This is a genomic window from Roseomonas gilardii, from assembly GCF_001941945.1.
Classification (GTDB): Bacteria; Pseudomonadota; Alphaproteobacteria; order Acetobacterales; family Acetobacteraceae; genus Roseomonas.
The window spans coordinates 2,681,690-2,735,450 of record NZ_CP015583.1; the positions used below are offsets into that span (position 1 = coordinate 2,681,690).

The 53,761-nt window shown below is 69.1% G+C and carries 57 protein-coding genes and 3 tRNA genes (2 of these 60 cut by a window edge); 15 read left to right on the forward strand and 45 right to left on the reverse strand.

Annotated elements, in window-relative coordinates; genetic code table 11:
- On the forward strand, window positions 1-1,712 hold the 3' portion of the coding sequence (locus RGI145_RS12250; protein WP_075798570.1) for a calcium-binding protein. The gene continues 592 nt to the left of window position 1, outside the view; only the last 1,712 of its 2,304 coding nucleotides appear in the window; its start codon lies beyond the left edge, outside the window; it ends in the stop codon at window positions 1,710-1,712.
- A gap of 76 nt (window positions 1,713-1,788) precedes the next feature.
- On the opposite strand, the gene RGI145_RS12255 is transcribed toward RGI145_RS12250, so the two are convergent.
- The gene (locus tag RGI145_RS12255) at window positions 1,789-2,697 is read right to left on the reverse strand and encodes a LysR substrate-binding domain-containing protein (protein WP_075798571.1); all 909 of its coding nucleotides are present in this window, start codon (window positions 2,695-2,697) and stop codon (window positions 1,789-1,791) included.
- A 191-nt stretch (window positions 2,698-2,888) separates the two neighbouring features.
- Between RGI145_RS12255 and RGI145_RS12260 the strand changes: the two genes are divergently transcribed.
- From RGI145_RS12260 to RGI145_RS12270, 3 genes are all read left to right on the forward strand, one after another.
- A complete protein-coding gene (locus RGI145_RS12260) occupies window positions 2,889-4,469 on the forward strand; it encodes an aldehyde dehydrogenase (NADP(+)) (protein WP_075798572.1) in 1,581 nt (526 codons plus the stop codon).
- Window positions 4,470-4,552: 83 nt separating this feature from the next.
- Complete coding sequence (araD, locus tag RGI145_RS12265; RefSeq protein WP_237183059.1) at window positions 4,553-6,364, forward strand: L-arabinonate dehydratase; 1,812 nt, start codon at window positions 4,553-4,555, stop codon at window positions 6,362-6,364.
- 9 nt (window positions 6,365-6,373) lie between these two features.
- Window positions 6,374-7,093, forward strand: coding sequence for a ribonuclease activity regulator RraA (locus RGI145_RS12270; protein WP_075798573.1), 720 nt, complete (start codon window positions 6,374-6,376; stop codon window positions 7,091-7,093).
- Window positions 7,094-7,144: 51 nt separating this feature from the next.
- Here the strand turns inward: RGI145_RS12270 and RGI145_RS12275 are convergent, their stop codons facing one another.
- Together RGI145_RS12275 and RGI145_RS12280 are read right to left on the reverse strand one after the other, a co-directional pair.
- Window positions 7,145-7,969, reverse strand: coding sequence for a M55 family metallopeptidase (locus tag RGI145_RS12275; protein ID WP_075798574.1), 825 nt, complete (start codon window positions 7,967-7,969; stop codon window positions 7,145-7,147).
- The gene (locus RGI145_RS12280) at window positions 7,966-8,982 is read right to left on the reverse strand and encodes a DmpA family aminopeptidase (RefSeq protein ID WP_075798575.1); all 1,017 of its coding nucleotides are present in this window, start codon (window positions 8,980-8,982) and stop codon (window positions 7,966-7,968) included. The genes RGI145_RS12275 and RGI145_RS12280 overlap by 4 nt, the downstream gene beginning before the upstream one ends.
- A gap of 408 nt (window positions 8,983-9,390) precedes the next feature.
- Between RGI145_RS12280 and RGI145_RS12285 the strand changes: the two genes are divergently transcribed.
- Entirely contained in the window at window positions 9,391-9,720 is a 330-nt protein-coding gene (locus RGI145_RS12285; RefSeq protein WP_075798576.1) for a hypothetical protein, read from the forward strand.
- Window positions 9,721-9,815: 95 nt separating this feature from the next.
- Here RGI145_RS12285 and RGI145_RS12290 read toward each other — a convergent pair whose 3' ends face one another.
- From RGI145_RS12290 to RGI145_RS12330, 9 genes are all read right to left on the reverse strand, one after another.
- Window positions 9,816-10,094 carry a glycine zipper domain-containing protein gene (locus RGI145_RS12290; protein ID WP_075798577.1) on the reverse strand — a complete coding sequence of 93 codons (279 nt, stop codon included), beginning with the start codon at window positions 10,092-10,094 and terminating at the stop codon, window positions 9,816-9,818.
- A gap of 14 nt (window positions 10,095-10,108) precedes the next feature.
- Window positions 10,109-10,534 carry a Rap1a/Tai family immunity protein gene (locus RGI145_RS12295; RefSeq protein WP_075798578.1) on the reverse strand — a complete coding sequence of 142 codons (426 nt, stop codon included), beginning with the start codon at window positions 10,532-10,534 and terminating at the stop codon, window positions 10,109-10,111.
- 155 nt (window positions 10,535-10,689) lie between these two features.
- Complete coding sequence (locus RGI145_RS12300; protein ID WP_156878507.1) at window positions 10,690-11,148, reverse strand: hypothetical protein; 459 nt, start codon at window positions 11,146-11,148, stop codon at window positions 10,690-10,692.
- A 246-nt stretch (window positions 11,149-11,394) separates the two neighbouring features.
- A tRNA-Phe gene (locus RGI145_RS12305) sits at window positions 11,395-11,470 on the reverse strand.
- 102 nt (window positions 11,471-11,572) lie between these two features.
- Window positions 11,573-11,794: a DNA gyrase inhibitor YacG gene (locus RGI145_RS12310; protein WP_075798580.1), complete on the reverse strand. Its 222-nt coding sequence runs from the start codon at window positions 11,792-11,794 to the stop codon at window positions 11,573-11,575.
- Window positions 11,787-12,920, reverse strand: a complete 1,134-nt coding sequence (locus tag RGI145_RS12315) for a ribonuclease E/G (protein ID WP_075798581.1) — start codon at window positions 12,918-12,920, stop codon at window positions 11,787-11,789. Before RGI145_RS12315 ends, RGI145_RS12310 begins: the two co-directional genes overlap by 8 nt.
- A gap of 22 nt (window positions 12,921-12,942) precedes the next feature.
- Entirely contained in the window at window positions 12,943-13,542 is a 600-nt protein-coding gene (locus RGI145_RS12320) for a Maf family protein (protein WP_075798582.1), read from the reverse strand.
- Between the two features lie 90 nt (window positions 13,543-13,632).
- Window positions 13,633-13,851, reverse strand: a complete 219-nt coding sequence (infA, locus tag RGI145_RS12325) for a translation initiation factor IF-1 (protein WP_026033499.1) — start codon at window positions 13,849-13,851, stop codon at window positions 13,633-13,635.
- Window positions 13,852-14,008: 157 nt separating this feature from the next.
- Window positions 14,009-14,713 (reverse strand): HAD family hydrolase, encoded by a 705-nt coding sequence (locus RGI145_RS12330; RefSeq protein ID WP_237183060.1) that lies wholly within the window; start codon window positions 14,711-14,713, stop codon window positions 14,009-14,011.
- 136 nt (window positions 14,714-14,849) lie between these two features.
- On the opposite strand from RGI145_RS12330, the gene RGI145_RS12335 reads away from it, so the two are divergent.
- From RGI145_RS12335 to hisD, 5 genes are all read left to right on the forward strand, one after another.
- A complete protein-coding gene (locus tag RGI145_RS12335) occupies window positions 14,850-15,155 on the forward strand; it encodes a hypothetical protein (RefSeq protein WP_075798583.1) in 306 nt (101 codons plus the stop codon).
- An 85-nt stretch (window positions 15,156-15,240) separates the two neighbouring features.
- Window positions 15,241-15,795 (forward strand): dCTP deaminase, encoded by a 555-nt coding sequence (gene dcd / locus RGI145_RS12340; protein WP_019462748.1) that lies wholly within the window; start codon window positions 15,241-15,243, stop codon window positions 15,793-15,795.
- A 48-nt stretch (window positions 15,796-15,843) separates the two neighbouring features.
- A complete protein-coding gene (murA, locus tag RGI145_RS12345) occupies window positions 15,844-17,103 on the forward strand; it encodes a UDP-N-acetylglucosamine 1-carboxyvinyltransferase (RefSeq protein ID WP_075798584.1) in 1,260 nt (419 codons plus the stop codon).
- A gap of 99 nt (window positions 17,104-17,202) precedes the next feature.
- Entirely contained in the window at window positions 17,203-17,895 is a 693-nt protein-coding gene (hisG, locus tag RGI145_RS12350) for an ATP phosphoribosyltransferase (RefSeq protein ID WP_075798585.1), read from the forward strand.
- A gap of 269 nt (window positions 17,896-18,164) precedes the next feature.
- Complete coding sequence (gene hisD, locus RGI145_RS12355; RefSeq protein ID WP_075798586.1) at window positions 18,165-19,454, forward strand: histidinol dehydrogenase; 1,290 nt, start codon at window positions 18,165-18,167, stop codon at window positions 19,452-19,454.
- 21 nt (window positions 19,455-19,475) lie between these two features.
- Here the strand turns inward: hisD and RGI145_RS12360 are convergent, their stop codons facing one another.
- Both RGI145_RS12360 and RGI145_RS12365 read right to left on the reverse strand, forming a co-directional pair.
- The gene (locus tag RGI145_RS12360; RefSeq protein ID WP_075798587.1) at window positions 19,476-20,273 is read right to left on the reverse strand and encodes an HpcH/HpaI aldolase family protein; all 798 of its coding nucleotides are present in this window, start codon (window positions 20,271-20,273) and stop codon (window positions 19,476-19,478) included.
- A 72-nt stretch (window positions 20,274-20,345) separates the two neighbouring features.
- Window positions 20,346-20,699 (reverse strand): hypothetical protein, encoded by a 354-nt coding sequence (locus tag RGI145_RS12365; RefSeq protein WP_027280583.1) that lies wholly within the window; start codon window positions 20,697-20,699, stop codon window positions 20,346-20,348.
- A gap of 197 nt (window positions 20,700-20,896) precedes the next feature.
- On the opposite strand from RGI145_RS12365, the gene RGI145_RS12370 reads away from it, so the two are divergent.
- Window positions 20,897-20,971 (forward strand) — tRNA-Thr (locus RGI145_RS12370).
- A 148-nt stretch (window positions 20,972-21,119) separates the two neighbouring features.
- Here the strand turns inward: RGI145_RS12370 and RGI145_RS12375 are convergent.
- Window positions 21,120-21,374 (reverse strand): hypothetical protein, encoded by a 255-nt coding sequence (locus tag RGI145_RS12375; protein ID WP_075798588.1) that lies wholly within the window; start codon window positions 21,372-21,374, stop codon window positions 21,120-21,122.
- Window positions 21,375-21,629: 255 nt separating this feature from the next.
- Between RGI145_RS12375 and RGI145_RS12380 the strand changes: the two genes are divergently transcribed.
- Window positions 21,630-21,818, forward strand: a complete 189-nt coding sequence (locus tag RGI145_RS12380) for a hypothetical protein (protein ID WP_156878508.1) — start codon at window positions 21,630-21,632, stop codon at window positions 21,816-21,818.
- Between the two features lie 326 nt (window positions 21,819-22,144).
- Here the strand turns inward: RGI145_RS12380 and RGI145_RS25065 are convergent.
- The 9 genes from RGI145_RS25065 to RGI145_RS12420 all read right to left on the reverse strand — a co-directional run bounded on the left by RGI145_RS25065 (window position 22,145) and on the right by RGI145_RS12420 (window position 33,328).
- Window positions 22,145-22,240 (reverse strand) — tRNA-OTHER (locus RGI145_RS25065).
- 50 nt (window positions 22,241-22,290) lie between these two features.
- Window positions 22,291-22,812, reverse strand: coding sequence for a lysozyme (locus RGI145_RS12385; protein ID WP_167668268.1), 522 nt, complete (start codon window positions 22,810-22,812; stop codon window positions 22,291-22,293).
- 174 nt (window positions 22,813-22,986) lie between these two features.
- Window positions 22,987-23,364, reverse strand: coding sequence for a hypothetical protein (locus tag RGI145_RS12390; protein ID WP_075798590.1), 378 nt, complete (start codon window positions 23,362-23,364; stop codon window positions 22,987-22,989).
- Between the two features lie 41 nt (window positions 23,365-23,405).
- Window positions 23,406-23,759, reverse strand: coding sequence for a hypothetical protein (locus tag RGI145_RS12395; RefSeq protein WP_075798591.1), 354 nt, complete (start codon window positions 23,757-23,759; stop codon window positions 23,406-23,408).
- Entirely contained in the window at window positions 23,756-24,337 is a 582-nt protein-coding gene (locus tag RGI145_RS12400) for a hypothetical protein (RefSeq protein ID WP_075798592.1), read from the reverse strand. The genes RGI145_RS12395 and RGI145_RS12400 overlap by 4 nt, the downstream gene beginning before the upstream one ends.
- A 34-nt stretch (window positions 24,338-24,371) precedes the next feature.
- Window positions 24,372-25,625, reverse strand: a complete 1,254-nt coding sequence (locus tag RGI145_RS12405; RefSeq protein ID WP_075798593.1) for an SGNH/GDSL hydrolase family protein — start codon at window positions 25,623-25,625, stop codon at window positions 24,372-24,374.
- 235 nt (window positions 25,626-25,860) lie between these two features.
- A complete protein-coding gene (locus tag RGI145_RS12410; protein WP_075798594.1) occupies window positions 25,861-28,176 on the reverse strand; it encodes a hypothetical protein in 2,316 nt (771 codons plus the stop codon).
- Between the two features lie 40 nt (window positions 28,177-28,216).
- A complete protein-coding gene (locus RGI145_RS12415; protein WP_075798595.1) occupies window positions 28,217-31,480 on the reverse strand; it encodes a hypothetical protein in 3,264 nt (1,087 codons plus the stop codon).
- On the reverse strand, window positions 31,481-33,328 hold the full coding sequence (locus RGI145_RS12420; protein WP_075798596.1) for a cell wall hydrolase: 1,848 nt from the start codon (window positions 33,326-33,328) through the stop codon (window positions 31,481-31,483).
- A 66-nt stretch (window positions 33,329-33,394) separates the two neighbouring features.
- Here RGI145_RS12420 and RGI145_RS25070 point away from each other — a divergent pair, with 66 nt between their 5' ends.
- Entirely contained in the window at window positions 33,395-33,865 is a 471-nt protein-coding gene (locus tag RGI145_RS25070) for a hypothetical protein (protein ID WP_156878509.1), read from the forward strand.
- Here the strand turns inward: RGI145_RS25070 and RGI145_RS12425 are convergent.
- The 20 genes from RGI145_RS12425 to RGI145_RS12515 form a co-directional block, all read right to left on the reverse strand.
- Complete coding sequence (locus RGI145_RS12425) at window positions 33,862-34,506, reverse strand: hypothetical protein (RefSeq protein ID WP_075798597.1); 645 nt, start codon at window positions 34,504-34,506, stop codon at window positions 33,862-33,864. The two genes, RGI145_RS25070 and RGI145_RS12425, sit on opposite strands and share 4 nt — an antisense overlap.
- A gap of 3 nt (window positions 34,507-34,509) precedes the next feature.
- Window positions 34,510-34,887 (reverse strand): cupin domain-containing protein, encoded by a 378-nt coding sequence (locus tag RGI145_RS12430; RefSeq protein ID WP_075798598.1) that lies wholly within the window; start codon window positions 34,885-34,887, stop codon window positions 34,510-34,512.
- Window positions 34,884-35,447, reverse strand: a complete 564-nt coding sequence (locus RGI145_RS12435) for an aspartyl/asparaginyl beta-hydroxylase domain-containing protein (RefSeq protein WP_075798599.1) — start codon at window positions 35,445-35,447, stop codon at window positions 34,884-34,886. Before RGI145_RS12435 ends, RGI145_RS12430 begins: the two co-directional genes overlap by 4 nt.
- A complete protein-coding gene (locus tag RGI145_RS25075; protein WP_156878510.1) occupies window positions 35,444-35,614 on the reverse strand; it encodes a hypothetical protein in 171 nt (56 codons plus the stop codon). Before RGI145_RS25075 ends, RGI145_RS12435 begins: the two co-directional genes overlap by 4 nt.
- Window positions 35,614-36,999 (reverse strand): hypothetical protein, encoded by a 1,386-nt coding sequence (locus RGI145_RS12440; protein ID WP_156878511.1) that lies wholly within the window; start codon window positions 36,997-36,999, stop codon window positions 35,614-35,616. Before RGI145_RS12440 ends, RGI145_RS25075 begins: the two co-directional genes overlap by 1 nt.
- Window positions 36,996-37,412 carry a hypothetical protein gene (locus tag RGI145_RS12445; protein WP_075798601.1) on the reverse strand — a complete coding sequence of 139 codons (417 nt, stop codon included), beginning with the start codon at window positions 37,410-37,412 and terminating at the stop codon, window positions 36,996-36,998. Before RGI145_RS12445 ends, RGI145_RS12440 begins: the two co-directional genes overlap by 4 nt.
- Window positions 37,412-38,683, reverse strand: a complete 1,272-nt coding sequence (locus tag RGI145_RS12450; protein WP_075798602.1) for a hypothetical protein — start codon at window positions 38,681-38,683, stop codon at window positions 37,412-37,414. Before RGI145_RS12450 ends, RGI145_RS12445 begins: the two co-directional genes overlap by 1 nt.
- Before the next feature lie 3 nt (window positions 38,684-38,686).
- Window positions 38,687-39,025, reverse strand: a complete 339-nt coding sequence (locus RGI145_RS12455; RefSeq protein ID WP_075798603.1) for a hypothetical protein — start codon at window positions 39,023-39,025, stop codon at window positions 38,687-38,689.
- Between the two features lie 11 nt (window positions 39,026-39,036).
- The gene (locus RGI145_RS12460; protein ID WP_237183291.1) at window positions 39,037-40,137 is read right to left on the reverse strand and encodes a phage capsid family protein; all 1,101 of its coding nucleotides are present in this window, start codon (window positions 40,135-40,137) and stop codon (window positions 39,037-39,039) included.
- A gap of 152 nt (window positions 40,138-40,289) precedes the next feature.
- On the reverse strand, window positions 40,290-41,117 hold the full coding sequence (locus RGI145_RS12465) for a hypothetical protein (protein WP_075798605.1): 828 nt from the start codon (window positions 41,115-41,117) through the stop codon (window positions 40,290-40,292).
- 11 nt (window positions 41,118-41,128) lie between these two features.
- Window positions 41,129-41,464, reverse strand: a complete 336-nt coding sequence (locus RGI145_RS12470; RefSeq protein ID WP_075798606.1) for a hypothetical protein — start codon at window positions 41,462-41,464, stop codon at window positions 41,129-41,131.
- 77 nt (window positions 41,465-41,541) lie between these two features.
- The gene (locus tag RGI145_RS12475; protein ID WP_075798607.1) at window positions 41,542-43,755 is read right to left on the reverse strand and encodes a portal protein; all 2,214 of its coding nucleotides are present in this window, start codon (window positions 43,753-43,755) and stop codon (window positions 41,542-41,544) included.
- A gap of 15 nt (window positions 43,756-43,770) precedes the next feature.
- Entirely contained in the window at window positions 43,771-45,201 is a 1,431-nt protein-coding gene (locus RGI145_RS12480; protein ID WP_083670653.1) for a hypothetical protein, read from the reverse strand.
- Complete coding sequence (locus RGI145_RS12485) at window positions 45,158-45,664, reverse strand: terminase small subunit-like protein (RefSeq protein WP_208863870.1); 507 nt, start codon at window positions 45,662-45,664, stop codon at window positions 45,158-45,160. Before RGI145_RS12485 ends, RGI145_RS12480 begins: the two co-directional genes overlap by 44 nt.
- A gap of 102 nt (window positions 45,665-45,766) precedes the next feature.
- Window positions 45,767-46,156: a hypothetical protein gene (locus RGI145_RS12490; RefSeq protein ID WP_075798609.1), complete on the reverse strand. Its 390-nt coding sequence runs from the start codon at window positions 46,154-46,156 to the stop codon at window positions 45,767-45,769.
- 455 nt (window positions 46,157-46,611) lie between these two features.
- Complete coding sequence (locus tag RGI145_RS25080) at window positions 46,612-47,064, reverse strand: hypothetical protein (protein WP_156878512.1); 453 nt, start codon at window positions 47,062-47,064, stop codon at window positions 46,612-46,614.
- Entirely contained in the window at window positions 47,061-49,652 is a 2,592-nt protein-coding gene (locus tag RGI145_RS24705) for a hypothetical protein (protein WP_083670656.1), read from the reverse strand. The genes RGI145_RS25080 and RGI145_RS24705 overlap by 4 nt, the downstream gene beginning before the upstream one ends.
- Window positions 49,649-50,059: a VRR-NUC domain-containing protein gene (locus RGI145_RS12505; protein ID WP_156878513.1), complete on the reverse strand. Its 411-nt coding sequence runs from the start codon at window positions 50,057-50,059 to the stop codon at window positions 49,649-49,651. The genes RGI145_RS24705 and RGI145_RS12505 overlap by 4 nt, the downstream gene beginning before the upstream one ends.
- Window positions 50,056-51,537, reverse strand: coding sequence for a DEAD/DEAH box helicase (locus RGI145_RS12510; RefSeq protein WP_075798612.1), 1,482 nt, complete (start codon window positions 51,535-51,537; stop codon window positions 50,056-50,058). Before RGI145_RS12510 ends, RGI145_RS12505 begins: the two co-directional genes overlap by 4 nt.
- A gap of 361 nt (window positions 51,538-51,898) precedes the next feature.
- Complete coding sequence (locus tag RGI145_RS12515; RefSeq protein WP_156878514.1) at window positions 51,899-52,336, reverse strand: hypothetical protein; 438 nt, start codon at window positions 52,334-52,336, stop codon at window positions 51,899-51,901.
- A gap of 87 nt (window positions 52,337-52,423) precedes the next feature.
- On the opposite strand from RGI145_RS12515, the gene RGI145_RS12520 reads away from it, so the two are divergent.
- On the forward strand, window positions 52,424-52,675 hold the full coding sequence (locus tag RGI145_RS12520) for a hypothetical protein (RefSeq protein ID WP_075798614.1): 252 nt from the start codon (window positions 52,424-52,426) through the stop codon (window positions 52,673-52,675).
- Between the two features lie 88 nt (window positions 52,676-52,763).
- Here RGI145_RS12520 and RGI145_RS12525 read toward each other — a convergent pair whose 3' ends face one another.
- Window positions 52,764-53,024 carry a helix-turn-helix domain-containing protein gene (locus tag RGI145_RS12525; protein ID WP_075798615.1) on the reverse strand — a complete coding sequence of 87 codons (261 nt, stop codon included), beginning with the start codon at window positions 53,022-53,024 and terminating at the stop codon, window positions 52,764-52,766.
- 86 nt (window positions 53,025-53,110) lie between these two features.
- Here RGI145_RS12525 and RGI145_RS26195 point away from each other — a divergent pair, with 86 nt between their 5' ends.
- Window positions 53,111-53,761, forward strand: the 5' portion of a protein-coding gene (locus tag RGI145_RS26195; protein ID WP_075798616.1) for a helix-turn-helix domain-containing protein. Its footprint extends 57 nt past the window's final position; only the first 651 of its 708 coding nucleotides appear in the window; its start codon is at window positions 53,111-53,113; its stop codon lies off the right edge, out of view.

Here is a 53,761-nt window from a genome sequence, read left to right on the forward strand (position 1 = left end):
GCGACCCGATGTATGTCACGGAGACGGGCTATCCGACGCTCACCACCGGCGCCGGGAACCAGGGCGTGGACGAGACGGTGCAGGCCAAGTACACGCTGGACCTGCTGCTGGATGCCTACAGCCTCGGCATCGCCGTCACCTACATCTACGAGCTCTTCGATTCCTACGAGGACAGCGACGGTACGAACCAGGAGGCGCATTACGGCCTCTTCGACTATGACGGCACGGCCAAGGAAGCGGCGGTGGCGCTGCACAACCTGACCGCGATCCTTTCCGACACCGCCGACACGGCGGAGAGCTTCACCACCGGCACGCTGGATTACACGGTGGAGAACCTGCCCTCCTCTGGGCACAGCCTGCTGTTCGAGAAGTCCGACGGCACCTACGAACTCGCCGTCTGGAACGAGCAGCAGATCTGGGACAGCACCACGAACACCGAGATCGCCACCGAGGCCACGACCGTCACCGTCTCGCTCGGCCAGGTCTTCGCCACGGTGACGGTCTATGACCCGCTCGACGGCACGGACGCCATCGCGACCTACTCCAATGTCAGCAGCATCTCGATCAGCATCAACGACCATCCTCTGATCATCGAGCTAAGCGGTGCCGGCGGCACCACGACCGCCGTGACCAGCGCTGTCAGCACGACGCTTTCCTCGGCCGAAACCGATCTCGTCCTGACCGGCTCGGATGCCGTGTCCGGCGTCGGCAATGCGCTCGACAACACCATTACCGCCAACGATGCGGGCGACACGCTGTCCGGCATGGCGGGCAGCGATACGCTGACCGGCGGCAGCGGGAACGACCGCCTCAACGGCGGCACGGGCGCCGACACCATGTCGGGCGGAGCCGGCGATGACGTCTATTTTGTGGACAATACGGGTGACGTGGTGACGGAATCGGCTGATGCGGGCGATGACCGGGTCTATTCCTCCATCAGCTACACCCTCCCCGACAATGTCGAGCGGCTGAAGCTCACCGCCGAAGGGCTGACGGGCACGGGCAACGCGCTCGACAACGTCCTCTACGGCAGCGGCGGCACGGACACCCTCTACGGCCTGGCCGGCAAGGACGTGCTCTATGGCGGGGCGGGCGATGACACGCTCTACGGCGGCGATGGCAACGACATCCTCCAGGGTGGCACGGGCGCCGACAGCATGGCCGGCGGCGCGGGCGACGACAGCTATACGGTGGATGACAGCGGCGACGTGGTGACCGAAGCCGCGGACGAGGGCGACGACCGGGTCTATTCCTCCATCAGCTACACCCTGCCCGACAATGTCGAGCGCCTGAAGCTCACCGCCGAGGGGCTGACGGGCACAGGCAATGCCCTGGCCAACATCCTCTATGGCAGCAGCGGCACCGACACGCTCCAAGGCATGGCCGGAAACGACACGCTCTATGGCAATGAGGGCAGCGACAGGCTCGTCGGCGGCGCGGGCAACGACACCCTCAAGGGCGGGACCGGCGCCGACACCTTCGTCTTCCAGGCCAGCGACGGCGCCGGCAAGGACGTCATCGCCGATTTCAGCAGCAGCGATGGTGACGTGGTCGATCTGAGCGGCTTCGGCCTGACCGGCTTCGACGAGGTCGTCGCCGACATGACCCAGTCCGGATCGAACGTGAAGCTGACCCTGGACAACGGGGAGATCATCGTCTTCCAGAACATGACCATCGCCGCCTTCTCCGCGAGCGACTTCGCCTTCGGCTAGGCGGCGGGGCCATGGACTGGCGAAGGGGGCGCCGTCATCCGGGGGGATGGCGGCGCTTTCCCCGTGCATGGCCCCGTCACGCCGCCTCCGACCGCATGGCCGGGCCGCGCAGCAGCTCCAGGATCATCCGCAGCGCCGGCAGGCCGTCGCCGTTGCGGACCACCGCGAAGAGGTCGGCCGAGGGCGCGCCCGGCAGGTCCCGGTATCGGATGCCCGGAAGGCCGAGGCGGCGGGCCGAGGCCGGCACGATGGCCAGGCCCAGGCCGGTGCCGACCAGCGGCAGGATGGTGTGGATCTGGCTGATATACTGCACGTAGTTCGGCAGCGCCCCGGCCGAGCGGACCATGTCCGAGACGAGGCCGTGGAAGTACTGCCCCTCGGTCGGCGAGTACATGACCATGTCCTGTCCGTTGAGGTCGGCGATGCGGAAGGGCCCCTGCCCCGCATGCTCCTCGGCGAAGGGGTGCATTTCCGGCACGGCGAGGACCAGGGGCTCGCGCCAGACGGGAAAGGTTTCCACCCCCCGCCGGTCGAAGGGCGGCCGGACGAAGCCGAGGTCGATCCGCTGCGCCGCCAGCGCCTCCATCTGGTCCCGCGTCACCATCTCCTTCAGCGCCATGTCGATGCGCGGCAGGCTGCGGCGAACCATCGAGACGAAGCGCGGCAGGAAGCCGAAGCTGGTGCCGGCGGTGAAGCCGATGGTGACGGAGCCCGCCTCCCCCCGTGCCACGCGCCGCACCGCCAGCGCCGCCCCTTCCGAGAACTGCAGCAGCCGCCGCGCCTCGGGAAAGAAGGCCCGCCCGGCCTGGGTGAGGCGCACCGAGCGGCTGCTCCGTTCCAGCAGCCGGACATCCAGGGCGTGTTCCAGGAGCTGGATCTGCCGGCTGAGGGGTGGCTGGGTCATGTGGAGACGGGCAGCCGCGCGGCCGAAATGCAGTTCCTCGGCCACCGCGACGAAGCAGCGAAGCTGGCTCAGCTCGAACATCGATCCAATTCCTGCATGATCGCATCCATTTTATGAGTTGGACCGGCATAGATGTAACTCTTACAAGCCTTGGCCGACAGCTTGGCGCTCCCCGCTCGTCCCGGACTGTGGGAGGGTGGCGCCCGGCGAGGATCATTGGGCGAAAGCGGGACAACCCCGCCGCGCCCGATCCAGAAACAGGAGGAGCGACCATGCAGCTCACCGGCGAAATGCTGATCGGCGCCAGCGCCGTGCGCGGCACCGACAAGCCCGTCCAGGCCATCGAGGCCCAGACCGGCAAGCCGATGGAGCCCCGCTATGGCGGCGGCAGCGCGGCGGATGTGGACCGCGCCTGCGACCTCGCCTGGGCCGCCTTCGACACCTATCGCGAGACCTCGCTGGAGGACCGGGCGCGGTTCCTGGAGGCCATCGCCAGCAACATCATGGATCTGGGCGACGCCCTGATCGAGCGCACCATGGCCGAGAGCGGCCTGCCGCGCGGGCGCATCGAGGGCGAGCGGGGCCGCACCACCGGCCAGCTCCGACTCTTCGCCGAGGTGGTGCGCGAGGGGTCCTGGCTGGAGGCGCGGATCGACCCGCCGCTGCCGGACCGCAAGCCGCTGCCGCGCGTGGACCTGCGCCAGCGCCATGTCGCGCTCGGCCCGGTCGCCGTCTTCGGTGCCTCCAACTTCCCCCTCGCCTTCTCCGTGGCAGGCGGCGACACCGCCTCGGCGCTGGCCGCCGGCTGCCCGGTGGTGGTGAAGGCCCATTCGGCGCATCCCGGCACCTCCGAGATGGTGGGCCGCGCGATCCAGGCCGCGGTGAAGCAGTGCGGGCTGCCGGAAGGCACCTTCTCCCTGCTCTACGGCTCCGGCGCCGTGGTCGGCCAGGGGCTGGTGGCGAACCCGCATATCAAGGCGGTGGGCTTCACCGGCTCCCGCTCCGGCGGCACGGCGCTGATGAAGACCGCCGCCGCCCGGCCCGAGCCGATCCCCGTCTATGCCGAGATGAGCTCGATCAACCCGGTCTTCCTGCTGCCGCACGCGCTGGCCAAGCGGGCCGAGGCGCTGGGCAAGGGCTTCGTCGGCTCGCTCACCCTGGGCGCCGGCCAGTTCTGCACCAATCCCGGCCTGGTGATGGCGGCGGAGGGCCCCGACCTGACCCGCTTCCTCGGCGCCGCGACCGAAGCGCTGGGCGGCGTGCCGGCCCAGACCATGCTCACCCCGGGCATCCTCAAGGCCTATCAGGAAGGCGTCGGCAAGCTCGCCACCAACAAGCGGGTCGAGAAGGTGGCGGAGGGCCAGATCGCTTCCGGCGACACGCAGGGCCAGGCGGCGATCTTCGCCACGAAGGCGGAGGACTTCATCGCCGACCCGTCGATGGAGGAGGAGGTCTTCGGCGCCGCCTCGCTCGTCATCCGCTGCCAGGAGGTCGAGAAGATGAAGGAGATGGCGGAGAAGCTGGAGGGCCAGCTCACCGCCACCGTCCTGATGGAGCCGGAGGACATGGACTTCGCCCGGGCGCTGCTGCCGATCCTGGAGCGCCGCGTCGGCCGCATCCTGATCAACGGCTTCCCCACGGGCGTCGAGGTCAGCCACGCCATGGTGCATGGCGGCCCCTACCCCTCCACCTCCGACGGCCGCACCACCTCGGTCGGCACGCTGGCGATCCGCCGCTTCCTGCGCCCGGTCTGCTACCAGGACTTCCCGACCGAGCTGCTGCCGGAGGCGCTGCGCGACGGCAACCCGCTCGGCCTCTGGCGCCGCATCGACGGCGCTCTGGGCAAGAACTGAAGCAAGGCTGCCGCGGGCCGGCGGCGTGCCGGCCCGCGACCCATCCGAACAAGAACCGAAGCAAGAAACGGATTCGTCTTCCGATGCCTGAGACCCCCGAGGCGACCCCCGACCTGCCTCCGCGCGAACTGGAGGCCGAGAGCGGCGAGAACTCACCGCTCCCTCACCGCAAGCCGCTCGAGGAGCTGCGTTCCCGCCGCTGGTTCGGCCCGGCCGATCTCCGCTCCTTCGGCCACCGCTCCCGCGCCATGCAGATGGGCTACGCGCCGGAGGAATGGACCGGCAAGCCGGTGATCGGGATCATCAACACCTGGTCCGACCTGAACCCCTGCCACGTCCACTTCAAGCAGCGCGTCGATGACGTGAAGCGCGGCATCCTGATGGCGGGCGGCTTCCCGGTGGAGCTGCCGGCGATCTCGGTGAGCGAGAGCTACGTCAAGCCGACCACCATGATGTACCGCAACTTCCTGGCGATGGAGACGGAGGAGCTGCTGCGCTCCCACCCCATCGACGGCGCGGTGCTGATGGGCGGCTGCGACAAGACCACGCCGGGCCTGCTGCTCGGCGCCACCAGCATGAACATCCCGGCGATCTTCCTGCCCGCCGGCCCCATGCTGCGCGGCAACTGGCAGGGCAAGACGCTCGGCTCCGGCTCCGACAGCTGGAAGTACTGGGACGAGCTGCGCGCCGGCAAGATCACCGACCAGGACTGGCTGGGCGTCGAGGGCGGCATCGCCCGTTCCTACGGCACCTGCATGACCATGGGCACCGCCTCCACCATGACGGCAATCGCGGAATCGGTCGGCATGGTGCTGCCGGGCGGCTCCTCGATCCTCGCCGCCGATGCGGGCCATATCCGCCTCGCCTCCGAGAGCGGCCGCCGGATCGTGGAGATGGTCTGGGAGGACCTGACGCCGCAGAAGATCCAGACGCGCGAGGCCTTCGAGAACGCCATCGCCGTCGCCATGGCCATGGGCTGCTCGACCAACGCGATCATCCACCTGATCGCCATGGCCCGCCGCGCCGGCCAGGATATCGGCCTCGACGATTTCGAGCGCTACAGCCGCAAGGTGCCGGTGATCGGCAATGTCCGCCCTTCGGGCAATGCCTACCTGATGGAGGACTTCTTCTACGCCGGCGGCATCCGCGCGTTGATGAACGAGATCCGCGAGTTCCTGCATCTCGGCTGCCTGACCGTCTCGGGCCGCACGCTGGGCGAGAACATCGAGGGCGCGAAAGTCTATAACGACGACGTCATCCGGCCGCTGAGCAACCCGATCTACGGCGAGGGCTCGCTGGCGGTGCTGAAGGGCAACCTCGCCCCCTCCGGCTGCGTCATCAAGCCCGCCGCGATGGACCAGAAGTTCCTCAAGCATTCCGGCCCGGCCTTCGTCTTCGACGACTATCCCTCGATGAAGAAGGCGGTGGAGGACGAGAACTATCCCTTCACGCCGGACTCCGTCCTCGTGCTGCGCAATGCCGGACCGCAGGGTGGGCCGGGCATGCCGGAATGGGGCATGCTGCCGATGCCGAAGAAGCTGCTGAAGATGGGCCTGCGCGACATGCTGCGCCTGTCCGACGCACGCATGTCCGGCACCTCCTACGGCGCCTGCATCCTGCATGTGGCGCCGGAAAGCTTCGTCGGCGGACCGCTGGCGCTGCTCAAGACCGGTGACATCATCAGCATCGACGTCGATGCCCGCACCATCCACATGGAAGTGACGGATGAGGAGCTGGAGCGTCGCCGCGCCGAGTGGAAGCAGCCGGAGAAGCGCTTCGAGCGCGGCTATGGCTGGATGTTCAGCCAGCACATCCAGCAGGCCGACCAGGGCTGCGACTTCGACTTCCTGCGCACCGATTTCGGCGCGCCCGTCTCCGAACCCGTGATCTTCTGAGGAAACGCCATGTCCACGCTCAAGCCCGAGACCCGGGACAAGCTCAAGGGTGTCAGCACCGCGACGCTCGCCAGCATCCTATACAAGCGCGGGTTGCGGAACCAGTTCATCCAGGACGTGCGGCCGCTGCACCCGCTGAAGGAGAGCATGGTCGGCGAGGCCTTCACGCTGCGCTACATGCCGGCGCGCGAGGACCTGAACGACATGTCGGTTTTCCGCAACCCGGAGCATCCGCAGCGCCGGGCTGTCGAGATCTGCCCGCCGGGCGCCGTGCTGGTGATGGACAGCCGCAAGGATGCCCGCGCCGCCTCGGCCGGCGGCATCCTGGTGACGCGCCTGCAGGCGCGCGGCGTGGCCGGCGTGGTGACGGATGGCGGCTTCCGCGACTCCGCGGAGATCGCCACGCTCGACATGCCCGCCTTCCACAGCCGCCCCTCGGCGCCGACCAACCTGACGCTGAACCAGGCAATCGACATCAACGTGCCGATCGGCTGCGGCGATGCGCCGGTCTTCCCGGGCGACGTCGTGGTCGGCGACAATGACGGGGTGATCATCCTCCCCGCCGCGCTGGCCGACGAGATCGCCGAGGAAGCGGTCGGCATGACCGCCTATGAGGACTTCGTCACCGAGCGCGTCCGCGCCGGCCACACCATCGTGGGCCTCTATCCCGCGACGGACGAGAAGAACCTGGAAATCTTCGCCGAATGGCGGAAGGCCAACGGGCGCTGAGATCCGATCCCCGGAGGAGGCCCGCCTCCTCCGGGAACCACATGGCGGCCTTCAGCGCAGAAAGGCCGAAAGCGCCGAGACGGTGTTCACCCAGCCCAGCACATCCTCCATCCGGGTGGCATCGAAGCCGACCGTCACCGGGTCGAGCCGCTCCGCCGCCGGGATGATGGCGGCGAGATCGGCCAGGGCCGGCGTGTTCAGCACGATCTCCAGCCGATAGGGCGGCGCGACGGTGAAGAGCGCCAGCCGGCGCGTCCGGGCCTCCCGCACTGCCGCCTCCGCCTCGATGCGCAGCCGCTCCCGCGCCAGGGCGGGCGAGATGGCCCGCGCGGCCCGGGCGCCGAGCGCCTGCTTCGTCACGACCCGCCGCGCGTCGAGGAAATGCTCGCCACATTCCTCCGCCGTCAGGTCGTCGCCGGAAATCAGCACCACCGGCACGCCCAGGCTGCCGGCATAGGCGCCGTTGAGCGTCGCCTCGGAACAGGGCTGTCCGTTCAGGCGGATGGCACGGAAGGCGAAGCCGTTCACCGTATGCGCCAGCACGCCATGCCGGCCCGCCCCGGTGTGGTAGCCGGTGAACATCACCCCACCGAAGCTGCCGTCCAGGCCGGCACACATGTTCATCGGCTTGGGCTTGCCCAGGATCAGCTCGGCGCGGGGGTCCAGCAACTCCGGGATAAGGTTGGTCATCGGGCCGTGGGAATCGTTGACCAGCACCTCCGTGGCCCCGCCGGCGAAGGCACCCGCCACCACGGCGCTGACTTCCTCGGTCATCAGGCGCCGGGCGCGCTCGTATTCCGGGTTGCCGGGCTGGCCCTGCTGTGGCGAGACCACGCCGGCCACGCCCTCGATATCGGCGGAGACATAGATCTTCACGCAAGGAACTCCCTGAGCGCGCGACGGTGATGGCCGCGGAAGCCGGTCATCGGCTCCGCGGCGGCCAGCGCATCCAGCACGGCCTCCTGGGTCGCCTCGGCCGCCGCCTGGAAGAGCAGGTCGATCCTCCCCTCGGCCAGGACGCGGCGCGGCAGGAGGTCCGTCTTCGGACTATGCGGGATTCGCTCCGCCGTGGAGAAGGCGAGGAAGATGTCACCGCTGCCATGGCCCCAGAAGGAGCCTGTCCAGGCGATGCCCGCCCCGGCGCGCGTCGCGACGCGGCGGAGCTGCCGGGAATCCAGCGGCACATCCGTCGCGAGCACCACGATCACGGAGCCGCGCTCCGGCACATCCTCGCCACGCGGGTCGATGCGCCGCCCGTCCGGCAGGCGCAGGTCGCCCGCCCGGCCGAAATTGGCCAGGACCAGCGTGCCGAGGTGGAATTCCGTGTCATCCAGGCGGAGCCGCCGCGAGGCGGTGCCGATCCCGCCCTTGAGGCCGAAGCAGCTCATCCCCGTGCCCGCGCCCACCACGCCCGAGGCGAAATCCGGCCCGGCCGCGGCGATGGCGGCCGCCGCATCCTCCGCCGTGACCGCCAGCGCCTGGATGTCGTTCAGGTGCCCGTCATTGCATTCCAGCACCACCGGATTGACCGTGGAGGTGCGCCGCCCGATGCGCGGCTCCTCCGCCACCGCATGCCGGATCAGCGCCTCGGCGCAGGCCGCCACGCCGAAGGTGTTGGTCAGCAGGATCGGCGTCTCGATCTCGCCCAGCTCCTCGACCTGCACGAGCCCGGTGCTCTTGCCGAAGCCGTTCAGCACATGCACGGCGGCGGGGAGCTTCTCCCGGAACAGGCGGCCCCCATGCGGCAGGATGGCGGTGACGCCGGTGCGGATCTCCTCGCCCCGGATCAGCGTGCGGTGGCCGACCGTCACGCCCGGCACATCGGCCAGGCTGTTCCCGCTGCCCGGCGGCAGGCTGCCGCAGGCCAGCCCGAGGTCACGGGCGCGCATGGATGTTCCCTCCGGCCGGGTTGCGGCAGGGAAAGGCCCGCGCAGGCCAGCCATGCGGCACCGCACGCGGCCGTCGGCGTGTCAGGGCATGGCCGGTCTGGCCAAGTTGGAAAGCGGATTGATCCATGGGCCCACCCCTTCTCCGATGCCTATAAGGCTACTCTGCCCAACCCGCCAAATCATTGTCGTTGCACGTTTTTCCAGGATCTCCGCCGTCGGGGTGGGGCGTGTGCCGCCCGGCCCGCCGAGCCGGTTGCCCATGACGACAAAATGACTATTCGATGTTTTGTCCGGAATTTCCGGACAGACTATCCTCAAATCGCCGGATTTTCGCTTCAGTTAGGAAGCTATCTAGACGCCGTCGCGGGTCGGTCACGATCCGCCTGAAGAATAACAAGGACGCCTTTCATGCGTGTTTCCCTTCGCTGCGGCATTGCCCCCCTCCTGGCTGCAGCGATCCTGGCCGTCGCCCCGGTCGTCGCCTCCGCGGCCGAGGGCGGCGGCTACTCCCGCTTCACTGCCGGCTCCACTCCGCGCGATGTCAGTGGCACCGGTTCCTCCGCCGTGCGCGGCATGCCCTCGGCGGACCTGCCGGTGACGAGCGGCCGCTTCGGCGCCACGGTGCTGAACGAAAGCAATGCCGGCTCCTCCGCGGTGGGCGGCGCCCCGCAGGGCAACCCGCCGGTGACGAGCAACAGCTTCGGTGCCACGCCGCTGGATGTCAGCAACAACACCTGAACCGGTTCGGCCCCAGGGGCCGGAAAAGCGGAAAGGGGGCGCCACCGGCGCCCCCTTTTTTCATGCCTTCCTCGTCACCCCTTCCGGGCCCTGTCTCAGCGGCCCCGGCGACCTTGCTGGTAGCCCTGCCGGAAGGCCCGGTCCTGGGCCCGCTCGGACTGGTCCCAGAGATAGCCGCCGGCCGCGCCGGCACCCGCGCCGATCAGCGCGCCCCAGCCGGCATTGCCGCTGAAGGAACCGGCGACGGCACCCAGCGCAGCGCCGCCGGCCGCTCCCGTGCCGACACGGCGCTGCGAGTCGCTCATGCCCTCGCAGGCGCCGAGGCTCCCCAGCGCCAGGAGGGGCAGGACGAAACGGGCGGAACGGAGCGTCATGGTCGTCCTCATGATCAGCGGGCCGGGCGGGTGGAACGGGCAGCGGGCTGCGGGCAGGGATAGGTGGCCTGCGCCCAGCGGAGCAGGCCATCGAGGGCCGGCTCGCTGCCATATTGCGGGTTCTGCTTCGCCCAGTTGGCGAAGGCGATCGCCGACTGCGCCACGGTCGGCGCAGGACTGGGCGGGCAGAACAGCGGAGGCCGCCGCGACGAGGCGGGATGCAGCGCCGCGTGATACTGGCCCGCCGCCGTGAAATAGCCCTGGCAATAGGCGATGGCTTCCAGCCGTTGCACGCCCTGGGTGGTCGGCAGGCAGATCTCGGCGAGATCGGCGGTGGTGCTGACGGCAGTGGGCGTGCCGCTCGCCGATGACTGCGCCATCACGGGCGCCGCGGCACCCAGCATGGCCGCGACGGCAGCCGAAGCGAGGAGGTATCGCATGTGTCCAGCTTCTCCCTGTCCAGGACCGGGGGCAGGCTGCTCCCGGCCAAGCCCGGCACAGCCTGTCGCCCGCCGCCAGGGCTGACAACCCCTGATGGCACCTTGGGGACGTGCGGCCAAGGAGCGGGACGCGGCCTCGCCGGTTCCGGCGGGCCTCAGTCCAGATCGGTCTTCCAGGTGATGTAGAAGCCGACATCGCCCGGCATGCCATTCGGGTAATCCAGGATCACCGGCCGGATGCCGAAGCCACGCGGCGCCAGTTCCCGCTCGTAGAAATCGTAGGCACGCCGCGCAAAGCCGGTGAGTTGCTCCGACCAGGTGTCGAGCCCGCTGGTGATGGAGCGGCCGCTGTCCTTCATCCATTGCGAGGGGAAGTGCAGGACCAGCGCCTCCCGTTCCCCATCCAGCGCGGCCCGCCGGATCATGCCCTGCAGCTTCGTCAACGCATCCGGCGGCAGTTCCCGTTCCTCGAAGGAGCGGCGCAGATCCGACATGCCGGCCTGCTTCTCCTCCTCGGCACGTCTTGCCTCCTCCTCGCGCTCCGCCCGCTGCCGCTCCATCCAGGCGCGGACGCCATCAGCGTCGAAGCCTCCAGAATCGGGAAAATCGCTCACACCCCGTCCTCCAGTCCTGATCGTCATGGCGCCCGGGCATGATCTCGCCGCCAGCAATCGCATCGGCGGCTTCCGGCACATCCGTGCCCGGGGGGAACGGGAAACAGATTGTCCCTGTCGGGCCGGGAAACCAACCGCAGTTCCACGGGCCGGTGCGGACAGATCAGTGAAAACAGGAGGGGAAGTGACCTGATCCATGCCATGAGGCGCACGGGTAGGCGAGGGCTTGAAGAATCAGGGAAGGAATGGTGCCCAGGGGCGGAATCGAACCACCGACACTGCGATTTTCAGTCGCATGCTCTACCAACTGAGCTACCTGGGCACAGCGCTCTTGGCGTGGCGCGGAATTAGCCCAGCCCCCGGCCAGTGTCCAGCCGCCCGCCGCAATCTTTTTGTCGCATCCGGCATGGGGCGGAGGCCGGCATCAATCCTCCAGATCGGGATCGCGTTCCCCGACCGGCTCGCCCGGAATAGCGTAGCTGCCGGTCAGCCAGTGGCCGAGATCGACCTGCCGGCAGCGCGGCGAGCAGAAGGGCCGGTGCGCGGGCACCACCGGGCGGCCGCAGATGGGGCAGCGGGCGCCGCGCTGGGCACGTTCCGGCCTGGTGGCGGAACCCGGCGGGGCAGCGGGCGGGCGGTCAGGCATCCTCGGCGAGTTCCTCTCCGAAAGCGATGGCGGCATCGGGCCGCAGGACCAGGGGCAGCGCGGCCATGGCCTCGAACTCCTCCAGCGCACCGGGCCATTCCCGCAGCGCCGCGAGGACGCGTGGGTGCGCCCGCAGGGCCGGGCGCAGGCCGGGCTGGTGACGGAGCGCGCGCAGCACGCGGCGCAGCGCCGCCAGGCCCAGCGTCAGCGGCATGGGTGGCTGGCCGGTGATCTCGTGTAGCGGTGGATGCACCCGCGTCCGCACGCATTCGATCAGCCCGAGCGCCGTCAGTCCCATGATCCGAAGCTGTGTGTCAGGGCGCGCCGCCTCGCGCAGCGCCGGCAGGAAGGTGCCCCGCGCCTTGGGGGCCATGCCGGCGAGATCGATCAGGATCGGCCCCGCCAGCCGGCGCAAGCGAATCTGCCGCGCCGCCTCGGCCAGCGCGGCCTCGTTCACCCGGGCCTGGGCCGCGCGGTCCCGCCCCGTCGCCGCGCCGGTATCCACGTCGATCGCCACCAGGGCCGGCGTGGGGTGGATCAGCAGCCTGCCGCCGCCCGACAAGGGCACCTCCGGCCGTGCCAGGGCGTCGAAAGCCTCCTCCAGATCCTCGCCGAAGACCGGCTCAGTCGCCAGCGACAGCCGCTCCACCCCCAGGGGGCGCAGCGCCCGAACGGTTTCGGCGGAATCGGTCCGCAGCACGGCTTTCGGAAAGGCCTGCGCCAGGCGCTCCACCGCCGCCGGCCCCGGTTGCAGCAGGCGCGGCGGGCCACGCAGGGGGGAAGGCAGGTCCAACCCCTTCGGCAGCTTGCGGTCCAGCCGGGGCCCCTTGCCGCCCTGCGCGCCACGGACCACGCGCACGGCGATGTGGGTTCCTTCCGAAACCCCTTCCCCACCCTGAACCCCGCCTTGGGCATCGGGCAGGAAGCCGCTCTCCTCCCCCGGCAAGGCCAGGAAGACGCCGGACAGGGCCGGGACGCGGGCGGTGACGCGGCCGACAAGGATGTCGCCCACCCCATCCGGCCGGGCGGGGCGCTCGATCCAGGCCTCCTCCAGCACGCCGTCGCGCAACAGCGCCGTCCGGCGCTCGCCGGGCGAGGCGTTGTGCAGGATCAGCATCTCCGGCATGAGGTGCCTCGCATGGGGCGCGTCAGGGCCGCAGCCATCCCACGCCACGCAGGAGCTGCGCGGTCTCGAACATCGGCAGGCCGACCACGTTTGAATGGCTGCCGGACAGGAAGCGGACGAAGGCCTCGGCCTGTCCCTGGATGGAATAGCCGCCGGCGCAGCCGCGCCATTCGCCACCCTCCAGGTACTGGTCGATCTGGGCACGGGTCAGCCGCTGGAAGGCGAGGATCGTCGTCACCAGCCGCTCCCGCCGCGTCCCACCGGGGGTGACGAGGCAGACGCCGGTGGTCACCCGGTGCCGCCGACCGGAAAGCAGCTCCAGGAAGCGCCGCGCCTCCGCTTCGTCCGCTGGCTTGCCGAGGCAGCGGCGCCCGGCCCCCACCACCGTGTCGGCGGCGAGCACCAGCGCATCCGGCGCGCGGGCGGCGGCGGCATCCGCCTTGCCACGGGCCAGTCGGGCCGCCAGCAGGCGCGGCAACTCGTCCTTGCCGGGGGTCTCGTCGATATCGGCGGGTTCGACCCGGTCGGGCACCACGCCGAACCGGGCCAGGAGATCCAGCCGCCGGGGGCTGGCACTGGCCAGCACGAGCGGCGGCCGCTCCGCCGGGAGGGGCCGTTCCATCGGGGGAACCTCTTCGCTGGCCACCGGCGGGACACGCCGTGTCCGGCGGGTGGTCAGGTCAACGGGATCGGCCAACAGACCGGAACCGGCTCACTTGAACCGGAAGGTGATCCGGCCCTTGGTCAGGTCGTAGGGCGTCATCTCGACATTCACGCGGTCGCCGGCCAGCACGCGGATGCGGTTCTTGCGCATCTTCCCGCTGGTATGGGCCAGGACCATGTGATCGTTGTCGAGCTTCACTCGGAACATCGCGTTGGGCAGCAGCTCGACGACCTGGCCGCTGAACTCGATCATGTCTTCTTTCGACATGCATCCTCTTGGGTTGCGGACGCGCGCGGGCGCGCCCGGGGGGAGCGTGAACGGGGCGGAACATGGTCTTGACGCCCCTTCCGGTCAAGCAAGGACGTCGCGGCAGGGACCAGCCATGCGGCGGGGCCGCAGGAAGTGCCGCAGGGAGTGGCCCGGCTCAGTCCGCCGCCACGCCGTGCGAGCGCAGCAGGAAGAGGCGCACCTCGTGCAGGTCGCGCGCCACGGCGCGGCAGAGGCCGCGCATCTCGTCGGTCGCCTCCAGAAGGTCAGGGACCATCACGGTCATCATCCCGGCCGAGGCGGCGGAACGGACGCCGTTGTGCGAATCTTCCAGCGCCAGGCAGAGTTCCGGCGCCACGCCCAGCCGTTCCGCCGCGCGCAGGAAGGGGTCGGGCGCCGGCTTGCCGGCGGCATAGTCACCCTGCGCCACCACGGCATGGAAGCGCCCGGCCAGCCCGTGCATCCCGAGATGGTGCTCCACCTTGTGGTGCTGGGAGGAGGTGGCGATGGCCCGCGGCAGGCCGAGCCGGTCCAGCGCGTCCAGGATTTCCACCACACCTGTCTTCAGTGCCAGCCGCGTCGCCGCCAGGGATTCGAAGCCCTGCGACCAGGCGGCCCGCAGCCGCGCGACGTCGTCCTCGGAGCCGTAGAGGTCCAGCAGCAGCCTCCAGATGGTGGGCCAGGGATTGCCGACCATCTGCCGGTACAGTGCCTCGCTCACCGGCAGGTTCGTCTCCGCCCCGGCGGAGAACAGCGCCTCCCGGTACAGGGTCTCGCTGTCGAAGAGCAGGCCATCCATATCGAAGATGACGGCGGCGGGGGCTTGAGGCAGCGGCATGAGGCCGGTTTGGCGCCGGGACATGCCCGGCACAACCACGTCTTTCATGGGGCGGACCAACGCCGGGTGCGATGCCCTCCCCTTCGCTGCCAACCCGGGGGCTGCCCTATGGGGCCGCTCGCGCTTGACCCGCCCGGGCGCTTCGCGGCACCCAGGCGCCATGCAGGACCGCGACCCTTCCGCCGATCCCCCGGCCGCCCCGCCGGAACGCCCCCGCGCCGCCACGGAGATCGAGCGGCAGGAGCGCCTTGCCCGGGCGCTGCGCGAGAACCTGCGCCGCCGCAAGGCCCAGGGCCGCGCCCGCGCCACCCAGGAAACGGCACCGGGGACCATGCCGGACGCGGCGGCCGCGAAACCGGAAACCGGTGCCGGAGCCTCTCCAGCCCCCGCCGGGACCGGAGACGGGGACGAGGTGGAGAAACCGGGGACGCGTCCCTGCGCCCGCGCCACCGACTCGGGAGGCTGAACCGCGCGGCGCGCGGTTGCCCCGCCCCGCCCCGGCGGGCTAAGTCCCCGTCCTTCGCCGCCTTTTCCGCCGGACCCGCCTGCCCATGTCGATCATGCCCGATACCTGGATCCGCCGCATGGCGACGGAACACGGGATGATCGAACCCTTCGTGGAGGCGCAGCGGCGGGAGGGCGTGATCTCCTACGGCCTCTCCTCCTTCGGCTACGACGCCCGCGTGGCCGACGAGTTCAAGGTCTTCACCAACGTGGACAACGCGCTGGTGGACCCGAAGCACTTCGCCGAGGACAGCTTCGTCACCCGCCGGGGCGCGACCTGCATCATCCCGCCGAACTCCTTCGCCCTGGCGCATACGGTCGAGTATTTCCGCATCCCGCGCGATGTGCTGGTGATCTGCCTCGGCAAGAGCACCTATGCCCGCTGCGGGCTGATCGTGAACGTCACCCCCCTGGAGCCCGAATGGGAAGGCCAGGTCACGATCGAGATTTCCAACACGACTCCCCTCCCGGCGCGTATCTACGCCAATGAGGGGATCTGCCAGTTCCTCTTCCTGCAGGGCGCGGGGGCGCCCGAGGTCAGCTATGCCGACCGGGCGGGCAAGTACATGCGCCAGCGTGGCGTTGCCTTGCCCCGCCTGTGACCCCGGATGGCTGACGACAGGACGTAGGGAAACAGAGGGGGCTTACACATGGACCGTATTCGTGTGCGCGGGGGCAGGCCCCTGCGCGGCCGCATTCCCATCGGGGGCGCCAAGAACGCCGCGCTGCCGCTGATGGCGGCGGCGCTGCTGACGCCGGAGGAGCTGGTCCTGACCAATGCCCCGGCGCTGGAGGACGTGCGCACCATGGGCAAGCTGCTGGCGCAGCATGGCCTCGCGGTGGAGCACGACACCGGCAGCCGCCGCATCAGCATGTCGGGCCAGGCCACCAACCTGGAGGCGCCCTATGACCTCGTGCGGAAGATGCGCGCGTCCGTGCTGGTGCTGGGGCCGCTGCTGGCCCGCTATGGCCGCGCCAAGGTCAGCCTGCCCGGCGGCTGCGCCATCGGCACCCGCCCGGTGGACATCCACCTCAGCGCGCTGGAGGCGCTGGGCGCCCGCATCGACCTGACCGGCGGCTATATCGACGCCCAGGTGGAGGGACGGCTCAAGGGTGCGCGGGTGGTCTTCCCCAAGGTCTCCGTGGGCGCCACCGAGAACCTGCTGATGGCCGCTGCCCTGGCCGAAGGCACGACCGAGTTGGTGAATGCCGCGCGCGAGCCGGAGATCGGCGACCTCGCGCAGTGCCTGATCGCCATGGGCGCGCGGATCGAGGGCGTCGGCACCGACCGGCTGACCGTCGAGGGCGTGGACAGCCTGCATGCCGCCACCCACCCAATCATCCCCGACCGGATCGAGGCCGGCACCTATGCCTGCGCCGCCGCCATCACCGGTGGCGAGGTGCTGCTGGAGGGTGCCAGCGTCCTTCAGCTCGGCGCCTGCGCCCGGGTGCTGCAGGAGGCCGGCGTGGTGCTGGAGGACCAGCCGGGCGGGCTGCATGTCCGCCGCCTGAACGGGCTGCACGGCGTGGACGTGATGACCGAGCCCTTCCCCGGCTTCGCCACCGACATGCAGGCCCAGACCATGGCGCTGATGTGCGTGGCCGACGGCGCCTCGATGCTCACCGAGACGATCTTCGAGAACCGCTTCATGCACGTGCCGGAGCTGACCCGCATGGGCGCCCGGATCAACGTCCATGGCTCCTCGGCCATCGTGCGCGGCGTACCGAAGCTCTCCGGCGCCCCGGTCATGGCCACCGACCTGCGCGCCTCGGTCTCGCTGATCCTGGCCGGGTTGGCCGCCGAGGGGGAGACGGTGGTGAACCGGGTCTATCACCTCGACCGCGGCTACGAGTCCGTGGAAGCGAAGCTGGCGGCGGTGGGCGCCGAGATCGAGCGCCTGCGGGACTGACCGGGGGGCTCCGTGACGGGGCCGGCCGCCCTCCGCGCGGCCGAGTCCTGCGTTTTGGGCGCTTGCGCCCCGGGCAGGGCCTGGGACATAGGCGCCGCCATGGACCTTCCGCTTCCCGATGCCGCGGGTTTCCGCGATGCCGAGACCGGGCTCGTCATGGCTCTGCCCAAGGGGCGGATCCTGAAGGAGCTGACGCCGCTGCTGGCGAAGGCCGGGCTGCATCCGGAGCCGGACTTCTCCTCCGAATCCAGCCGCAAGCTGCGCTTCGCCACCAATCATCCGGGGCTGGACGTGATCCGCGTCCGCTCCTTCGACGTGGCGACCTTCGTGGCCTTCGGCGCGGCGCAGATCGGCGTCTGCGGCGCCGACGTGCTGATGGAGCACGATTACCCGGAGATCTACGCGCCCCTCGATCTGCGCATCGGCGCCTGCCGCGTCAGCGTGGCCGAGCCGGTGGAGCGCGCCGCGACCGACGATCCCAGCCGCTGGAGCACCGTCACCGTCGCGACGAAGTACCCCCGCATCGCCGCCCGGCACTTCGCCGCCCGGGGCGTGCAGGCGGAGATCGTGCACCTGAACGGGGCCATGGAGCTCGCCCCCTCGATGGGCCTGTCCCGGCTGATCGTGGACCTGGTGCAGACCGGTGGCACGCTGAAGGCCAATGGCCTCGCGGAGACCGAGGTCATCGCTCCCGTCACCTCCCGCCTCATCGTCAACCGCACCGCGCTCAAGACCGAGCCCGAGGCCATCGGCGCCTGGATCGCCCGGTTGCGGGCGGCCCTGGAGGGTTGACGCGAAGGGTTGAAGCCGGGCGGGCTTTGCCTGTAGGCCTCGCGCGCGTGGTTCACGAGAGGGCGTCGCCCTCTCGCGCTCTCCCACGAGGAACCTGAGGTTCCTCGACCTCCCATTCGTTTGGTTTGGCCTGGCTGGCAGGGGGCGTGGCCCCCTGCCAGCCAGGCCAACGCAAGGCGGGGTCCGAGGTCCGCGGGGTCTCCCCGTGGAGGGTGCGGGAGGCTCCCCTCGCGGGCCACGCGAACCGCCATGGCTAAGGACCCACCCGCATGAAGCGCCTCGACACGCGCGACCCGCAATTCGCCCCCGAGTTCGAAGCCCTGCTCGACACGGCACGGGACACGACCGCGCGGGTGGACGGGCCGGTGGCCGGGATCATCGCCCGGGTGCGGGCGGAAGGCGACGCGGCGCTGCTGGACCTCACCGCGCGCTTCGACCGCTGGACTCCCTCGGGCATCGGGGCGCTGCGGGTCAGCGCGGCGGAGGTGGCCGAGGCCAAGTCCCGCTGCCGGCCGGAGCTGCTGGCGGCGCTGGACGTGGCGGCGGAGCGGATCGAGCGCTTCCACGCCGCGCAGATGCCGCATGACATGGTCCTGCCCGAGGATGGCATCATGCTCGGCATGCGCTGGAACGCGGTGGACGCGGCCGGCCTCTACGTTCCCGGCGGCAAGGCGGCCTATCCCTCCTCGGTGCTGATGAACGCCCTGCCCGCCCGCGTCGCGGGGGTGGGGCGTGTGGTGATGACCGTGCCGACCCCGGATGGCGAGATCTCGCCGCTGGTTCTGGCCGCCGCCGACCGCGCCGGCGTCACCGAGATCTGGCGCATCGGCGGGGCGCAGGCCGTGGCCGCCCTGGCCTGGGGCACCGCCTCGATCCGGCCGGTGGACAAGATCGTCGGCCCCGGCAACGCCTATGTGGCGGAGGCCAAGCGCCAGGTCTTCGGGCGGGTGGGCATCGATTCGATCGCCGGCCCCTCGGAGGTCGTGGTGCTGGCCGACGGGGCGCAGGACCCGGCGCGGGTGGCCATCGACCTGCTGGCCCAGGCCGAGCATGACGAGGCCGCCCAGGCCATCCTGATCACCGACAGCGCAGCCATGGCCGAAGCCGTTGCCATCGCCGTGGAGGATGCCCTCCGCAGCCTGCCGCGCGAAGCGATCGCCCGCGCCTCCTGGGAGGCGCATGGTGCCATCCTGTTGGTGCGGGACTGGGAGGAAGGCGTGGCGCTCTGCGACCGGCTGGCGCCGGAGCACCTGGAACTGCTGGTGGAGAAGCCGGAGGCGCTCTTCGCCCGCATCCGCCATGCCGGGGCGGCCTTCCTCGGCGGCTGGTGCCCGGAGGCGCTGGGGGACTACGTGGCCGGGCCGAACCATGTCCTGCCCACCGGCCGCACCGCCCGCTTCGCCTCCGGCCTCAGCGTCTATGACTTCCTGAAGCGCACCACCTGGGTCTCCGCCACCGAGGCCGGGCTGCACCGCATCGGCCCCGCCGCCGTCACCCTGGCGGAAGCCGAAGGGCTGGGCGCCCATGCCCGCAGCATCGCCATGCGGCTGGGGCAATAGGCATCGTCCGGGTGGGGCGGTTCAGTAGGTTCCGGATGTACCGGGGCCTTTCGGCCTCGGCCCGCCCCGCATCGCCGCCACCGTCGCCTGCGCCCCTGCCGCCATCAACCTGGCGTCGGAGGCCACGGTGACGAAGCGGAAGCCCTTCTCCACCATGCGCAGCGCGTATTCCGCCGTGCCGTTGTGGATGCAGGGCACCACGCCGTGCTCCTTCGCCTTGGCCAGGATCATCTCGATGGCCTCGACCACCGGTTTCTCCTCCTGGTCGAAGCGCGGCGTGCAGCCCAGGGCGAGGGAAAGGTCGGCGGGGCCGATATAGACGGCGTCCAGCCCCTCGACCGACAGGATCTCTTCGAGATTGTCGAGCGCCTGGCGCGTCTCGATCATCGCCAGGCCGAAGACCGTGTCATTGGCGTGCTTCGCATAGTCCGGCCCGGCATGCAGCAGCGCACGGATCGGACCGAAGGAGCGCATGCCGCGCGGCGGGTAGCGCAGCGCGGAGACGAAGAGTTCCGCATCGGCGCGGGTGTTGATCATCGGACAGATCACGCCATAGGCGCCGGCGTCGAGCATCTTCATGATGATGCCAGGGTCCAGCCAGGGCACACGCACCATGGGCGTGGTTTCCGTGGTGGAGATTGCCGTCAGCATCGACACGGCGGCGGCGTAGTCCACCACGCCGTGCTGCATGTCGATGGTGAGCGAATCCCAGCCCGCATGCGCCATGGTCTCGGCGGAAAAGACGTTCGGGATGGCGAGCCAGCCATTCACCACCGCCTCGCCCCGGCTCCACAACGTCCTGACCCTGTTCTCCCGCACGGCCGCTCTCCCTCTGTCGCTCTCCGGTGCCGGACTCGCCGGCCCTGACGGCAGAATAGAGCAGATCGCCGTTCAGGCCGGCAGCAGCGCGCTATGGGCCCGGGCCAGCGCATCGCGTGCGGCCACCAGGGCGGCCAGGGAGCGCCGTCCGGCCACGAGCGCGGCGCGCTCGTCCTGGCCGATCTCGGCCATCTGCTCCTCCACCGATTCCACGCCTTCGGCGAGCTGCCCGTGCATCTCCTCCAACCGCTCGCGCAGTGCCGTGCGCTCGTCATAGCCGAGCACGCCACGGCGCCAGTCCTCCACGATGGTCTCGACCTCCCGCCGCACGCGATCGGGCGCCGCGCCCTTGCCCGCCAGTTCCGCGAGCCGCGCCAGGGCCTGGCGCTCCGGCGCCTGAGGCGCGCCCTGCCGATTCCCAGCCATGGGTCTCTTTCCCTTCCGGCCCGATATCCCGGCGGCATATTAGTTCATGATGTGTTCCTGTTGAAGCACCTTTGGCTGTGCTTCGGAGGCAGGCCGGTCACGGGCATGGGAGCCATCCCCGCTTTTCCTGCGGTGAGCCGCCGGGCGGGGCTTGCCCTGCCTGCCGTCTGCGGTTAAGGAGCGCCCACCCCGCGATTGCTGCTGTAGCTCAGGGGTAGAGCACTCCCTTGGTAAGGGAGAGGTCGAGAGTTCGAATCTCTCCAGCAGCACCATCGCATCTCATTGATTTCCTTGGATGCACCGGAGATAGCCTCTCGTCTTCGGAGACATGTTTTCTAGGTCAGATGCCTAGAAAATGTCGGATCGTTCCGCGCCGGTAATGCCGACGACTGCCCATTCCATCATCGCGCACTTGTGATCTTAACCAAGCGAACGCGGGTTGGCGTCCAGTCGGTGGCGCCACCGTTCCTCAGCCTCGCTGGGGCCATTCGCCATCTCGCGGATCAGATCCCAGTCCTCTGCCGGGATCAGCCCAATCGCTACCGCTTCCGCGCCACCCTCAAGAAATCCGAGCCGGTGCTTCTGGCAGAACAAGCTGACCCGGAGGTACGAGCCGAACAGGCGGTCGGCCTCTGCTTCGAGGGCCTGGCGCGCAGGGGTGGGGTGGTTCGTCATGGCAACGGAATGCTGCCAAGTCCGCATGTTGCGACGCAACAGAAAACCGCCCGAGGACAGTGCCCCGGGCGGTGAAGTCGGGTAGTTTAGGGATGGACGAAGCCTAGACGTATTGGGTGCATCGCAGCAAGATCGGATGACGCAACCGGGGTCGCCAGGATCTGACCTATGCCGAGCTTCCGATTGGTGCCTCTCCCGTCCCTCCTTGATGACCCGGACTGGCGTGCCAGCACCAGGCAAGGGATAGTCAGGATCGTGGCGAGTGATGAAGAGCAAGCCCGGGCAAAAGTCTCCGAGGTGCTGGCCACTGCGGCCAAGCCTGGCAAGCCCGGTGAGCGGGTTCCGACTTCACCATGGGAGCAGCCACGGCTGGTGGGGGTGATCCGTCTGGAAGATGGAGAACCCTTCCTGGAAGACGAGATCTTCCTGGCGCCGGAGGCCTGAACGCAAAAACCGCCCGGAGCCGAAGCCCCGAGCGGTTTGCTGTAACCCAGAACGGCTACCCTTTATGTCGCCGCCTGGAATGGACGCGGCCCTTTCGGGTTTGCCCGCTATCCAATGACGACCTGAGCGTACTTCCAAGCGTCTCGAAAGACCCAAGGAGCAGAGGCCCAGGCCCACACTCTGCACCCTCATCCAAGCCGCATGCCCGGTGAGACAGAGCTCGGGGTGTTCTCCCCGATGGAGAAATCCCCGACAGCATGCTGAGCGGGGGTGCCAAGGACATAGACGGGAGACCCGCTTAGGTCCCTGGCGTTGCAACTGTCGCTGCGGGCCGGTGGGATTTGAACCCACGGCAGGGCGGTTTTCCGCGGTCCTACCCTGCTCCCGTGCACGGGTGGCATAAGCCCCTCGCCCACGGCCCGCAGACCCGCAAACCTAGCAAAATCCGTGCGCTAGGGCAAGGAAATCGTCCCTACGGAAACGCCTTCTCAGCAGCCGCGATCGCGCTCTCAGCCGTGGCGCCCAGCAGCACCAGACGCTCAGCCTCACGGCGGCGCTGGAGCCCTTTCAACACCTTTCCGCCCGCCTTGTTCCACCATGTCAGGGCCTCGCCGGCACCCTTGAGGTCGCCGTTCCGCAGGCGCGTCGCCGCCGTGCTGTTCTCGGCTGCTGTCACGCCCGCATTGTAGGCGAAGCTCAGGAAGGCGGCGTGCGGCCCTTCCCCACATCCCACCGGCAGGAACGCCCGCACTTTTCGGTCGAAGTCCGCCAGCCAGTAGGCAAAGAGCGCGTCGGCCCGCTTCTGGGAGATCGGGCCGTCCGTCATCTTCACGGCGGCGCCGTTCTCGAACCGGGTGTTGCCCCAGCCGATGGTCACGATCCCCACTGCGTCGCGGTAGGGCGCGATCCGGCCATCCGCCAGTTTCCGAGCGCAACTCTCATAGTGGTGCAGCAGCTCCACGGCGGAGGCCGGGACACTCAGGGTCTCGCTCATGGGGGCTCCAGGCAAAGGAAAGGGCGCCATCTCCGACCGGATGGCGCCCTGGGGTCTGATGAGTGTTTGATGAGCCCTACAGCCTGTAGGGCGGCGTCAATTCCGTCGTCCGATCGGACCTACCTCAGCCCTCCGACGGCCAACCCCGCTGGACGGGGCGGATGCGCGGTGGCGTCATTGGCCCGCCACCGGCACAGCCGCCTTCGCCTTGGCCAGCGCGTCCGTCACCGCAGCCGCCGCCATGGTCTCCAGCGTCTGGGTGCTGGGGCCGAGCTTCTCCAGGGTTTCCGGGATGCTCTTGGCCGCGTAGCCGACCGCAGCCGTTACGGCCGACCGGTCCGTCATGCCGGCCAGGAGCGCGGCCTTGGCCCCGCGGGCGATCACGCCCAGCAGGAGCTCCATGTCGCGCTGGTGCGTCCCGCTCTGGAGGAAGTCTCGCAGCGGGCCGGGCACCTTGGTCACCAGCCAGGCGCCAATCACGCCGATGACCGCCAGCAGGACGGGCATGACGATCTGCGCCACCACGGCATCGCCGATGGCAGTCCAGTCCATAGGGTGTCTCCTTGGGATGCCGGTTTCCGACCGGCGGCGGGTTACTCCCCTGGCTGCCGAGAGAGCGGCTCTTCCAGGGCGGGCAGCGGCGGCAGGAGGTCGTCTTTGGTGCCGCCGAGCGCTACGATCCGGCCGTTGGCCGTGATCCGCAGGTCATGACAGATGCCGAACCAGGCATGGGCCAGCCCCCAGCCGCGGTTGCCGCGCTCGCGCTCCTCTTCCAGTTCCCCGTCCATGCGGACGAGTTCCCGGTCCTGGCGGCTGTCCAGCCGGGCGTCGCGGGCGGTGCGGCTGTCAGCCGTCGTCTTCCACGTCGTGGCCAGCCAGATCAGGCCGGCCGACAGAGCGGGTATCCAGATCCAGCGCCACGCGTCGGGGCCAAACCATTCGTTCATGCTCCACGCTTTCCCCTCGCACGCCAGACCGACAGAAGGTTGGCCGCCGCGAAGCCGCTGTACGGCGCGATGGCCAGAGGCAACGCCTCGCCCGAGTTCTGGGCGATGCTGAGCGTCAGGCTGATCCAGAAGAAGGCGCCCATGACGGCCACGCCCCAGCGCAGGTAGCCCCACTCGCGGATCAGCGCGTAGGTCTTCATGACGCCCAGCAGCAGCGCGAACAGGGCCCAGAACCCCCAGTTGTCGAGGTCGAGCGCCATGCTGACGATGCCCAGCGCGACGAAGGAGCCCATGACGCCCAGGGACACCCGCCCCTCGTGCCGCTCGCCCTCCCACCAGAGCCGGAGCGATGCCCAGATGCCGGGTACCGCGAACGCGATCACCCAGCCCTCGGGGCACGGCATGTCCCGGAAGCCGCTCATCGACGGGCGCCCTTCCAGCGCGGCCTGGGACACCGACGCCAGCACGCCCACGCCGAAGGTGACGCAGGCGGCCAGCAGCTCCATCAGGTAGCGGTCCCGGCTCAGGATGCCGGCCAGGAAGGCCGCGATGTTGCGCACCACGCGCGGTGTGCTCATCACCCCCTCCCCTGGCTCTCGGAGGCGGCGGTCATCAGGCTGCCCGCAGGGACACGGGGCCGAACTCGATGGACCCAGTCAACGGCACGGCCGCCTGATCCATGGTGGTGCTGATGATCACCTGGAGGCTGCGCGTCCCGGAGCCGCTATAAGCGCGCACCGCGATATTCTCCCCGCAGATGCATCCCTCGTAGCCCTCGCGCAGCGTCCCGGCACCACTGTTGGGAGCCGACTGGTTGTACTGGAAGGCGCTGGCGCCATCGTTCTCGGTGATCCGGACGAACGGCCCCCGCATGTTCCCGGGGCTCACGATCCGGTAGGGCACTAGCAGCCGGTAATTCCCGGCCGGAAGCGCATTGTCGAGCGTCATGGTCCGGTTCAGCCAGATGTTCGAGCCAGCGCCTCCCGTGTAGAGCAGATTGCTGAAATCGAACCGCTGGCTCGGCAGCACCTGCCCCGTCTTGCTGGTGTAGCTCGCCTTCGAGGCAACGACGGAGCCTGAGGCATAGGTCGCCCCGGAGCCCGCCACCAACTGCGCCTGCCAGCCGTCCGCGATGGAGCCGCTGACATTGGCACCCTTGCCGCCAGCCGTGCCGGCCAGCACGCCGTTGGTGATCAGGTTTCCCGTATCGTCGGCAACGATCGGGCTAGGCGTGCTGAGCAGCGGATAGACCTCGGCGGCACCTGCCTTCGACATGAAGTAGGTGCCGCACCACACCGGATGCACGCCGTCCGCCATCGACCAGGAGTAGCTCTCCCGATCCATGCCGGGATCGGCCAGGAGGGGACGGGTATCGATGGAGCGGAAGTTTGGCCGCCGGCCATTCTGTGCGAGGCGCCACGCGGCGACCTGATCGATCAGGTTCTTGCGCGCCGTGATGTCGGCGGCGGTAAAGCTGCCACTCCATCCGCCCTGCGCCGTGATGCGCCAGGGCTGGATCATGTCGAGGACGCCGAGCCCCGCCGCCGCGGCCAAATCCCAGATCTGCTGTAGACCGGAGATCTGATCCGCGAACGGCGTCGGATTGCCAGCCATCCCCTCGTCATTCTTGCCCACCGGGATCACCAGCAGCTTCACGCCGCGCGCCTGCGCCTCGGAGATGATCGTCGGCATCCGGGCCAGTACCTGCGCAATGTTCTGCCCGGCGATGCCCCAATTCTCGGTCGCCGGATCGTTCCTGATCCGGCCCATCAGCAGATCGGTGATGCCCTGCGTATAAGCCTGGGAAATCGTTCGGCTCGTGGCGGTCGTCTGGTAGTGCCCGAAGTCGGTGTAGCTGTCGCCCACGTAACCGATGCGAGCGTTCAGCGGGAGTGGCAGGAGGCCACCCCCCACCAGCCCCGCGCCGACGGCATCTAACCCCTGCCCTCGCGCACGACGGTGCATGTCAGCACGATATTTGCGGAACGCATCAACTCGGGCCATTGCGTGGTCCTCTGGGAAGCGCGCAACGCCCAGCGGCGCCGGACCTGTGGCCGTCGCTGGGGTGCGCTCAGATTGTCGAAGGGTTGGAGGGCTGGGATCAGCTCGCGCTGACGACGTTGCCCCAGGTGATGCGGCGCCAGACGCCCGCGATGGCCGCCGCCAGGCAGGGGTTCCCGCCGTCGCCGTTGGAGCAGTAGACGATGGCCGGCGTGGCGTAGTCGGTCGCCGGAGGCAGATCGGCCACGGCGTAGCCCGCCACCTGGAGGGGCTGGAAGACCTGCGCCCTGCTCTCGCTCAGGCGCAGCGCAACCCGATAGGTGCCGCTGGCCAGCACGCCCACGTCCAGGCGGCCCTTCTCGGCCCCAGCCGTGATGCCGTCCGCGACCGCCGTGATGCCGGCATACTGGACCGTCGCCGCGCCGCCCTGGTTCGACGCCTGGAAGCCCAGGATGCCCACCGCCGACGCCGCGGCGATGCTCGGGTCCTGGCGCACCGGATAGATCGCCTGGGCCACTGCGCTAGCGCCCACGCCACCCACCTGCAAAGCGGCACCGGGGTTGTTGGTGCCGTCCCCGGCCAACGTCATGGACGGGGTGTTGCCCCCGCCGACCGACAGGACCGCGACGGTCGCGCCATCCGTGGCGCGGGTCAGGTCCAGGCGCGAGCCATTGCCCGAGCCGAACCCCCGTGCGCCCAGGATCGTCCGGCCGTCTGGGTTGAGTTCCATCCGGCGGCGCGTGCCGCCCGTCCCGACCTCATCGAAGACAGTGGACGCCGCCGTGTAGCGGCTGTTGCCCGCGCTGGAAGCCTGCCCCTGCCGGAACAGCTTCGCATAGCTCGCCGCCGACTGCGCGGTGACGCCCCCGAAGGAACCGCCCGCCAGCCGGAAAGCCGTGGCCGCGTCGGCGATATAGGCGTTGCACCCCGCCGCCTCGACGCCCTCCAGCTCCAGGCTGCCGCCCAGGATCTGGATGTTCTGGGCATTCGCGACCTGCGTCCCGCCGAGGAGCCCGCCGCTCGCCACGACGCGCCCGCCGTTCGTCGGGCGGTGCTTGATGGCGGTGTGGTAGGAGCTGGTGGAGATGCCGCGCACCGAGCACCAGTAGACCCCGCCGTTCCAGTCGAAGCCCACCCCTTCCGTGTCCTGCACGTCCAGGTGGTCATCGAACGCCACCCCTAGCAGCGCCATCCCCACCACCGCGTCATGGGCGTAGAAACCGCGGTCGAAGGCATAGCCGAAGCTGCCGATCAGGGTGCCCCAGTCGATGCTCTCGAAGGCGAAGCACGTGCCGCTCCGCCGGTTCCCCCAGACGATCACCTGGGGCGTGGCGCCGAACACCGGGGCACCGGAGAAGGCCGTGCCGGCCAACTCGATCCAGTAGGTGGAGACGGCCGAGATGGTCTTCCGGCCCGCAGCGCCGGGGACACCGGAGATGTCCCGGATGTTCACCCGGTCCCCAGGCTGGAGCCCGTGCGCCTGGGCCGTGGTCAGGCGGATCACATTGCCCGTGCCGGCGGCGCAGGCGGTCACGTCGAAGCGCCCCATGGCCGCCACCGTGTTGCCGGTCAGGTAGGGCCAGAAGTGGATGTTCTCGAAGCGCGGCACGTCGTAGCAGCGCCGGATGAGGGTGCCGTTCCGGCAGTCGCCATAGACATCCCGGATCGTGATCCGGTTGTTGAAGTCGCTGTAGATGCCCAGGTCGAAGCCCAGGATGAACATGTTCAGCACCTTGGCGTCGGCCGCGATATTCGCATTGGTCCCCGTCAGGAAGCCGGAGCCATAGGCGTTCGACCCGTAGTTCACGGCGTCGCCCAACACGATCGCCGTGCCCGTCATCTCATCCTGGATGCGGAAGCAGTCGCGCAGGGTCGTCGGCTTGAAAAGACCCTTCCGCAGCACAGCGAAGCCAGTCACCACGGCGTGCCGCATCAGCCGGATGGGGTTGGCCGGGTTCAGGATGATGGCCGGCGCGATGTCGGAATAGTCCGCGCCCTGCATCTGCCCGCCGCCGCGCCAGGGGCCGAGCAGCGCCACGCCGTCCCGGACCACGAGGTCCCCGCCCTCGACCAGATACCGCTTCGTCAGCAGGATCTCGCCGCCGCCGCGGACGTACACGGCGTCGATCGCCGCCTGGAGCGCCGCGCGGTCGTTGGCCACGCCATCGCCCACCGCGCCGAACTGACCTGGGTCAACCCAGTCGAGGATGCCACCCGGCAGCAGCACCTCATCCAGCGCCAGGCGACCGCCGAAGCTGCCGTCCGGCCCTTCGCCATCGGCCGCCTGTCCGGTATCCTCCATCACCCGCTTGGCGAGGATGTTGTCCATCAGCAGATTGCCCGTGCCGCCACGCGCGACGTTCTGTTCGTCGGCGTGCAGACGCACCTGGGCACCGCGGCCCCGTGGGTAAGCCATGGTTTCCTGGTCCTCGAATTGTCGGGGTTGAGTGGTGCCGCTACCGCAGCAGGGAGTTACGAGGCGCGGCCTGGGGACGGCCGCCGAGCAACGGGTTCTCCCGCCCGCTCCGCGAATTCCCCTGGGCCGAGACCTGACGGGCGCCGCCCCGGATCACCGCCGCCCGGACGGCATCTCCGGCGCGCTCGGCCATGTCCTTATCCACGTAGCCCATGGCCCTGCGGATGCTGGCCGGGCTGGCACGGCTGAGCATGTCCGCCGCCAGCTTCGGGTCCAGCATCGCCTCGCGCAGCAGGTCGCGCATCAGCATCTCCGGCTGGGCATAGACCAGCTTCTGGAGGACGCCGAAGCCTGAGCCCAGGGCCTGCGCGATCGCGTTGTTCGGGTCGATGGTCCCATTGCTCATCCGGGCGATGAAGTTGCCCGTGCTGAGGTTCTGGTAGGTGTTCGAGCCAGCCGCCTTGCCGGCTGAGGCGGGGAAGGCGGAACTCGCCATGTCGTCCGCCACCGCCCGCATCCGCGCCAGATCAGCCTCGCCGAACAGCTCCCGGGCCGCTCCGCCGTTGTCCCGGAAGAACCGCTGTGCCATCGCGGGCGACAGCCGGAACTCGCCCTGGGCGTCCAGGGTCGTGGTGGTGGCCTTGCGGAGCCATTCGTCCAGGTACGCGCGCCGCAGCCCCGCCACGGCCTGCGGATCGTTCCCGACCAGCCGCCGGAGTTCCCGGATACCGGACACGGGGTCGCCGGACGCGAGCACACCGCGCATAGCCCGGTCAGGCTCACGGCCCAGGAAGTACCGCGCCGCCCCCGTCTCGATCTCCTTCATCGAGGCCTTGCGCAGGCCCGCCACCCGATCGACCGTCGCCGCGGCCTCGCCCACCGACGCCATGCTGCGACGCAGTTCCGGCAGTTCGGCCAGCACCGCCTCGTGCCGCTGCATCCACGCGCGCCAACGGGTGGGGTCGAGCGTGCCGTCCGGACGGGCCGCATAGTCCCGCAGCGAGGTGGCCGCATAACCCTCCAGCGCCCGGGACGCCACCGACCGGTCCCCGGCGGCCTCCAACACCTGCCGGATGTTCTCCGGGGTGGAATTCGGCCCGAAGAACACGCCCGGCACCTGACTGGCCGGCGTGACCGGCTGCCCCATGCGGGTGTCCAGCACCCGCCGCGTGGCGCCCCGGTCATACAGCCGCCCCTGCTCGGCACGGGCCTGCTGCGCGGCCCGCCAGGCCTCGGCTTGCTCCGGGGTGAACGCGTTCTCGATCGGCGCGAACCGCTCCGGCACCTCGGCGCCGGCAGCCGGGCCGTTCTCCGGCGTCGCGTGGAGGCTGCGCAAGGTGGCGTCGGGGTCGTTGCGGACGAACTGCCCGCCCCGCGCCTCCACCTCCCGCGCCAAGTCGTCAGCCGCCGTCGCGCCAGCGCCGCGCGACGCGCGCACGTCGCCGCCCGGATAGCGAAACTCGGCTCCCCGAAGCTCCGCCTCGATGGCATCGATCAGGGCGGCGCCGGAGGTGCCGGTGGGTCCCGACATGTGCGCCGGGTTGCCCTCCAGATACCCCTCGCGGAACGCCCGCTGCGCCGCTTCGTCCAAGGACATACCCCGGTGGCTCCACAGCCCCGGCATGGTGCGGCTGGTACCGCCCATGACCGCGCCGAGGTCGCCCAGGTCATCCCGAAGACCACCGTTGGCCCGAAGCCACTGCACGAGACTGCGACCGACCGGCGCCGCCTGCGTCGGGTCGTAGAGCCCGCCTGCGTTGAGCTGCGCCGCCACGTCCGGATGCTGGGCAGCACCCTCGCGGGCCGCCTCCGCCTCGATATCCGCCAGACCACGCGGGCGGGACGGCCGGTCGAACGGCTGAGCCGCCCGCTCCGACACGTCATCGATCGCGGCGCGGATCTGGCCGGCCACCGCCTTAACGCGGGGGTCGGGATCGCCGGCCAGCGTGCCCAGCCGGGAGCGCAGGTTCTGCATCGCCCGCCAGGACATCGTGTCGTTGGCGATGTCCTGCACGTCATCCAGGGCGCCACGCAGGGCGGCGGGCGCGGGGCCGGAGAGCGGCCCGAAATACTGCGCCTCGGCTTCCCGCGCCGCTTGCTGGATCGGCCCGAACGGCATCTGCGCGACGCCCTCGGGATCGATCGCCTCGAAGGTCCGCGAGGTGACGGCGCGGGCTTCGTCCCGCCCCTGCGACAGCGTTTCCCGGATCGCCTGCCCGGCCTCTTCCGGGCGGGTGCGGTCGGGAAGCTGGCCCAGGCGATCCCGCAGCCGGGCATCCGCGGCGCCGGCCGTCCGCTCGAACCGCGCTTCCTCCTGCGCCACGCCGGTCCTGACAGCCTGCGCCGCGGCGGCAGCGCCGCCGGCATCCGGCTCGACCGCCGCCAACTCGGCGCGGCGGGCGGCATCCCGGCTGGCATCCCGCAGTGCGAAGGCGTCCGAGGTGGCGGGGTCCATGCCCTGCACCCCGCGCTGGAGCGCCGACAAGCCGCTATCCCGCGCCGCCTCGGCGGTGGTCGGGACACTGCCCGGCACGATGGGGTCAGCGCCTGCCGCCACCCGCGACGGCAGGGTTTCCGGCCTGGCGCTGGAACGCAGCATCAGGTCGTTGACGATGGCCTCGCGACCGCCGCGCGTGAACGGCTGCGCCAGCGCCACCGCACCGCGCCCCGCCATCTGGGCTGCCCCTACCGCGCCGGCACCGGCTGCGCCGCCGACCAGGGCCGCCCCCATCTCCGCAGCGGGGCCGAGATCGTTCTGCCGCGCCACGTCCTGCGCCAGTCCGCCGGCCGCGCCACCGACACCCTGCGCCATGAAGCCGTCCGCCAGGGCGTTCGCCACGATGGGCGCCCGTCCGGCGGCCTGGAGCGCCATGCCGGCGCCCATCGTCGGCAGCGCCGCCACCGCGCCTCGGTTCAGACCGGAGATCGCCTGTTCCGTGGAGTTGGACGGCTCCGGCAGCCCGACAGCGGTCAAGCCGCGGCTCAGCGCCTCGGTCGGGGTCTCCGTACTGTAGCCCAGGGCACGCAGCCCTGCGCGCACCGGATAGCCGGCCGCATCCACGATCATTCCGGGGATGGCAGCCGCGCCCTCGATCACGTCGCGCACGCCCAGGCCGAGCCCGCGCGCCGCCTGCTGTCCGACGCTGGGTTGCGCCTGCGTCGGGGCCGGGAGCGGCTTCCAGTCCTGGCCATCCAGGATCAGTTCCGCCCCGGTCTCCGGATTGCGGGCGCGCGTCGCCGCCACCCACTCGCCGCCGTCATTCAGGCTGAGCCAGTTGCCCTTACCGTCGCTCGCGATCGGCATTTACTGCACCACCTTGAAGCCAGGCGGCAGCGGCGGCACCCCGGAGGGCGCCGAGCCGCCACCCAGCGGATTGGGGACCGTATCGACCTTGCCGTTATTGCCGGGTTTCCCGGCATTTGCCGGCGCGGCGTCGTTCGGGCCGTGCAGGTCGCCGAGGCTGAACCCGGTGGCCTGCTCGATGGCCTCCTTGCCGTAGCCGTCCGCCACAAGGCTGCGCGCCCGGCGGCCCAGGGCACCACGCACGATTTCACCCTGACGTTGGAGGTTCTTGCGGATCGCCTCCGGGCTCATGCCAGGATTGATGTCCGCCTTCTCGAACTCGGCCGCCTCGGTCGCGGTCAGCGCCGCACCGAACAACTGGTTCCGGACCTGGTTCTTGAGGCTCTGGTAGCCGGACCACCAGTCTGCGCGGGGGCTTTCGCCCGGCGTGTTCCGAGCGATGGCGTTCGCCATGTCGCCCAGGGCGCCCATCCGGTAGCCGCCGAAGTCGTTCTGGAAGGAACTGCCCAGCCTCTCCAGTTCACTCAGCCGGCCGCTGTCACCAACCAGGGTGTTGCGAGTTCCGTCCGCCAGCGGGCGCGCGGGCTTTGCGGCCCCCCGCGCCTCCGCCCCCCGCTGCTGCACGGCCGGATCAGCCGGACCACCGGGGATCACCTCCAGCGACGCGCCGTCCTGGCCCCAGCGATACCCTGGGGGCACCCGGGCATCGCGGGCCGCCTGCGTCTGCTGCGCCTGCCACGCCCGGCGATCTGCCGTTTGCTGCGCCTGCCACTGGCGCTGGTTGTCTGCTGCCTCCTGCCGCTCCCGCGCCCGATCGATCGCCTCGGCCTGGCGCTCAAGGGAGCCGGCCGCGCCATCGGCGCCGGCCGCGCGGAGCTGTCCCGCCCGGGCACGAAGCGCGTTCGGGTCGGGCGCCGTGGGGCGCGCAACCGGCGCCGCGTCGTTGCCGGCGGGTGCCGTCGTGCCGATGGGCGTGTCCATATCCCGGCCCGAGACCGGGGTAGCCATGCCGCCCTGCTGCGCCGCACCGGCAACCGCACCGGGAGCGGGTGCCGGCAGCCGGTAGAAGCGGTGGCGCCCGATATCCTGTCCCTCCCCCTGCGCCCAGGATGGCGCCGGACGGCCCAGGGCCGCCTGCGCGGACGGACTGTAGAAGTGGGTCGCGCCGTTGGTCGGGTCGGGCGCCTGGCCGTTCAGCACCGGCCGGACGTTCGCCAGGATCGCCTGGTACTCCGGGGAGCGCGGGTCCAGAGCCTCAAGCTTGGCACGCGTCTGCGGGTTGTTCCAGGGCTCGAACTGGTTCGGCGCGAAGATCACACCGGCCGGGTCGCCACCGCCGGCCCGGTTCCGGATCACCGCCGCCACCGCCTGCTGTCCGGCCGGGTCCTCGCCGCGCGCCTCGCCCCACACCGTCCGCACGATCTGGTCGGTGCCGGCATCCACCCCTTCCGGCAGGTTCGCCGCCACGAAGGGCTTCCCGCCCGTCGCCGGCACAGCGGAACTGGCGGCAGGCGCCGAGCCCGGCATCCCAGGCAGCGGCTGCGACAGGATTTCCTGCTGCATCCGGAGCTTCCGGGCCTCCTGCTCGCGCTGCGCCTGGAGGGACCACGCGTTGCCCAGAGAGGCCGCCGCCAGCGGGTTGATCGCCGCAAGCTGCCCCAGGGCCGTCTTGTCCTGCTGCGCCAGCGCGGGGCCGAGGGCGCGGATCGCCTCATGGTCCGCCTGATCCTGCTGGGACTTCTGGATCAGGAGCTGGTTCCGGCGCTCCGCCGAGGCTGCGGCGTCGATCTTCGAGAGGTCGAACAGCACGTTCGGCGCCGGGCTGGCGATCGTTCCGAAGGTAGCCATGAACGGTCCTTGTGCGATATGGTCCCCACACCCTGAGGTTGAGGAACATCCATGCGGAGACTAGCGTTGGTGGTCTGTTTGGCGGCGGCGGGATGTGCCAACCCGGCTCAGCAGCGCGCCCAGGACACAGCGGCGACCTTCGATACTGTGCGGGCTGGCTGTGCCGAACGATTTCCTCAGAAGCTCGGCAACTACCTGTCGAAGGCCAGATGTGAAGCTGACGCGCAGATGGCGGCTATGACGGCGAATGGCTTCCCGGCTGATCTGGCCAGCCTGTTCATCGCGAAGCGAGCCAGCATCGCCGGTTCGATAGACAGAGGCGCCATATCACCCGAGGAAGGCGATCTACAGATTGCTCAGGTGAGAACCGAGATCATCGACCGGCAGCAGGCCCGGAGGAATGCCGCGCTCTCGGCGCTGGCCATGGAACCGCCGCCGATGATGCAAGCCCCAACCTATCGCCCGATCCCAACGCCAACCATCACCAACTGCAATCCGACCTTCGGAGGCGGAGTATCCTGCACGACAACGCGCTAGTAGATGCCCTGCCCGGTCAGCCTGTTGGACTGCTGCACTGCCGGTGACGTGGGCTGATACGCGCTCGTGCGCTGCATGTAGGCGTAGTTGTTCAGGGCATTGTTCACGCTGCTGCTGATGCCGGACGCGGTGTTGCTGGCGATGTTCGCGTCAGCCGTCGCCGCGCTGGTGGCCGTCTGGGCAGCGTTGTTGCTCACGCCCGCCGCGGCGCTGCCGGCCGACAGGCCCATGTTCGCCAGGCTGTTCAGCCGGTTGTAGTAGGTGCTGAAATCCTGGGCGGCGAGGTTGTTGCCCAGCGTCTGCTCGGCCTTGAGCGTCGCCCCGGAGCGCAGCATACCCTTCGCCGCGGCGCCGGCATCGACCGCACGAAGCCCCTGGTCCAACTGGTACTGGTAGCTCGGGGACTGCTGGAAATTCGCCATGGCGGCATCGGCCGCCTCCTGCCCGTTCAGCCCGAGCAGATCCTGCGTAGGTGACAGGGCGTTCTGCCCGGCCGTCATGTACGGCAGCAGATCCTGCCGGCTCTGCTCGTACTGCGCCTGAGCCTGCTGGTTCGCCTGACTGACGGACTTCGAGGACTTGTTCGCGGCGTACATCGTGGCACCAGCCCCGACCACGGCCGCAGCGGCTGCGAATGGCATGGCTCAGCCCTCCAGCATGAGGTGGTGTTCCTCATGGATATCGGCCGCCTCGCCATGGGCGGCGTTGTGGATGCACAGGATCAGCGTGTCCGCCTCCAGCACCTCGAAAGCGTGCTTCACCCGGGCGGGGACACGCACGGCAGCCGGGGCACGGATGACGCCCATGTCCTGACCGTCCTGCCAGACGCGGACCGCGCCACGCGCGACGAACGACTGGTGGGGGTACGTGTGGGCATGCTGCGGCACCAGCATGCCGGCATCCGGCATGCGCCAGGGCTTCACCCACACGTCGCCATACAGGGTCGCCTCGCCTTCCTCAGGCTGGTTCACCGCGCGAACCAGGGGCGGCGTGCAGGCGCCGCAGTTGCCGGAACAGGTCATGCGTCGGCACTCCGGATGGAGATGATCAGGTTCAGCCGCTCGGTCTCCCCGCCGTTGTGGACGGAGTGCGGCACCAGGTTGTCGAACTGCCAGATCTCGCCGGGCTGCATGACCACCGTCTCGTCCAGCGTGACGTTCAGGCATTGGTCGTTCGCCCGGAGCGGGACGTAGAATTTCCGCGTGTAGTAGCGGGCGCTCCACGCCGCGCCATCGGTGTGCGTCCCGACCTCGCCGCCCGGCGGAATGCGGCTGATCAGGCATCCGCCCAGTTCCACGCCGCGGCAGAAGTGCATCAGCGTATGGGCGACCTCGTGCAACGCCGGCAGCCGGTCCCAGGCCGGATAGAACACCATGCGCGGCCCTTCGGCCAGGAAGTCCTCCGGCTGGCGCAGCACCTCCTGCGGAAAATACCGCAACCAGACATCGGACGTACCGGCCATCGGGCCATCAGCCACCAACGTCCGGGCGCGGTGCGCATCCCACAGGTCCGGCTGGGCATCCAGCTCGGCGAGGATCGGCGCCACGTCCAGCCCCTCGAACACACGGTCGAAGTACTTCACGACCCAGCCTCCAGCGTGGCGATCCGCTTCCGGGCATCGTCCAGGTCGCGCTTCAACTGCTGGAGGAACTGTAGCCAGGCCGGCGTCATGATCTGGTCGCCGTTCCCGTCCGGCCGCGTGACCGGCTCAGGCGCCGGCAGGCCGGGCTGCGCCCGCACATTGGCCATCAGCTATCCCCCGTCTCGATCTCGGCCGTGGCGCCGTACAGCGTCAGAAGCCCGGTAGCCCGGAGGCGGATGACGCGCTGGCGGTAGGAGCCCAGCCGGTTGAACGTCGCCCGCTTCTGGCTGGTCGTGGCCGTCCGCAGAGGGCCGAAGGTCTGGCCGCCATCGTCGCTGTAATCCATCAGCAGGCTACCCGGCGTATGCAGCGTCGCCAGTTCCGCCTCGACCTCCAGCCGCGGCATGAAGCAACGCGGGCCATGGGCCGTCAGAGTGGGCAGGGTCGCCTCCCGGTACAACGGAATGCCGTTGTCGCTCGGCGCCTCGCTGTCCAGCACATGCAGGTGCGCCGTCTCGCTGTCACCCAGGAGGAAGCGGTCCCGCTCGCCAGCCGCGCTGACACGCCACCGGTTCGTCCCATCGGAGGACGAGGCCCGCTCATGCCAGAGCTGCGTGGCGCAGTCGTAGACGATCGTTCGCGGGGTCAGGGTCGCGATGTCCAGGGTGATGGCGACGAAGGTATGCCCCTCGTGCTTGAAGGCGACGGTGATGTTGTCGTTGCTGAGCTGGTACGGCTTGATGATCCGCTCGATGGCGAAGGTGCTGACCCGCACGGCCTGATAGCCCTGCGAGCGGTACACCACCCCGTCCTTGCCCAGCCACCAGACGCTGTTGTCGATCGTCGCGACCGAGCGCGGCGACACGGTTCCAGGCGTCAGGACGCCGCCGCTGACCGGGCGGAACGGGAAATCGCTGTCGCCGGAGTTGTACCAGACTTCCAGGGCGCCCTCGCCGGCCAGCCAGAGTTGCCGGTTGTGCGTGATCCCGCGCCGGACCACGTTGGGCACGCCGTCCGAGTAGGCGAAATCCAGCGGATCGACGGCCTCGGCATCGAACAGCGCGGACACGAAGAACTGCGAGGTCGCCTCGATGCTGGTGAAGACGAAGTACCCGTCCAGATAGGTCACGGAGCTGGCGCCCTGCCAGTCGTCACCCGAGATCTGCCGAAACTCCGTGCCGGCGTGGTTGAACGCATAGGCGTCCGGGCCGGTGCAGACGCAGCCGTTCACCGGCCCCACCGCGATCGTGGCCATGCCGGTGGCGCCGACGAAACCCATGAAGCTCGGCGCCTCGTCCTGGTCCGGCGGCATGCGCCAAAGCTCGTTGCCGGACACGATGTACACGCGGCCCGGCAGGTCGGCATTCATCGCCCGGATCGGGCCTGGGCCAATCGTGTAGGTGGCGACCAGCCCAGGGGCGGATCGCACCACGAAGGGCTGAGAGGCGTCGTCCGGTAGCGTCTCGGCATACATGTTGCATAGGCGCTGCGCCGAAAACGGGCCTGGCCCCGTGTAGGTATTCCGCGCGAACGGCAGGCGGGTCAGGCTCATGGGCTCACCAGCGGATCGGCGGACACCTGGAGCACGCCCCAGGCCAGGCGCTGGCTGGTCGCCTCCTGGCCCAGCGTGACGGCCCAGCCGTAGCGGCCGATCTCGTCCGGAGTGATCGTGAAGTTGATCCGCCCCGGCACGCTCGGCACCAGCACGCCGTCGATCGCCTGGAGCAGGGATGCATTGTACAGGCTCAGCCCATAATCGCGGAACTGCACCGGCCGGTAGAGGAGGAAGCGCGGCGTCCGCACGTCCGATCCGCCCAGCGCCACGGGCGCAGCAGAGGGCGTGTCGTCGGTCACCACCGTGACCGCGAGCAACAGCCCTTCCCCCGCCGGCATGGACAGGAAGCGCCGCGGCACCACCGATGGGGAACGGCGCGCCAGGGGCATGGTCATGAAGATGCCGGGCATCAGAAATACTCCGCCCGCACCGGCTCTCCGGCGCTGGAGAGACTGGTCGCCTTGGTGATCAGCCGCATGGCCGCGATCTCGTCCGCGTCGCTCGCCTGTCGCTCGAACAGGGGCGCCAGCAGGTTCGCCGCCATCAGGACGTAAGGCTCCTCGGCATAGTCCGGGATGTCGAGACTGGACCACCGGATCATGCCGATGGCGTCCAGGCGGGCGTGCACGGCCTGCACCTTCTCGGTCGCCAGTTCCGGCGCCCGGCGCAGGATGGACGCCCGCCGAATGCGGATCTCGGCCTGCGCGATGGCGTCGGGCGGCACCGGCTTGTCGAACATGGGCGCCAGGATCGCCGCGACGGCCTCGGCATAGTCCTCCGCGTGCGCGGCCGGGACAGCGGCGGAGGTCCATTCCACCAGCCCCTGCGCGTTCAGCCCCTGGTGGAATGCTTCGACCTTCTCAGCGGCGATGACGGAGGCCCGCTTGAGCAGCATGGCGCGCCTGACCCGGGCTTCCGTCGCGGCGGCTGCGCCTGCCACGTCGGCCGTCTTGCCGACGGCTGGCGCCAGGTGGGCCGCAGTCAGTTCCACGTAGTCGTCGGAATAAGCCTGCGGAATGGCGTCCGCCGCAAAATCCACCAGCCCGGCCGCAGCCAGGCTGTCATGCACCGCACGGACATGTCCCTCGGCCAGGGTCTGGCCGTAGGCGCCGGAGATGGCCTCCAGCTTCAGCAGATCCTTCGCCTGCGCGAAGAGCTGCATGTCGGCCGGCTTGCCGAAGGCGGGGGCAAGCTCCTGCGCTACCATGATGACGTACATCTCGGCCGCGCCCGAGGGGATGCCGTCAGCCGGCCAGCCGCCCGCGATGCTCAGGCGCACCAGCAGGTCGTGGACGGTCCGGACCTTCTGCAAAGCCAGAGCCGCATCCGTGGCGCTCGGCCCCTCGTCGCCGTTCAGCACCCCAAGCCGTTGCAGGGCCGCGGTGCCGATCATGGCCATGGTCCAGGGTACCTGATCGGTGCCCAACTGGCTCAGCGCGGGATAGGGGTTGATGCCGAGTTGCCGCAGCGCACGCTCAGCCAGCGTGGCCACGGTCGTGATCGCCAGCGCCCCCGGGCCTTCCCCGGTGGGCACCACGATCACGCCCAGACGACGGAGCGCGCGGTTGGCCACGTCCGCCACGCCTACAGCAGCACCCGCCGCAGGACGTGCCGAGGGAGGCACGATGGCAACGCCCAGGCGGCGCAGCGCACGCTGCCCGAGTTCTGCCACCGTGACCATCCGTCAGTCCTTCTTGCTGGTCGTCTTCTTGCTGGAGGCCTTGGTCTCGGCCTTCTCAGCGTCGGTGGCGGGCGCGGCCGCCGCATTGGCGGAACTTTCCGCCAGCGGCTCGACCTCGCGGACCACCACGTCCGGGGGCGGCTCGCCGGTCAGGGTCGAACCGTCCGGCGTGGAGCCGTCCGCCTGCTCGCCGCGGACCTCCAGGGCACGCTTGTGCAGGGTGTTGGTCTCGATGTCGCCACCGACGCCGCCACGGGCGGCCGTCTGGGCTTCGCCGGCCAGCACCACCTGTGCCCCCCGGGACGGGTTCCCGGGGGCGGTGGGGGTCTTCTCTTCGGACATGTCAGCCTCCCTTATGCGTCGGCGACCGACGCGCTGAAGACGGTGAAGACGCCGTTGTCCACGGGCGCCGTGGCATCGGTGGTGGCGTCCTTGCCGAACCGCAGCTTGTCGATGCCGCGGATCTCCTGGATGCCCACGCCGTGCATGTATCCGTAGTCGCGCACGTTGGTGGTGGTCTTCGACCGCTGCGCCCAGGCAGCGCCCAGAGCCTGCGCACCGCACAGGTAGCCGGCCGCCACGTCGATGCCGCTCGCACCCGCGCCCGTGATCTTCGGCAGCTCCGGGATCTCCCGGATGATGATGCCGCTGTAGATCAGGTCGCCGCCCGTGAAGAGCGGGTTGTCGGCACCGCGGTTGGCCGCGAACATCTGCGCGTCGATGACGTTCGGGTCTTCCGACAGGTCGCGGAACTGGTCGCTGTTCGCGAAGAAGATCCACCACTCCTCGTCCTGCTTGACCGTGATCGGCCGCAGGCGGGGGTTGGCGTTCTTCGCCAGGCGCTTCGCCAGCTTGAGCGTCGCGCCGGTCAGCTTGCCCGTGGTGGCGTTGATGGTCGCCAGGGCGGTGGCCATCACGTTGGACGAGCCGTTCGCCTTGGAGTTGCCGAACAGCACGCGATCGGCGTTGTTCGCCAGCCAGTAGTTCCGCTGGGTGGCGGTGGCCGAGGCGAACGGCACGGAGGTGTAGCCGTCGCCCGTGATGGAGGACAGCGCCAGGATGATGTCCGCGCGCATCTTCTCCAGCGACCAGACCTGGAGCGCGTCCTTGGCGGCCTCGCGCAGGTCGATGACGCTCTTCTGCTCGTCCCAGTCCGAGACCGCGACGCCGTGCCGGAAGACGTTGACCGAGAGCTGCATCGAGCGGGCGTTCAGCAGCTCCTCGTTGCCCTCCAGGATCTGGTTGCCGGTCACGCCAGCGCCCACCAGACGACGCACCGCGGAGAAGTTCACGCGATCGCCCGGCTTGCGGGTCAGATCCTCCTTCACCTGGATCATGTCGTTCATGGAGGTGCCCATGTAGCGGGCAAACTGGTTCTTCCGGACGTACTCCGTGAAGAACTTGTTGTCCCACTGGACAGGGGTAAGCCCCGGGCGGGCCGGGGTGATGTTCATGTCGGCCACGATGTGGCTCCTATGGGTGTGATTTTCGGGGGATCACGCCCGGCATGCCCGGCGACGGCTTCCGATCCCTGTGACGCCGGGATGGCCCGCGAAGACGCCCGTTAACCCCGGCGACGGGTTCACGCGGTAGTGCCGCCCGCCTCTCAGCGGGCGAAGATGTCACCCAGCGGCGTTGGGCCGCTGATCACAGGCGCGGATCGTGCCGCGGCGCTGCGGACGCCAGCCAGCGACGGAGCGCGGCCGGCCACGGGGCTGACGGGCTGCTGCGGCGCCGCGCCGCCCTGCCCTCCTCCCCGAAATTCCTCTTCGATCTTGGCCCGGATCTCGGCCTCCATCCGGGCGCGGTACGCGGCGGGGTCGTCCCCCATCTCGCGCTGCACCCGCAGAGCCTCGAACTTCTTGAACATCCAGCCGTAGGGATGCCGCTGGCTGTACAGCTCGTTCCACAGGCCCGGGTTCTGCTCGGCCGCCTGCTTGAAAATGGCGACCGCCTCGTCTACCGCGGCATCGTCATTCACCGTCTGCCGCAGCATGGCCTCGCTTATGTTCAGATGGCCGTCCAAGATCTTTGCCTGGACGCGCTCGTGGTAACCCACGGGGTCTTCGCGGGGGTCGATCCACGCCAGATCCTGCGCCGCCGCCGGCTGCTGGACCTGCTGCGGGGGCGCCTTGCGGGCCTCCTCCAACTGGCGGCGCAGCTCGGCAATCTCACCGTCCGCCTTGAGGGCCTTTTCCTTCCAGTCCTGCCGCTGGCGCCGCTCGCCCTCCAGGGCGCTCAGCGGCACCGTGCGACCGTCGCGGGTGGCCTGCTGCTCGCCCTCCGGTGCATCGGTGGGGGCCTGCGCCTCTGCGCCCGGCTGAGCCTCGCCCTCAGCGGCCGGAGGCACAGCATCCGCCGCAGGCTGCGCCGCGGGCGCGGTGCCCTGTTCCTCCTCGGCCTCGCTGGCCAGGAAGTCGTCCAGTGTTGCCATCGTCGCCTCCCTCAGAGCGCCTGGAAGCGGCGCTGGAGGTCTTCGGCCAGTTCGACCTGCCGGATGAACTGATCCACCTGATCGTGCAGCGCAGCGATCTCGCCCTCCGGAACCGGCGGACGCGAGGACGCATCGCACTTGCCGTCGCCACGGGGACCGAACAGACGATCCGCCGTCTGCATGTTCGCGAGATTGGTGTCCCGCAGCCGGTCGATTACCTTCGCGAGACGCATCGACAGATGCGCGAATGCCGGCGGCTCGGTCGGCTGAGGCTGCCCGAGCGACGACGGGTTGAACGTGTTCTGGTAGTCACGCGGGGTCGCCGCGAGGCCCATCATGTTCTGCACTGTGGTTCTCCATCACGCCCGGTATGGCCCGGCGACGGCCCTGCGCCCGTTGCGGTCGGCGGCACCGATGGCGCCCGCTACTGGAGCGGAGCGCCCATCTCTTGGGCGGGCGCGGGATACGCGACCCGCATCTGGCCCGGCAGGATCGGCTGACCGTCCGGACCGACAGGACCCACCGGGACGGCAGGGCTCTCGGCGGCGGTGCGGTGCGTCTGCGCGACCTGGTGTACAGCCTTCGCCCGGCGCTCGGCCGCCAGCGCTTCGTTGGCCTGGGCCTGGGCATCCTTCTGCCGGACCTCGGCCACCGCATGCGCCTGCGCGATCGGCGCCTGGGCCTGCTGCTGCTGGGCCTGCGCCTCGCGCTGCTGCTTGAGCATATCGAGGAGCTGTTCCTTGTTCCGCAGGGACGAGGCCGCGATGATTACGTCCGGCGGGATGGTGCCCGGGGGGAGCGCGCCCGCGAGCTGCGTGAGTTGCTGGAACTGCTCGGCCTGCATCGACGGGCTGTCCGGCCCTTCCTCGATCGTGATATCCACCTCCAGGTCGGACACCTCGTTCTCGATCCGGATCACCTGCATCAGGCGCGGATCGCCTGGCTGCAGCATCATCCGCTGCATGGCCATGGCCCGCTGATCCTCCGGCATCTTCGCCAGCTCCTCCTGGAGCGTGACGCGATGGTTCAGCCCGACCCACTGGAGCTTGCCCATGTCGTCGGTGACGCGCAGCCACTTCTCGCCGGTCCAGAACTCCCGGATCGCCTGCCACACGACCTCGTAGACCTCGCGCGACCACTGCCGCAGGGCATCGGCCAGGGGCTCATTCTGCGCCGCCCCACCGGCCTGCTGCGCCATGATGGCCTTGCCAGACAGATCGCGCGGGTCATTGCCGGCCATGGAGGCGTTCGGCCCGGAGGCCTGCATCTCCTGGGTCGCGTGCTGGAGAAGCTGGAATTGCCCAGCCGAGAGATCGCCAGCCGGCGCCACCTCGAACCGCATCTGCGGCGCAACCTCGATATACCCGTCCGGCCGCGCCACCTCGCGCCGCGCGCGATCCACATCCTGGACAGCGCCCTTCTCGGCGATGATCCGGTTCACGCTCAGCAGGTGCAGCGCCTTGGAGCGCCGCTTGTTGATCTCGTCCTGGAGCCCGATCAGCGTCCGGGCAGCACCGTAGCGGTTGTTCTCCCGGTCAACATAGGCACTGCGCAGCCGCAGGGGGCAGGTGCTACGCCCGCGGTGATCCTTGAAGGGCGACCGCTGCGGCTCCGACAGGAACCCGGCGCGGCTGATGGTGGCGCCCCACCAGTCGCCGCCCTCCAGCCAGTAGACCTGCACGATCCGGCTGCGCTTGCGCTGGTTGTCTTGCCACGCGACGTGCCCGGGCTTGTCCTCGTAGGTGCCGGAGGACGGCGCGAAGGTCTCCGCGACCACCTCATCCGCGTTCGGGAACATCTCCAGGAGCTGGTCCCGGTCCATCCAGATCACGATGCCCAGATAGCGAGCGTCCGAGAAGTCGGCACGGCGGGAATGCGGGTCGTGGAACAGCCGGTCCCAGGGGACGTGCGTGAGGGTGATCTCCGCCCCGCCCTTGCCGTCATCCTCCAGCCCGATCTCGCAGCCGCCGAAGCCCTCGATCAGCATGTTCTGGTACACGTCCGACCGCACCTGCCCGAAGTGCGTGGCATCCGCCACGTAGCGCAGGCTCTGGGTCGCGGCGTCGGCCCGGTCCTCTTCGGTTGGGGTGCGCGGAAAGGCCTTCGGATCGGTGCGGCTGCGGCGCTCCAGGCCCGACAGCAGCTCGACCTTGCGCTTGACGTAGTTGATCGTCAGGTCCGGCTGGCCGCGCTTGCGCAGGGCCTCCATCTCCTTCGCGGTCCACTGCTTGTCATCGAAGTAATCGCGATCCCGCTCGGCCGCCCGCCGGGCGCTGTCGCTGTTCCGCTCGGCCTCCTCGAAGTAGCCGACCAGCTTGGTGTGCGTTTCGTCCAGGTCGCCCGGATAGACCGCCCGGCCGTCGCGCCCCAGGATCTCGCCCTCGACGCCCTCGGCCTCCGCCTGCGTCATGCCGCGGCGCTGCATCTCGTAGGGCGAGCCCATGTCGTCCATGGCCAGGAAGGTGGCCAGCGCGTCGCCGGGCTTGCTCTTGCTGGCGCCGATCATGATCCGGGTGCCGGGCGTCTCCGGGTTCGGATCGCCCTCCCGCGCCACCTGACCCCGGCCAGACTGCTTCCGCTCGACCGGCGAGCCCTCGTTGTGCATCGCCAGGAAGCGGCTCAGGCCCGATCCAGACATAACCCCTCCCTCTCGCTATGCGGTGCGCCAGTCTCCGCCATCGTCGTCATCAGCCATCGAGAACGCCCGCGCCCAGGTGTCCCGCTTCTGCGGGGGCGGCCGGACGTTCCGGACGAAGGGCCTGCTCATGCAGGCGTATCGGGCTTCGTCGGCCGCATGGTCCTCGCCGTCCGTATCCACGTCCTCGGCCCGGCTCTTGTCGTGCTGGAGCGCCGGCAGGGTCCGGATCAGATCCACGCAGGTGCTGAACACATAGAGCATCGGGCGCCCGTCCTCGCCGATGAGGCGGGACCGGACCTGATCCCAGCCACCCATCGCGCCAGCGCCAGGCACCCGCTTGTTGTCCGCCCGCCGCCAGATCACCCCGGCCGCGGCGTTCATCCGCTCCGCGATTGACGGGCCGCCGTCCTGCGTGAAGATCGCCGGATCGGCCACGCCCAGCATGGTCTCGCCCTGCCGCAGGTCGCCCTGCTCGCGCTCCCGGATGCCGGCAGCCACCGCCTCGGCGGTCATCTTCAGGCCCGTGTTCGGCTGCCCAGGCACCATGCCGTACCACTCGCGGTAGCGGATCAGCGCCCCGCGCGGGAACTGCGGCAGGCTGCCATCGGACACTGCCCACCAGCCCACCGAGAACGGCTTGGCGCTACCCCAGTCGAAGGACCGGAACCGCTCCCAGTCCTGCGGCAGTTCGACCGGCGCGATGACGTGGCGCTGCCCCCATTCGGGGAAGAACGCACCCGCCACCACGCTCCAGTCGCCGTTCAGCCAGGCGCGCACCAGCTCCGGGGAGCCCGCGAGGTGCAGACGGTCCTCGTATTCGGGATCCGCCGCCAGCAGCAGCCGGTTGTCGGTCAGCCGGGACGGGATGTACATCGCCCGGTGCTTGAGCGGCGTCCCGTCCGCCCGGAACCGCTGGATGGGCGTCATGCCCAGGGGGGCCGGCTCGATGAACCGCGCCCGGAGCCAGTGCTGCCCAGCGCCGCCGGGGTTGGCCGTCAGGATGAGCTGGATCGGCGTCCCGGACTTCGACCGCAAGGCGCCGAACAGCATGTCGATGGGCGCCGGGCTGGCGTAGTTACCGGCCTCTTCCACCGCGGCATCGCTCAGGTTCTGGCCCTGGTACTTCGCCGCGTCCTGCACGTTCTCCAGCGGCCGGAAGCGCACCCGCCCGCCATGGGGCATGATGAAGGTCTTGCTCTGCTCCCGCCATTCGGCGCCGCAAGGCAGGTAGATTTCCTTCGCCCGCTCGATCAGATCGTCCGCCTGCGGCATCTCCCGGCGGAAGAACACCGCGTTGAAGCCCCGGCCGTAGCGCCGCTCCTTGAGGCCGAACTTGCCCAGGACGCCATCAGTCTTCCCGCCGCCGCGCGCTCCACCGAACAGGATCTCCGGGAACGGGCAGTCAACCAGCGCCTTCTGCGGACCCGCCTGAGGCCGCCACGCCACCGGGGCCGTATCGCTTGGACCAGTCATCTTCGTTCAGGGGCTCGTCCGTCAGGGTGGCCTGCTTGACCGTCGCCTCGACCTCCAGCTTCTCGCCGTAGACCTTCGGCAGCATCTTGCTCATCAGCCACTTGCGGGTATCGACCCGGAGGCGGGACCGCTGGACGTGCTCGCCGTTCAGGACGTAGCCGGGGGCGTCATCCTTGCCCGTCCGCTCCATCCAGTCGTTGGAGCCGTCCTCCGCCACGTCCAGGATCTCATCTGCCCAGGCATGCGCCTGAGCCTCGCGCGCCCGCGCGTACATGCCCGAAAAGCCCGACGTGTCGTTGATGATCCAGAGCTGGACCGTGGACCTCGCGGGCATCCCCTCATCACCGCAAACGCGCTTGAGGCTCTCGCCCTCGCTGATACGCCGGCAGATCTCCGCAGCAAGCTCTGGGGTGTAGCTCGACGGACGGCCGGTCACGGCAGGCTCCAGGCATGAAAAAGCCCCGTCCGGCGGAAGCCAGCGGGGCCATGGGCGCAACTATGCAAAGTAATGATCAGATAGCCTTGGCTGGCCCAGCCGTCAAGGGATGTCCCAATGCTCCGCAAGCCGGGTCAGCGTGGCCAGGATCTGGCCCAGGGTGGATTTGCGGTCCTCGTACCGCCGCTCGGCGATGGTGCTGACCGATAGGTTCTCGATCACCAGCAGGTCCATCAGCGCCCGGCCGTTCAGCCCGATAGCAGCACGCGCGCTGCGGAGATCAACCGTGGCCCTCACCTGCCGTTCCGTGGGGTGACCCTGCATCCAGGGCGGCAGACGGCCACAGGGGACGGTAGGACGGTCCCGAGAGCCCGATGCGGCCTCTGCCTCGGCCAGATACCGTTCGCAGACCTCCAGGTGAGCGCCCGAGATGGTGCCGCGCTCGTGCATCGCCTCGTACTGGACCAGCCGCTTGGCCCGTTGGACCTGCACCTTCGGATCATCGGGATCAGGCCCAGCGGAGACCACCACATCACGAGGGTTCTGCGGAGCCCCCTTCTCCCTCATCCGGATGGCGGGACCGTAGTCCCGAACATCCACCTGCCGCTGATAGCTGACTGATAAAGCTGAGGAACGGTTCGCCATTCCAGCCCTATCCATATCCCGGAAACGCTGTCCAGAACTATCGGCGGGGTTTCGGCTCAAGAGACCAGAACATTGAATTCGCTCGGATTTATGCTGTCCCGTCGGGGCGAAGCACTGTGGGGATTTCCCACAGTGGGGGGGATAGTAGGGATAGAGGGGGTTCTTCACCTCACCCTCTAGAAAGTGTCAAACGAGCATGTTCGTTACGTGTATGAAATTATTCGTCTGACACTTCCTAGGCGTAGAGTACAAATCACAGTTTATCCCCCCTATCCCCCCCATCTGTACGTTAACGAAACATACTAGCTCCCTTGGCTGCTGAACTTCTTCCGGTCGATCCAGTTCTGCTCCCCGTCCCGGTCGTTGTGCGTGCCCTGGCCATAGCGCGCATAGCCGATCACGGTATTGGCGATCTTTTCCAGGCTGCTTTCAACCGTGGTCATCTCGCCGATGCGCAGCCAGGCCGCAGCGCGCGAAGTGATCAGGTCGAGATAGGCTGCGTTGTCGGGGCACCAGACGCTTAGGTACCGATCGATATTATCGAAATCCACGAGCCAGCCGCGTTCCTCCGTGAGGATAAAAGCCCGCAATCCATGGGATCTGGGTTCACCGAAAGTCATATCCGGTCCCGGGGATTTCGTTTCCAGTCCTCCCGGCCATATCCGGTTCCACTCGTCCTGCCACCAGGACGGCTTATCGACTGTTTCAAAACCCTTTCCGGCGCGCCAGCAGGTGACAGTCTCTTCGCTGATCATTTCTGATCCTCCTTGATGATTTCCAGTTTCCATCGCGCCTGCTTTTTCGGAGGCGCCACGTTGTCGATGCGAAATCCGTTCGCCACACGCCCCTTATTCGAGCGCAGCCATTTCCCGAGCTTTTCGCTATCGATTGCGCCACGCTCGCCACCGACGCGGAGCAATGCGGCTCGAAACTCAGGATGCCGGAATTCCATCTTTGGCGGTGAACCTTCCCGCCTCGTTTTAATCCATTCCGGGTCGGTGGCGGTTTGCTGGGATGTTGCGTGCTGAATTACGTTCTCGGTCGAAACCTCCGCTGTCCCGATCACACCTGACCACTGTTCCAGCACCGCGACCAGCCGTTCCAGCCTCGGATCGGCGGCGCGCACCTCCTCGACCGTCTCCACCGGATCGGCCTCTCCCAGCCAGCACAGGGCGTCCCGAACCATGCGGCTCCACTCCACGAAGGAGCCCAGGGGCTTGTTCTTGGGCGGGCGCCCAGCCACGAAATAGGCCCGCAGAATGGTCAGCGCCGCAGCGACGTAGCGCCCCCGGTCTGCCCGGATCAGCGCGATCGGGTCCTGGGCAAATTCCCGGTGCTCCGGCCGCTCCACCCCAGGGTCGATGACGCAGAGCAGGCTGCGCCGGGTCATGTCCCCGCCCAGCACCAGGTTGTTGCCCGTGGCCGCGACAAAGGCGTTGCTGATGAGCTGGGGCGCCTCCGACACGCCCAGGATGCGGCCGCGCACTACCGGCTCGGTCAGCATCTGGTTCAGCAGGTCGCCGTCGAGAACGTGGTTCACGTTGTCGATCGAGATGATCGCGTTGGCCTGCCGCAGCATCGAGACCAGCCGCTTCTCGAACTCCTCGGGCTTGTCCCCCTGCGCGATCACGGGGGCCTTCTGGCCGGTGGCGATCATCGAGGCGATGTTCACCAGCATGGACTTGCCGGAGCCGGCCGTGTGCGCCGAGAAGCCGTGCAGGGGCGCCGTGTCCATCGACCGGCGCGCCACCGCCGTCAGGATGGCCGAGAGCATGACTGAGCGGTGGGACGGCTTCTCGAAGGGGAAGGTCTGGATCAGGTGGATCAGCACCTGCAACGCCGCCTCGGCCTGCTGCGGCGTGGGGCGATCCGGCACCGGGGGGAACGTCTGCCCCCGGAACTCCAGGAGCAGCCCGGTCTTGGCGTCATACCCTTCGGTCGCCAGGATCGACCCGTCCTTGCGGATGGTCGGCGAGGCGATGATCCCCGCCAGCACCGGCAGCCGCCAGCGTCCGACGCGCTGCATGTAGATCCGGGCGATGTCCTTCGGCGCGTCCGCCACTACCCAGTCGTCGGTGCGGCCGTCCCACTTCTCCCAGACCGCCGCCGTGGTCATGGCCTCCACCATGGCCATCTCGCCCAGCGCCATCGCCTCCTGTGCCTCGGTCATCTCGTCCTTGGCCGCGCTGAGGCGTGCGATGCCGGGCCGGACCAGCATGGACCCGCGCTGGTAGAGCCCGAGCCCGGCCTGGATGAGGGCCTGCTCGGCCTGATCCACGATGTGCGACAGGCTCCCCTTCACCACCCGGATCACCGGCATGTTCGCGCGGGTCTCGGCACGCGCCATGTCCTCCGGCTTGGCGCCGCGCTCCCACATCCGCAGCCAGTAGCGATCGTCGCCGGCCTTTGTGCTGCCGGCCCCGTGGGGCCAGCGCAGCAGGATGGTCTTGCACTCCTCGAACTTGAACCCGACCCGCCGGAGCATGGCCATCATGGACATGTCCATGCCGGACCGGCTGGTGTCCTCCAGGCCTTCGGTGTTGCCGTTCCAGCGCGCGGCCACCTTCTTCCGGCGCTTCATCGCCGCGGCCAGCCGGTCCATCAGATCGTCGCCACCCGGCGGTGGCTGGTCCTCGAACACCCCGCCGGGCGGGATGTCGAAGCCCATGTCGATGGTCTCTTCCGGCCGCGTGCCGCCCGCCTTGAAGGCGGGGCCGGCATCCTGGATCACCCACAGGATATCGTCGGTCGGGACCACGCGGATCTCGTTCGTGATCTCGTCCAGCCGCTCGCCGGTCACGGCGAAGTACCGGGCGCGCAGGTAGAGTTCGATCGCTGGCGGGTGCCGGCCAGTGCCGCGCTTGAACTGCCGGCCGTTCTTCGAGGTCGGTCCCAGCGCCGGTTCGATCAGCGGCCAGTCCGCCGTGACGTGCAGGAAGAACGTCTTCACGCCCGTGCCGGACGGGGAGACTTCCGTGTACGAGTTGAAGCGCCGGATCACCTCCCACGCCCATTCCTCGATCCTGCCGGTCTCCTTGTCGCGGCAGCAGTCCAGATCCACCCCACTCAGCGCCAGGTGCGCCATGCCTGGCACCTCCAACGGCGCGAACTCCAGGCCGACGCCGTATGCGGCATAGGGCTTCGGCAGCCGCTCCAGCCGCTCCAGCGCCTGCGCCCGCGTCCCCCAGGTCTGCGGATCGTCCGCCTTCGCCCGCCCCCATTTGACCGGACTGTACGGCGTCTTCGTGGGCTCTTCCTGCCCCTGGCGAAGCTCCTCCTGCCACGCCACCCATTGCGGGTAGATGGATAGCTGTTCGATCGTGACGAACGGCGCGGCCCTCATGCGGCCCCCTGGTTGCTGGTGGTGGTCAGGAGAGCCAGCGCCTCGTCAGCCGAGCGGGCGATGCCGCCCACGGCCCCGAAGCGCCTCATGGTCTCGATGAATGCGATCTGGTGGGCCTCGACGCGGGTCTTCGCGCCCTTGGTCTCCACCGCGGTGAACCGCCCGATGGTCTGGCCGACCATCTCCGGGGTGATCAGCACCGCCTGCACCCCGATCAGGTCGGAGCTGCCCGGCGCGAGGCCGAACTGCACCCGGCGGGCGTTCTGCAGGAGCACCATCCCCGTGGCGCGGTCCTCCTGCACCACCTGTCCGGTCCAGCCGACACCGCAGGTGTTGCGGAACATGCGCACATCCGCCCGCCTGCCGAGCGCCAGCAGCACCCGGGGCATGACATCGTTCTCTCTCAAGGCATCATCCCCCTCTGCGCCTTGGCCTCGGCCTCGGCTCGCAGTTCGCGCTGGACGAAATAGATCCAGCCTGGCTTGTACTGTTTGACGCGCTGGATCAGCCGCAGCTCGTCCAGCGATATCCCCGGCCGCAGCAAATCCCTGGTCGGAGTGTCGCGCATCTCGGCAAGGCGCTCCGGCGTCAGGGCCACCAGCTCGCCGGCAACCTCCTCGACCTCGCGGACCTGCGTCTCGTAGATGTGTCCGCACTCCGGGCATTTCGGCGCCGGCCGGTGCATGGCGAAGCAGTGCGGGCACTGCTTGATGGCGAAGGTGGGCGGCTTGCCCTTCTTCTTCTTGCGCCCGGCAAGGCTCCATTCCCGCGCTTCGTCCGGCATGCCGTGACGCAGGGTGTTGCCGGCATGGTCCAGGATGATGAGGTGGTTCTTGCCGGGAGCGGGGCGCATCCCCCGCCCGATCTGCTGCATGAACAGCCCCACGCTCTGGGTCGGCCGCAGCAGGATCACGCAGGCGACGGCTGGCACGTCCAGGCCCTCGCTGATCAGGTCGCAACTGCACAGCACCTCGACGGCGCCGGTCGCCAGCCCGTTGATCGCGGCGTCCCGCTCCTCGGCCGGGGTCTTCCCGGAGGCGGCGCGTGCTCGGAACCCGGCGGCGCGGAATGCCTCGGCCACCTTCTCGGCATGGTAGACCGAGGCGCAGAACGCCACCGCCGGCCGTCCGGACGCCAGGCGCCGATAGTGCTCGACCGCATCGCCCGTGATGGACGGGCGGTCCATCGCCTCCGCCAGCGCGGCGGCTTCGAAGTCGCCGCCCATGGTCCGGACGCCGGACAGGTCAGGACCACCCTGCTGCGGCGCGTAGACGACCGATGGGCACAGATAACCCTGCTCGATCAGCCACCCGATGCTGGGGCCAGTGACCATCCGCTCGAAGATGCCGCCCGCCTCGACGCCCAGGCCCTTCCCGTCGCCCCGCTCCGGTGTCGCGGTAACGCCCAGCACGAAGGCCTTCGGGTAGGCCTCCAGGATCGTCTTCCACTGGCCGGCGACGGCGTGGTGCGCCTCGTCGGCGATGATCAGGTCGAAGTGCTCCAGGCCCGGCTGCCCGAGCCGTCGCGCCAGCGTCTGGACCGATGCCACCTGCACCGGGTCGTTCGTCATGGGAAAGTCGGGGGAGACGATGCCATGCTGCGGCACCCCTGCCTCGCGCAGCTTCTCGCTGGCCTGCCGGATCAGCTCCTTCCGGTGCGCCAAGATCAGCACGCGCTTGCCACGGGCCGCGGTGGCGGCCGTAGTGTAGGCGAAGATCCGGGTCTTGCCGCCGCCCGTTGCCAACACCGCCAGCACGCGACGGATATCGTTCCGGAACTCGACCTGGATATTCCCGACCATCTCGGACTGGTAGCCGCGGAGGCTGGTCGCCGGCCCGAGGATGGCGCCCGGCGTGATGCGCGGGATCTGGAGGGCGGCGCTCATTCCGCGAGCGCCTTGACCGGACGGCGGGAGTAGGCGCGTCGATGATGGGCCTCGCAGTACGGCCCCCTCCCCGGCACGGCCTCGCCGCAGAACAGGGGCGGCCGCGGGACCGGATCGCTGTCTCCCCACATCGGCCACTGGCAGGTCCGGCATCGCACGGCGGGCTGAGGGTCCGCTGACTGTGCGGCCCCCTCCCCAGGGTGGGGAGGTTCGCCAGAGGTAATGTGCCCCTCAGGCACATTTAGCGCGCCAGCGCGGCGCGCTTTCCACCACTCGCCCCGTGTGATGACCCGGGCGCGATTTGAGGCGGCGGAGGTGTTCCGCGGCCACTTCCACAGTGTGGGATGAGGTGCGGCCTGCATCAGGGGCACCCGAAATTCAGGGGGATCTGAGCCCCGCCGCCATCGCCAGCAGCCGCTGCGCGACCCGGTTTCCGGCGCTGGAGGCCGAGATGAGCCCAGAGGCCAGGGCCTCCAGCATGCGCGCTGCGAGTATCCGCATCGGCGCTCCTCTGTCGTTCAAGGGCTGCTCGTGTCCTGGCCAGGGCCAGTTCCTGCTGCGAGGCGCGGACCATCAGGTCCTTCTCCCGCGCCCGCAGGATCAGTTCCCGCTCGTGCGCGGGCACGACCTTCACCTGGGACCACCAGTAGGACTGGACCCGGCGCTCGGTCAGGCGGTAGCGCCGCGCCACGTCCGGGATGGCCCTCTTGAGGTCCCCCTGGACGGCGCGGGAGGCCATGACCGCTTCCTGGATGATCGCGGTCATCTCCGCCGCGATGGCTTCGGCGGTCGCCCTCATGGACGCGCAACCGCGTGCGAGCGACACGCAACACAACGCGCCCCAGGCGGGGCATTAAGGGTCTCACCGAGACCAAAGGAGATAGCGATGTCGGAGAAGAAGACCCTGACGGCCCAGCAGGCATACGAGGCCCAGGCCACAGCAGTGATGCTGACCATGGCTGCGGTAATCCATGCGATTGAGGAGGCGGGCGCGGTGCGCCCCGGAGCTATTGCGACCCTGCTTCGGACGAAGCAGCCGCATCACCCGGACCCGGCGGCCCAGGACTTCGCGAGGCGTATCGTGACCGCCCTGGCCCACTCCCTGGACCTGTCGTCTTCAACAGGCGGCCAGGCCTGATGCGGACGCGCCAGGGATCGATGGGGCAGACCTCGATGGCATCGGCCAGCAGATCCACCTCGATGTCGGAGAAGTCGATCATCCGAGGTCAGCCGGCGAGCCGGTGCTGGGCTGATCCGACGGGCGAGCTGGCTCGACGTTCGGTCGCCGAGTTGCTTCGCCAGAACCGGAACATATCGGCGGCAGTGACCCTACCTTGGGTCACCCGCTCGATCGCTTCCATATGCTTTGGGCGAGGAAAGCGCAGCCCGCGGGCGTACCGGTTGATGGTACCCTGGGAAACGCCGACGAGGGCCGCGAACGCACTTTCAGTGAGTTTCTCGGCCACGAGAAAGCTCTGGAGGTTCATAACCCCAGGGATATGCCATTTCGGGGTTAATCGTCAACACCGTTTTGGTGTTAGCCAACCCAAATCCTTAGCGGCATAGATTGACCATGAAGACACCGCAAAACACGATCCGCGCCCTAAGACAGGAGCGAGGATGGTCGCAGGCAGCTCTCGCCGAGAAGTTGGGGACATCCCAGTCGCAGGTGGACCGCCTAGAGAAAGGAGACAGGCGCCTGACCGTCGATTGGCTTGAGCGCATCGCACAGGCATTCGGGACAACAACAGAAGCGCTTCTTGGCGGTGCGACCGCATCAGATCGCAACTTATACGCACTCCCGCTCGAAACGGTGCGGCTTCCTGTTCTTATGGGAAAGCCGTCTGGCCGAGCCCGCCCGTTCGGTCATGTACCTTTCTACAGCGCAAGAAACAGTAAGAACGACCCACGACTAATTCGAATTACGGCACATCCGGAGGGAGTTCTTCCACTACAGGGTCCAATACTAATGGTCCCAAATCTCATAGTTATAAGTGCTCTAGACCATTCGTCCCTTCCAGAAAACGATCGGTTCCACTTGGATGACCCTATTTTTGTCGAACTAACGAGACCGCCACAGCGCGATGACTACGGGCTTTTCCAGATCGCTCGCGACGAACAGCCGACCGACGAGTATCTCATCGCGCACTATGGGGAGGCGTATCCGCCCTTTGAAAGCGATGCACCTTACTCGTATGCCGCCCATTCTCGGATCGTCCCCTGG

What these genes read in the sequence shown, in the direction of transcription:
- RGI145_RS12525 (WP_075798615.1), bottom strand. Translation starts at nt 53,024, where the DNA reads ATGAACCTCCAGAGCTTTCTCGTGGCCGAGAAACTCACTGAAAGTGCG.
- RGI145_RS12455 (WP_075798603.1), bottom strand. Translation starts at nt 39,025, where the DNA reads ATGTCCGAAGAGAAGACCCCCACCGCCCCCGGGAACCCGTCCCGGGGG.
- RGI145_RS12255 (WP_075798571.1), bottom strand. Translation starts at nt 2,697, where the DNA reads ATGTTCGAGCTGAGCCAGCTTCGCTGCTTCGTCGCGGTGGCCGAGGAA.
- RGI145_RS12395 (WP_075798591.1), bottom strand. Translation starts at nt 23,759, where the DNA reads ATGAACGAATGGTTTGGCCCCGACGCGTGGCGCTGGATCTGGATACCC.
- RGI145_RS12295 (WP_075798578.1), bottom strand. Translation starts at nt 10,534, where the DNA reads ATGCGATACCTCCTCGCTTCGGCTGCCGTCGCGGCCATGCTGGGTGCC.
- RGI145_RS12375 (WP_075798588.1), bottom strand. Translation starts at nt 21,374, where the DNA reads ATGACGAACCACCCCACCCCTGCGCGCCAGGCCCTCGAAGCAGAGGCC.
- RGI145_RS12335 (WP_075798583.1), top strand. Translation starts at nt 14,850, where the DNA reads ATGCAGGACCGCGACCCTTCCGCCGATCCCCCGGCCGCCCCGCCGGAA.
- RGI145_RS12510 (WP_075798612.1), bottom strand. Translation starts at nt 51,537, where the DNA reads ATGAGCGCCGCCCTCCAGATCCCGCGCATCACGCCGGGCGCCATCCTC.
- RGI145_RS12320 (WP_075798582.1), bottom strand. Translation starts at nt 13,542, where the DNA reads ATGGAACGGCCCCTCCCGGCGGAGCGGCCGCCGCTCGTGCTGGCCAGT.
- RGI145_RS12290 (WP_075798577.1), bottom strand. Translation starts at nt 10,094, where the DNA reads ATGACGCTCCGTTCCGCCCGTTTCGTCCTGCCCCTCCTGGCGCTGGGG.
- RGI145_RS12270 (WP_075798573.1), top strand. Translation starts at nt 6,374, where the DNA reads ATGTCCACGCTCAAGCCCGAGACCCGGGACAAGCTCAAGGGTGTCAGC.
- RGI145_RS25075 (WP_156878510.1), bottom strand. Translation starts at nt 35,614, where the DNA reads ATGGCCAATGTGCGGGCGCAGCCCGGCCTGCCGGCGCCTGAGCCGGTC.
- RGI145_RS12420 (WP_075798596.1), bottom strand. Translation starts at nt 33,328, where the DNA reads ATGGCTACCTTCGGAACGATCGCCAGCCCGGCGCCGAACGTGCTGTTC.
- RGI145_RS12460 (WP_237183291.1), bottom strand. Translation starts at nt 40,137, where the DNA reads ATGAACATCACCCCGGCCCGCCCGGGGCTTACCCCTGTCCAGTGGGAC.
- RGI145_RS12440 (WP_156878511.1), bottom strand. Translation starts at nt 36,999, where the DNA reads ATGAGCCTGACCCGCCTGCCGTTCGCGCGGAATACCTACACGGGGCCA.
- RGI145_RS12365 (WP_027280583.1), bottom strand. Translation starts at nt 20,699, where the DNA reads ATGGCTGGGAATCGGCAGGGCGCGCCTCAGGCGCCGGAGCGCCAGGCC.
- RGI145_RS12415 (WP_075798595.1), bottom strand. Translation starts at nt 31,480, where the DNA reads ATGCCGATCGCGAGCGACGGTAAGGGCAACTGGCTCAGCCTGAATGAC.
- RGI145_RS12310 (WP_075798580.1), bottom strand. Translation starts at nt 11,794, where the DNA reads ATGCCTGACCGCCCGCCCGCTGCCCCGCCGGGTTCCGCCACCAGGCCG.
- RGI145_RS12445 (WP_075798601.1), bottom strand. Translation starts at nt 37,412, where the DNA reads ATGCCCGGCATCTTCATGACCATGCCCCTGGCGCGCCGTTCCCCATCG.
- RGI145_RS12515 (WP_156878514.1), bottom strand. Translation starts at nt 52,336, where the DNA reads ATGAGGGCGACCGCCGAAGCCATCGCGGCGGAGATGACCGCGATCATC.
- RGI145_RS12430 (WP_075798598.1), bottom strand. Translation starts at nt 34,887, where the DNA reads ATGACCTGTTCCGGCAACTGCGGCGCCTGCACGCCGCCCCTGGTTCGC.
- RGI145_RS12385 (WP_167668268.1), bottom strand. Translation starts at nt 22,812, where the DNA reads ATGAGCGAGACCCTGAGTGTCCCGGCCTCCGCCGTGGAGCTGCTGCAC.
- RGI145_RS12465 (WP_075798605.1), bottom strand. Translation starts at nt 41,117, where the DNA reads ATGGCAACACTGGACGACTTCCTGGCCAGCGAGGCCGAGGAGGAACAG.
- RGI145_RS12410 (WP_075798594.1), bottom strand. Translation starts at nt 28,176, where the DNA reads ATGGCTTACCCACGGGGCCGCGGTGCCCAGGTGCGTCTGCACGCCGAC.
- RGI145_RS12280 (WP_075798575.1), bottom strand. Translation starts at nt 8,982, where the DNA reads ATGCGCGCCCGTGACCTCGGGCTGGCCTGCGGCAGCCTGCCGCCGGGC.
- infA (WP_026033499.1), bottom strand. Translation starts at nt 13,851, where the DNA reads ATGTCGAAAGAAGACATGATCGAGTTCAGCGGCCAGGTCGTCGAGCTG.
- RGI145_RS12330 (WP_237183060.1), bottom strand. Translation starts at nt 14,713, where the DNA reads ATGTCCCGGCGCCAAACCGGCCTCATGCCGCTGCCTCAAGCCCCCGCC.
- RGI145_RS12520 (WP_075798614.1), top strand. Translation starts at nt 52,424, where the DNA reads ATGTCGGAGAAGAAGACCCTGACGGCCCAGCAGGCATACGAGGCCCAG.
- hisG (WP_075798585.1), top strand. Translation starts at nt 17,203, where the DNA reads ATGGACCTTCCGCTTCCCGATGCCGCGGGTTTCCGCGATGCCGAGACC.
- RGI145_RS12425 (WP_075798597.1), bottom strand. Translation starts at nt 34,506, where the DNA reads ATGCCATTCGCAGCCGCTGCGGCCGTGGTCGGGGCTGGTGCCACGATG.
- RGI145_RS12400 (WP_075798592.1), bottom strand. Translation starts at nt 24,337, where the DNA reads ATGAGCACACCGCGCGTGGTGCGCAACATCGCGGCCTTCCTGGCCGGC.
- RGI145_RS12315 (WP_075798581.1), bottom strand. Translation starts at nt 12,920, where the DNA reads ATGCCGGAGATGCTGATCCTGCACAACGCCTCGCCCGGCGAGCGCCGG.
- RGI145_RS12285 (WP_075798576.1), top strand. Translation starts at nt 9,391, where the DNA reads ATGCGTGTTTCCCTTCGCTGCGGCATTGCCCCCCTCCTGGCTGCAGCG.
- murA (WP_075798584.1), top strand. Translation starts at nt 15,844, where the DNA reads ATGGACCGTATTCGTGTGCGCGGGGGCAGGCCCCTGCGCGGCCGCATT.
- RGI145_RS12475 (WP_075798607.1), bottom strand. Translation starts at nt 43,755, where the DNA reads ATGTCTGGATCGGGCCTGAGCCGCTTCCTGGCGATGCACAACGAGGGC.
- dcd (WP_019462748.1), top strand. Translation starts at nt 15,241, where the DNA reads ATGTCGATCATGCCCGATACCTGGATCCGCCGCATGGCGACGGAACAC.
- RGI145_RS12390 (WP_075798590.1), bottom strand. Translation starts at nt 23,364, where the DNA reads ATGGACTGGACTGCCATCGGCGATGCCGTGGTGGCGCAGATCGTCATG.
- RGI145_RS12260 (WP_075798572.1), top strand. Translation starts at nt 2,889, where the DNA reads ATGCAGCTCACCGGCGAAATGCTGATCGGCGCCAGCGCCGTGCGCGGC.
- araD (WP_237183059.1), top strand. Translation starts at nt 4,553, where the DNA reads ATGCCTGAGACCCCCGAGGCGACCCCCGACCTGCCTCCGCGCGAACTG.
- RGI145_RS24705 (WP_083670656.1), bottom strand. Translation starts at nt 49,652, where the DNA reads ATGAGGGCCGCGCCGTTCGTCACGATCGAACAGCTATCCATCTACCCG.
- RGI145_RS12450 (WP_075798602.1), bottom strand. Translation starts at nt 38,683, where the DNA reads ATGGTCACGGTGGCAGAACTCGGGCAGCGTGCGCTGCGCCGCCTGGGC.
- RGI145_RS25080 (WP_156878512.1), bottom strand. Translation starts at nt 47,064, where the DNA reads ATGATCAGCGAAGAGACTGTCACCTGCTGGCGCGCCGGAAAGGGTTTT.
- hisD (WP_075798586.1), top strand. Translation starts at nt 18,165, where the DNA reads ATGAAGCGCCTCGACACGCGCGACCCGCAATTCGCCCCCGAGTTCGAA.